The organism is Streptomyces sp. NPDC001848 (assembly GCF_042891915.1).
In the GTDB taxonomy this organism is placed as follows: Bacteria; Actinomycetota; Actinomycetes; order Streptomycetales; family Streptomycetaceae; genus Streptomyces.
In genome coordinates this window covers 113,951-168,371 of sequence record NZ_JBIATP010000017.1, presented here as the reverse complement: position 1 = coordinate 168,371, position 54,421 = coordinate 113,951, and the positions used below count along the sequence as shown (strand labels likewise).

Below are 54,421 nucleotides of genomic sequence, written 5' to 3'. Positions count from 1 at the left end.
CGGACCTCGCCGCCCAGTCGGGGCTTGACGAGGAAGCCGTCCAGCGACTGCACCGACGGACGGTCGACGGCTGCTGACGACCCGGACGCGCTGGGCGGACGTCCTCGGCGCCTCCCTGAGGCGTCGGCGCTCGCGCAGACCGGCGCGCCGGTGGACAAGGCACTCCACCGGGCACCAGGGCCGCTCCGGTTTGTCCTGGTAGTTCCTCGCCAGGTGGGGGTGATCTCGTCTCTGGCGGCCGTGAAGTCGCCCGGCGGAAGTCCGTACAGCTCCTCGGCGACAGCGTCCAGATCCACCCTTGCCGCCACCCATCACCCCCATATGTAGAATTTGCCGCGATCTATAAAGATGTGTGGTGGGCGTGTTGGTGCCTCCGCTACTGGAGCCGATGCTCGCCCGCGCCATGGATGCGTTGCCGGCACTGACCGCGCTGTCCGGCGGGGTGCTGCACAAGCCGAAGTACGCCGGTTCTCCAGACACCTGAAGTTGTCTCATCCGAGTGACATCGCGGCGCCTCCCAGCGCACCTCCGAGCGAAAGACTGCACATTGCCAGAGTGGTGACGCATGCCTGTGGGGTCACGTGCATCTGTTCTCCACCAACCAGCGGAAGGTTTGGAAGGTCGGCCGGGTCGCTGGATTGAGTCAGACAGAGCTGTCAGCTCTGTTCGCCCGGCGTCTGGTGCCTTCGGGTACGCCGATCCTGCTGGATTTCGACGCGGGCCGGGTAGTTCGGCATAGGTCGCTCTGGCCCGGGCGCTGGCGCGGCCTGGATTCATGGATGCAGTGCCGAGCACGCGCCCGCTGGCGGAGGCCGTGCCTCCCGGGCGTAAGTCATCGCTCACTCCGCACCGGGCGTAGGCCAGCCCGTTCAGTCGGCGAACGTGCTGCGTCGTCCGTAGGAGGTCGAGCGCTGTGGCGGACGTCCTCAGCCACCGGCACGGGCGGCATGGAGTGCAGAGCTGTGGCTGACCGGCCCCGCACGGGGAACAGAATCGTGAAAGTCGGCGCCATGTACCAGATCGCTGACGTGGAAGCCCGTGTGCGGCACGGGTGAGCGGTGGATGGCGAGGATGGCGGCGTCATCGGCGAGAGCCCCGTCGGCGTGAACAAGAAGGTCTTTTTCGATGTGTTGAACGAGTGTCTTGGGGCTGCTCTTGGCCCATAGGGGGAGCCGCTCCTCCAGCGGGTAGAACGCTCGGCTCCTGTCGCGGGCCTCCACGACGCCGTCGGTGTAAAGGAGGAGGAGGTCGCCGGCCTGGAACGAGAAGGTGTGCGTGGCATGGGCCTCCGGCCTCAACGTCCACATGCCCAGCGGAGGCGCCGGGTGGGGACTTGTCACAGATGTCACGTGTCCGTGCCGGATCAGCAGGGGTGGCGGGTGTCCGCAGTGAACGACCTGTGACACAGTGCTGTGGTCGGGGATCTCGAGCAGCAGCGCGGTGATGAAGTGCTCCTGGGCCTCCCCGTCCGCCTCCGGGAATCCGGTGAGGTAGCGGCAGACGCTGCGGTCCAACGCCTCCGCCAGAGCGGGCAGAGTGGGGTGGTGGTGGGCGGCCTCCTGGAATGCGCCGAGCAGCGTGGCCGCCTCTCCGATCGCGGCCAGCCCCTTCCCTCTGACGTCTCCGATGATCACGCGCGTACGGTGACCGGTGCGCGCCACTGCGTACAGGTCGCCGCCGATGCAGGCCTCCTTCTCGGCGGCCAGGTATGAGCACGCGATGTGCAGGGGGCCGATCCGGTCGGGCAGCGGGCGCAGCAGGGCTCGCTGGGCGGCCTCGGAGACGGACCTCACTTGGGCCAGTTCCGCCGTGCGCCGGTCACGGACGAAGCAGACGATCACGGCGAAGACCGAGAGGATCGCGAGCCCGATGATCTGCGACATGTGGTTGGTGGTGGTCAGTCCGCCGTGGAGCACAGCGATGATGATCTGGGCTCCCACCGCCAGTGCCCCGAGCAGTCCGGTCAGCCAGTAGCCGGCGAAGGCGGTGGTGATGGCGGGGGCGACGACGAGCAGCGGGCCGAGGTGGACGGATTCCGGGGAATGTATATCCACCAGAGTGATCACGATGATCAGCACAAGGGGGATCGCCACCAGCGCGTGTCTCGACTGCCACAGCTGACGTAGTAGGGCGACGCGCTGCCCCACGTGCATCTATCCAATGTGCACCATTGGCGAGAAAAACAAGCGTCTGTGCGGATGCCGGAGTCACAGTGGAACCTCCCGGTCACGGGAGTCACTGGCCTTCCATGGTCAAACGTTCGGGAGGATCTCTGCGGTGCCCTCCGCAAGGCCCGAGCTCGGATTCAAGCCTACGGTGGAGGCATGCTGCCGGAGTCCGTGTGGCCGGCCTGCCAGGGCACCGGACTCCGGCTGATTGCCCGGCAAGCCTCGGCCGACCGCCGGTCAGCCGGAGACGGCCGTCGTCCAGCCGCGGACGACAGTCTGCCTCGCCTTCTCCAGCTCTGCGTCGGTCGGGAACTGCGGCGTTCCCTCCACCGTCGGCAGCCGGGCGGCGGCGGCCCTTGCTCGCTGGGGCGAGGCCGACTTCAGCCAGGTCGCCTTCTGCGACTGTGCCGGGCTGCGCATCCTTCTCGCAGCACGCAGCCACTTTCAGGACGCAGGGATGCGCTTTTCTGTGTCCGGGCCGGTCACTCCGGCGTCGACCGGCTGTTCCCTCTGACCAGCACGGACCAGCTCCTGCGGTGGCGGGAAGCGGCCTGATCCGCACCGGCCCGGCGCCCTCCGACAGCCTCCCCCTCCTCCCACTTTCCATGGCGCGAGCAATCTCGTTCACCCTGTGGCTGTGACACTTGGGGCACATGAGACGCTGGGCATCATGGGCCGGTGGCTTCGGCCCGCAAGGCCCGCTCCCCCCGTGCGGGTCTTTTGCCCGCGGGGCGGGCGGGTGCATCCCCCCGTCGCTTGCCCGCCCCTCGGCTTCGCTCGCAGCCGCTGCTGCAGCCACGGCACAGACGGCGATCAGTCTGGGTCGGTACGTCCGCTCCCGATCTCCTGTGCAAGATCCCGCATCTTGATGTTGTGGTGCTGGAAGACGCGGCGCCTCCCCAACCAGGAGATGCTGGGCGGCATCTCAGTCACCCAGCCGGCCGTGCTGGCGAACCTCCGATGACCCAGGTGGAGTGGGATGTCAGTGGCCGGCACCGGAGTGCCGCGTTCGATGAACCGCTCCGCGAGGCCGCGGGTGGCGAAGGTGTCCAGCATGCCGGCCTGCATGCCGACCGCGCGCGACCGTCCCTCCAGTGCCGCCTCCACCCCGTGCAGGCGCAACCCCGCGACGAGCCAGAGCCCCACCGGGCCGGCCCCGGCGATGAGCACGTCGAGCATGACAATCGCTTCCTCCCACTTTTGGGACGATGCGCGGTGACAGCGGCGCGGCGATGCGCTGAGACAGGGGCGGCCTCGTGGCGCCAGGTGGGCAATGTGGCTCAGCGGGCGCTGCCGAGGTTTCGGTCGTGGTCGGCGCCTTCGAGCAGGAGGGTGGTCTCCTCGATGCGGCGGAAGCGGCCGTCGGAGGCGAACTCGGCGAAGAGGTAGACCTCCATGCGGACGGTGGAGCCGTCGGTCTTGATGACCTCCATCGTGTGGCGGTCGGCGTAGCGGTCGCCGGAGGAGAGTTCGTCGTGCACCTCTACCGAGCCGCCGACGACGACCGTCCGCAGGTGGGCGATGTGGGCGAGAAACTCGGGGCGGTTCGCCCAGCTTCCGTCGGTGCGCTGGCGATAGTCGGGGGCGAAGTGCCGGTCGGCGGCCTCGTCGAGGTCGAGGCCCGGGGTGAGCAGCAGGTCGGTGAGGGCGGCGCGGGCGTCGGTGTGGGTGCTGGCGGTGGCCATGACGGTCCCCTTGTAGTTCACGTTTCGACAGAAAGTGCGTGCGTCAAGCACGCACATGCACCGTACTGCAGATTGCGTGCGTCGCGCACGCTAATCTTGGTTCATGCCTAACGCTGTGGGACACGAGATCGCCGACGCTCTTGGAGCTCTGCTCGGGCGAAGCACCCGAGCACGGCTGTACGCGCGCCTGACGGACGGCCTGGGCGAGGCGGTGGACGAAACCACCTACCCCGTCCTCAGTGGGCTCGCCCGGACCGGCCCGTGCAGCGCTGCCGACCTCGCGGGTGAAATCGGCCTCGACCGCTCCGGCGTCACCCGCCGCGCCACCCGCCTGGAGCAAGCCGGCCTGCTGCGCCGCGAACCCGACCCCGACGACCGCCGCGCCACCCTGCTCGCCCTCACCGAAACCGGACAGCAGGCGGTGAAGACCACCCGGCAGCGCCTCGCCACGCTCATCGAGGCGTCCCTCGACTCCTGGCCACCCAAGGAGGCACAGAGCTTCGCCCGCCAACTCCACCGCTTTGTCAGCACCGGCCCGTTCGCGGAATCATGACCCCGGCACAGCGAAGTGCGAGCGCACCACGCTCGGGCCGTGCAGACTCGGGCGTCGACGCAGCGCGGCTGTTCCGTCTGGCGCGCCGGCGCGGACTGGTGCTGCTGGAGAACATCATGTTCCTCCACCACGTGCAGCACCACCGGGTCGCTGAGCTGCTGGCCGGTGGGTCCTGGGCGCGATCCGGTCCGTCAGCGCCGCCTTCACCATCCCGCCCCGCCCGGAGGGCGACACCCGCTACGACCCGGCGGTCGGCGGCGGCGCGCTGCAAAAAGCTCGTGCTGGCGACCGCTAACCCGCCGATCGCGGACCTCTTCGACCAGCAAGTACCCGGCAATGCCTGGCGAGTAAAGCCGAGCTGGTACATCGTGGGCACCCAGGACCGCACGGTGAACCCGGACCGGGAGCGCGCTTCCGCCGAACGGATGAAGGCCACGACCGTCAGCCTCGACAGCAGCCACGTCGCGATGCTCTCTCAGCCCAACGCCGTCCTCGAGGTCATCCGCAACGCTGCGAAGACCCTGGAATAGGGCCGAGGACCGCGGGGCACGCCGCCTTTGGGCATCCGTGCGCGTCGCCGCCTGCCGTAAAGAGGCCTCGACAGAACTCGGTGTGGTACAGCAGCGAAGTACAGCAACCCCGCCGACCAGCAGTCCGCGCGTTGCGCGCCTCGTTGGCCGCCATCGCGCACCAGCTACGTGTCATAGAGCCGCGTGCATCCCGCAGCATCTCCGGCATCGGGATCACCTACCCCGCATCCTGGGGCTCCCACCCGCTTGCCGGGCACCGTCTACCGGACCTCCGACTGGCAGGGGAACCACCACGGCTGTATGAGGCCCTGCGGAAAGGCACGTTCGTACTGATGGGCCGCGACACCGCCGCAGTCGCCGCACCGTGGGAAGGGCGGGTGGTGACCGCCTCCCCAGCAGCCGGCCTGCGCCCCACGCTACTGGTGCGACCCGACGGTTACGCCGCCTGGGCAGCCAAGGACCCCGATCCCGACGAGGTACGCGAGACCTTGACGCGGTGGTTGGGCGAGGTGGTCGGACAAATCCCTTAAGACCGTGTCCTACGTGGTGAGGCGGACGTTGACCCGGTATGGGGCGGGGAACGTGGAGCTGGATCGTGCCGGACGGCTTGTGGGAGATCGCCAAGCCGCTGATCCCGGAGCAACGAACACGGCCGCAGGGCGGCGGAACAGCGAACACTCCTGATGAGACGCTGTTCGCAGCCATCATCTACGTGCTGGTCAGCGGCTGTGCATGGCGGGCGTTGTCGGCGGCGAGAACGTTTCCGGCAGCCACCGAAAGGCTGTGCGGCGTCGGACGGCCCGCGCGCCGGTGAAGCGTGGGCGTCGTTGACGGCCATCGGGTGAGAGGCGTGCAGGCCCGCGCCGCCTCTGAGTTTCGCGGCCGCTTGGCGCTGCTGTTCCTCGGTCATCTCGCGGCCGTCGGCCGATCCCGGCTCGCACGCCACCGCGGTGCTGCCCTGCGACAGGCGGCGAATGGCTGCGCCTGCCAGCACCGGGCCCAGACCTGCCCGGCGCAAATCGGTGCTGGCAGTCTCTATGTCTGGCCGACCATGGCGGCGGGCTGGACGATCCGGTCGAAGTCCTTGGCGCTGATGTAGCCGGAGGCCAGTGCGGCTTCGCGCAGGGTGGTGTCCTCGTCGTTGGCCTTGTGGGCGATCGCGGAGGCCTTGTCGTAGCCGATCACGGGTGAGAGGGCGGTGACCAGCATGAGAGACCGGTCGACGTAGCTTTCGATCTTGTCCCGGTTGAGCTGGGCTCCCTCGATGCAGTATTCGCGCATCTTCGTGCAGGCGTCGGCGAGGATGGTGGCTGCGTGCAGGAAGTTGTTGATGATGACCGGGCGCATGGCGTTGAGCTCGAAGTTGCCTTGTGTGCCTGCGAAGGCGATGGCTTCGTCCTCGGACAGCACCTGGATGCAGACCATGACCATCGCCTCGCACTGGGTCGGATTGACCTTGCCGGGCATGATCGAGGAGCCAGGCTCGTTCGCCGGGAGGATGAGCTCGTCGAGGCCGCAGCGGGGTCCGGAAGCCAGCCAGCGGATGTCGTTGGCGATCTTCATCAGGGGCACGGCCAGGGCCCGCAGTCCTGCGGAGGCGCCGGCCATGGCGTCCAGGCCTCCTTGGGCGGCGAATTTGTTCTGCGCGGTGGTGAACGGGTAGCCGGTGGCGTCGGCGATTTCGGTGGCGACCTGCTCGCCGAATCCGGGTGGAGCGTTGAGCCCCGTGCCCACGGCGGTGCCGCCCATCGCGAGCTCGTACAGGCCCTCGGCGGACCGGGTGGCCCTGTCGACGGCTTGTTGCAGCTGGTGGGCGTAGCCGGACCATTCCTGCCCCACGGTGAGCGGGACGGCGTCCTCCAGGTGGGTACGGCCGATCTTCACCACGTCGTGCCACTGCTGTGCCTTGGTCTCGATGGCGCGCTGCAGTGCCTGCACGCTGGGCAGGAGGTGCTCGTGGACCTCCTTGGCCGCGGCGATGTGCATGGCGGTGGGGAAGGTGTCGTTGGACGACTGCCCCATGTTGACGTGGTCGTTGGGGTGGATCGGGGATTTGCTGCCCAGTTCCGCGCCGATCAGTTGGATGGCCCGGTTGCTGATCACCTCGTTGGTGTTCATGTTGGACTGGGTGCCGGACCCCGTCTGCCACACGTACAGCGGGAAGTGATCGTCCAGTTCACCCGCGATGACTTCGTCGGCCACCCGCTGGATCAGGTCGGCCTTCCAGGCCGGCAAGCGGCCGGCGCGCCCGTTGACGGCGGCGGCGGCCTTCTTGACGTAGCCGTAGGCGTGGTAGACCGCTTTGGGCATCCGGTCGTCCCCGATGGAGAAGTGGATGAGGGAGCGTTGTGTCTGGGCACCCCAGTAGCGGTCCGCGGGGACGTCGATGGCGCCCATGGAGTCGGTCTCCCGCCGGGTGCCGGTCGCATGCAGTCCGACGGGGATGTCGCGGATCTGCGGGGCTTGGTCCCGGTCGGTGGTGGAGTGTCGCGCGTTCATGCTGTGGCTCCGTCGGTGTAGACCGGCTGCCACATGGCCTCCCGGACAGCCTGTGCGATGTCGATCGGCTTGGAGGTGGCCACGCCGTCGTCGAGTGCCGCCTTGACCACTGCAGTCGCAGTGATCGCAGAGGACTCTCGAAGGTTGTCCACGGGCGGCAGCAGGGAGGCACCCGGCCCCGACGGGTCGACCTGATCCGCGACAGCCTGTGCAGCCGCGAGCAGCATGCCCGCGGTTACCTGGGACGCACCGGAGACGACCGTGCCCAGGCCCAAGCCCGGGTACAGCAGCGCGTTGTTGGCCTGCCCGATGCGGTAGCTCACGCCGTCGTACTCCACGGGCGCGACGGGGATGCCGGTTGCGACGAGCGCCTTACCCCCGGACCAGGCGATGACGTCGGCAGGCATGGCCTCGATACGGGATGTGGGGTTGGAGATGGGGAAGATGATCGGCCGTTCCGTACCCTCGAACATGGCCTGGACGACCTCACGCGTGAAGGCGCCGTGCACGGTGGAGGTGCCCAGCAGGATCGTCGGCTTGACGCGACGCACCGTTTCCAGTAGCGAGATCTTCCCGTCGCTCCCCCCTGCCCAGTCTGCGACCTCGGCCGGATCGCGCGCATAGGGCTGCTGGAAGTCACGCAGATCGGTCATGTCCCGAGTGAGAAGGCCCTGCTTGTCGATCAGCCATACCTGGGTGGCGGCCTGCTCCGGATCCGCGCCGTCGCGAATCATCGCGTCGCGCAGCTGGTCGGCGATGCCGACCCCGGCGGTGCCGGCACCGAAGACGACCAGCTTCTGCTCCCGCATCCGCACACCGCTGACCTTGACGGCGGACAGGGCGGCGGCCAGCGTGATGGCTCCTGTGCCCTGCATGTCGTCGTTGAAGATCCGGTAGCGTTCCCCGTACTGCTCCAGGATGCGTCGTGCGTTGCTGGGGCCGAAGTCCTCGAAGTGCAAGAGCGCGTCGGGGAACGTGGACGATGCCGTCTCCAGGTACTTCTCGATGAACGCGTCGTAGTCGGCGCCCCGGACCCGGGGGTGCCGGTTGCCCAGGTACAACGGGTCCTCCAGCAGCGACTCTCGGTCCGTGCCCACATCCAGCGAGACGGGCACGACGCGGCGTGGGTCGATGCCTGCGGCCGCCGTGTACACCGCGAGCTTGCCCACCGAGATCTGGATGCCTCCCACACCCCAGTCACCGATGCCCAGGATCTCCTCCGCGTCCGTGCACACGATCAGGTCGACGTCTTCGGGCCCGAGTTGAAGCGTGGCGAAGGCTTTCTCCATGTCGTCGGGATGGTCGATGGACAGGAAGATGCCGCGCGGGCGGCGGTACTCGTGGGAGTACTTCTCGATCGCCTCGCCCACGGTTGGGTCGTAGACGATCGGTAGCAGCTCGACGAGGTGCTCGGCGAGAACCTTGAAGTACAGGGTTTCGTTGCGATCGTGCAGCTGTTCCAGATACACGTTCTTGGCCAGGTCGCTGCCTTGTACCTGCATCTGCTGGTAGGCGCGCTGAGCCTGCCGCTCAAGCGTGAACACTCCGGATGGCAGGCGTCCCGTAAGACCGAGGGCCGCCCTTTCCTCCGGTGTAAAGGCCACATCACGGTTACGCAGCGGATCCACTAGGACGCTGGGGGTGGCAGGGGTCCGCGCGTGGGTTTCGGTCATGAGAATCTCCCTCTGAGCGAATGCCGTGTCGGCCCTGACGGGGTCACGCGGACGCGCTCCAGACCACGACCGCCGGCAGGTCGAGAGGTGGCGGGGACCTCCGCGCCCGTCCCGCAGACAGGTGGCTGCGACATCGCCCCCACAGGTCGACGAGAGTGCGCCCTGGTCGGAGCTCGTGAATGGCCCGGGCGGCCCGGGGCGCGGCGGAGTATGAACGTGTGAGACCGGCGTCCCGACGTGAGCGGCTGCCTCGGAATTGCCCGCCGCTCAGGTGCGCAGCACCACGCTGGCATGCGCCGTGTCGGTGCCGCTGTACGAATTCAGGCTAACTACCGGCCGACGGGCTGCGCGACTGCACTCGCCGACACGTCGGACGACCAGCGTGGCCACGTCGTCGAAGTGGTCCGCCGCGACCGCAGCGTCCAGGATGCGGACCGCTGTTTCCGCCAGGGCCTATGGCTCTCAGGGCCCTCGCACCACAAGACGCCGGACGAGTACGTCTTCTCCTTCCAGCACGACCTCGGCCCGCGCAAGGTGAAGGACCCGGCCACCTTCTCCTGCGTCGAGGCCGAGGCCGACGCGGCTCTGCTGGGGCCGCTTGGGCTCGGCAAGACGCACCTCGCCGTCGCTCCCGCGGTCGCCGCCTGCCGGGCCGGCCACTCGATCTGCTTCACCATGATCGACGACATGGCGGAGGCGTCAAAGCCGCGGAGGCTTCCGGACGGCTGTTCAACAAGGTCGACACCTCCCTGCGGGACGGTGTCCTTGTCGTTGACGAGGTGGGCCACCAGCCCCTGGAACGCGCCAGGTCATCTCAAGCGATACGAAAAAGGCTCGATCATCCGCACGTCGATCAAGACCTTCAGCGAGTGGGATCAGGCCTTCGATGACGAGGTCCTCGCCACCGCTTTCCTCGATCGCCTCCTGCACCACTGCGAAGTGATGTCCACCCACGGCGCCCGTTACCGCCTCATGGCCATCGAGCAGGAGACCGGTGTGGCCTGACAGCCGCCGGGGATCTTCGCCCGTACGCGACTGGCGAGAGAAGCAACCTCGTACACCGACAACCGGGCACGCCGAGCGAACGCGCCTTCGCGGGCCCTGCCGGTCATCTGAGGTGGAGTTTGCGCAGGCCCACGCACCGCTCCGGAGGCCTGCCGAAACTCGGGCCCTGGTGGCGTTGACGGAGACGACGGCGCGCCGTTGGCACCGCATCCGACCGATGCCGCCTACGTACTCCGGTTCGTACAGACCGTTGCGCACGAGCACCCGGTAGCCCCTCTGTGGAATGGCTGCAGCAGGCCCTGTGGGGCCGATGGCGCAATCCCGCGATACAGGGAGCGCGTCCGATCTCTTCAGCTCGCCACGATGCCGTGCAGGAGCAGGCCGATGAGTCTGGTGGCCAGGTCACGCTGATCTTCGCTGGCGGCGATGAGGCTGATCCCGCCGAGAGCCATCAGTACGTCCTGGGCCCTGACCCCTGGCCGCGCCAGTGCCTCGCTCTCCACTGCGCTGAGCAGGTGGGCGATGGCGTCGGCGAGCAGGGCCCGGGTGTGCAGCTTCTCACTGTCGTCGGTCAGCACCACGGCCAGCGCTTCGGCCATGCCGTGCTTGGTGGCCATGAAGTCGATGAAGCGCTCCATCCAGGTCCGCAGTGCGTCCACCGGCGGATGGGTGGCCGTGAGGTCCGGTGCCGCCTCGCACAGGCGCTGCACTTCTTGCCGGTAGATCGCTTCGATCAGCAGTTCCTTGGACGGGAACCGGCGATAGAGCGTGCCGACACCGACGCCGGCTGCGCGGGCGATGTCCTTGACCGAGGCCCCCGCACCCTCGCGGGCGAAGGCGGCCGCTGCCGCCTCCAGCAACCGGTCCTCGTTGCGTTGCGCGTCCGCGCGCAGCGTCCTGCGCTGTTGCCCAGCGTCCCCCTCGTGGCCAGTCACTCATTGACTCCCTTCCTGCCACACTTGCAACCGGAACCAGTTCCGCTTACTGTCGAACTCGAACCGGAACCCATTCCGGATACGAGATTACGGCGGCACCTCGCCTCCGCGCCACCGGCCGCGCGCTCGCCGCCCCGGTCCATCGTCTTTCTGGAAGAGCCTCATGACCGAGAACCTCATCACGACCCCGTTCGGTGCACAGACAACCGCCGCCGAGGTGCTGGACGGCATCGACCTCAGTGGCCGACGCGCCATCGTCACCGGAGGAGCCTCCGGCATCGGACGCGAGACCGCACGTGCTCTGGCCGCTGCCGGAGCCGAGGTGACCATCGGCGTCCGCGACCTGGCAGCGGGCGCACAGGCCGCCGAGGAGATCATCCCGGCAAGCGGCCCGGGAACGGTGTGCGCCGCGATGCTCGACCTCGCCGACCAGACCTCGGTGCATGCGTTTGTCGAGGCATGGCAGGGGCCGCTGCACATCCTCGTCCTCAACGCCGGCGTGATGGCCTCGCCGCTGGAGCGGACGAGGGAGGGCTGGGAAATGCAGTTCGCCACCAACCACCTCGGCCACTTCGCCCTCGCCACCGGCCTGCACAGCGCCCTGACGGCCGCCCACGGCGCACGCGTGGTCTCCGTCAGCTCGGTCGGCCACGTCAATGGTGACGTCCTCTTCGACGACATCAACTTCCAACGGCACACCTACGAGCCGTGGGCGGCCTACAGCCAGTCCAAGACTGCCAACGTCCTATTCGCCGTCGAGGCGGCCCGCCGCTGGGCGTCCGACCTGATCGCCGTGAACGCCCTCAACCCCGGCCGCATCACCAGCACCCGGCTCGGCCGCCACATCGGGGACATCTCCACCAGTCCGGCCTCCTTCGAGGCCACCAGCACCGACGTGTCCTGGAAGGACATCGAGCAGGGTGCCGCCACCTCGGTGCTGCTGGCCGCCTCCCCGTTGGTCGAGGGCGTGACAGGCCGGTACTTCGAGGACTGCAACGAAGCCGGCCCGCACCGCCCCGGGGTGCGCCGGGGAGTGGCCGCCCACGCCATGGACCGGCAGAGCGCGGCCCGCCTGTGGCAGACATCCCTCGACATGCTCGCGGCCGCTGCACCGACCGCCTGACGGCGCCACCCGCCACTGCTCCGCCGAGCCCAGCACGCACCTTTCCACCCGGGGCACCATCCGCACACCTCATCCATCCCGAAGGACGGTCCCATCGTGGACTACATCAAGCTCGGAAACACCGGCCTCGACATCTCCCCGATCTGCCTCGGAACGATGAGCATCGGAGAGCCCGACCGCGGCTACCCCGCCTGGACACTGCCCGAGGAGGCCGGCCGACCGCTGATCAAGGCAGCGGTGGAGGCCGGGATCAACTTCTTCGACACCGCCAACGGCTACTCCGACGGCTCCAGCGAAGAGATCCTCGGCCGAGCGCTGCGCGAGTTCGCCGCCCGCGAGGACGTGGTGATCGCCACGAAGGTCTACCACCCGATGCGGCCTGGGCACCCGAACTCCGGCGGCCTCTCACGCAAAGCGATCATGACCGAGGTCGATGCGAGCCTCACCCGCCTGGGCACCGACTACATCGACCTGTGGCAGATCCACCGCTTCGACGAGACGACTCCGCTCGAGGAGACCCTGGAGGCGCTGCACGACGTCGTCAAGTCGGGCAAGGTTCGCTACATCGGCGCGTCCTCGATGCACGCCTGGCAGTTCGCCAAGGCCCTGCATCTGCAGCATCTGCACGGCTGGACCCGCTTCGTGTCGATGCAGAACCATTACAGCCTGCTCAACCGCGAGGAAGAGCGGGAGATGCTGCCGCTGTGCGCCGACGAGAAGATCGGCACCATTGCCTGGAGCCCGCTGGCACGCGGCAAGCTCACCCGCGACTGGGACGAGACCACCCACCGCTCCAGTGCCGACGCCTTCACCAAGACCCTGTACCAGCAGGAAGAGAGCGAGAAGACGATCGTCAGGGAAGTCGCCGCCATCGCCGCCGAGCGCGGCGTCTCCCGGGCCCAGGTGGCATTGGCCTGGGTCTCACGTAACCCCGTGGTCTCCGCACCGATCGTCGGCGTCACCAAGCCGCACCACCTCCAGGACGCGATTGACTCACTCGGCGTACGCCTGACGGATGCGGAGACTGCGCGCCTGGAAGCCCCCTACATGCCGCAGCCCTTGGCCGGTTTCTGATCCCTCTTGACCACAGGAAGATGACATGACGCACGACCTCATCACCAGCTCGTTCAACGCAGCCTCCACCGCAGCCGAAGTGGTCGACGGGAACGACCTCCACGGCAAACGATTGATCGTCACCGGCGGTTCCTCCGGCATCGGCATCGAGACCGCACGCGCACTGGCCGGTGCCGGCGCCGACGTCCTCATCGCCGTGCGCAACCCGGAGGCCGGCCACGGCGTGGCCGCCGACATCAACACCGGCCTCGACTCCCCCCGCGTCACGGTCGCGCAGCTCGACCTCGCAGACCCCTCCTCGGTGCGACGCTTCGCCGCCGAGTGGGACAAGAAGCCCCTGCACGCCCTGATCCACAACGCCGGCATCATGGCGACCCCGTTGACGCGGACCGCGCCCGGCTGGGAGCTCCAGTTCGCCACCAACCACCTCGGCCATTTCGCACTCGCCAACGCCCTCCACGACGCCCTGGCGGCCGCGAACGGCGCCCGGATCGTCTCGGTCAGTTCCCGCGGCCACCTGCGCTCGCCCGTCATGTTCGACGACATCAACTTCCTTGAGCGCGCATACGATCCGTGGCTGGCCTACGGACAGTCCAAGACCGCCAACGTGCTCTTCGCCGTCGAGGCGAACCGGCGCTGGGCCGACGACGGGATCACCGCGAACGCACTGCACCCCGGAGGGATCATGACCAACCTGGTCCGCCACCTGCCCGAAGACGTGATCGAGGGCTTTCGCACGGACCCGGCGGCGGTGTACAAAACCCCGGAACAAGGAGCCGCGACATCCGTGTTCGTGGCCACGTCACCCCTGCTCGACCAAATAGGCGGGCGTTACTTCGAGGACTGCAACCAGGCCCTGCCCTACGACGGCGGCCCGGAGCCTGTCGGCGTGGCCGCCCATGCCCTCGACCCCGAGGCGGCACTGCGCCTCTGGGACATCTCGGAGCACGCCATCAGCAGGTGAGGCAATCGGCCCGCGAGGTCTCACATGCGGTCAGCATCCAGGACCGCGCGGGCGAACGCCTCGGGCGCCTCCTGCGGCACGTTGTGGCCGACGCCCTGCAGCGTGCGGTGGGCGTAGGGACCGGTGAACTTGCCGCGGTAGGCGGCTCCGTTACCAGGAGGGGTGAAGGGGTCCAGCGCGCCGTCGAGGGTGACGGTGGGCACGTGAACGGGCGGGCCTTCGGCGAGCTTCGCCTCGAGGCCGTCGTAGCGCGGATCGCCCGGTGCGAGACCGAGACGCCAGCGGTAGTTGTGGATCACGATGGGAACGTAGTCCGGGTTGTCGAAGGCCCGGGCCGTGCGGTTGAAGGTGGCGTCGCTGAAGTGCCAGGTCGGCGAGACGTTGCGCCAGATGAGCTTGGCGAAGTCGTCCCGGTACTTCGCGAGCCCCAGCTCGCCCCGAGCGATGGAGAAGTAGTACTGGTACCACCACGCCCACTCGGCCGTCGGAGGCAGCGGCTGCTGCTGGGCCTTCCGGTTGGTTATGAGATAGCCGCTCACGGAAACCAGAGCCTTGCAGCGTCGTGGCCACAGAGCGGCGATGATGTCTGCGGTGCGGGATCCCCAGTCGAAACCGCCAAGGACTGCTCGCTCGATCCGCAGAGCGTCCATCAGCGCGATGATGTCCCGCGCGAACACCACCTGCTCCGCGTTACGGAACGTCCTGCCGGACAGGAACGTGGTCGTCCCGTAGCCGCGCAGGTAAGGCACGATGACGCGGTAGCCATGCCCGGCCAGCAGCGGGGCCACCTCGACATAGCTGTGAATGTCGTACGGCCAGCCGTGCAGCAGGATCACCACGGGGCCATGGGCGGGTCCCGTTTCCGCGTAGCCGATATTCAACTCACCGGCGTGGATCTGCCTCACCACCCCGAAGGACGGAGCACGTGAAGTCTTGTCAATCTCACTCGCCGGCGCACGCGTCCGAACGGCCGCCGAGGCCGAGGAGGGGTCGGACGTCCTCCCACATGAGGCAGCCGCTGTGCTCACCGTGACCATGCCCAGGGCCTTGCCGAAATTCCGCCTGCCTATCACCTGAGAACCGTCCTAACGTGTCCACTGGCCTGGGGGATGCCGCACGCGACAAGAGGCACGGATGCGGTTATCGACCCGGGAGAGGCGGTGCTGGCGGGTCTTCCGCACCAGCCGCGCACAGCCGGCAACGACTCCACGTGCGCCTCGCCGTCCTAACCGGTCTCAAAGACGACTCTCGCAATGCCACGGACAAGGCGCCCGCAGGCCGCGTCCGAACGGAGTACAGCTACCTCACCTCGCGTCCACCGACCGGTGTTCCCACGAGTGCAGTCTGCTCGGAGGTCCACGAACAATCGATCAAGCTGCAACGATCCGCCGAGGGAACCGCTCAGGCCGCCGACGATGTCGCAGCACGGCTTCGGGACACACAGAGTGTGCTGCACCACGCCGAACAGAGCCTGACCGAGATGAGCGCGGCGCGGATGCGCGCCGACCAGGCGCTGCTGGATGCCCGTGAAACCTGGCAGGCGCGGCGGGTGCTGGGCCGGCTCGCTGCGGTGTGCTGTCCGCGATGCGAGGAGCCCCTCGATCGTGACCGTCGCCAGCAGGAGCGCGAGGACGCTTCCTGCGCGGTGTGCACCCGGCCGCTGCCCGAGGTCGACGAAGAGACTGCCGAAGCGCTGCTGCAGGACTTGGAGCAGCAGCTCGCAAAGGCGCGGGAGGCGGAGGCCGAGGCAAGTCGGCACGGCCGCGCACCTCGCCGCCTGGACCGGCCGTATGCACCAGCTGGACTGGCTCAGTGCCCGCAGCCTGACCCAAAGCGCCTGGTCGAAGCTCGTGACCACCCTCAACGCCCCACAGACGCACCTGCGTCGGTCCAACCGATCGGCGGCTCCAGCGGGCCGGACTCTACGTCACGAACCTACGTGGTGTCGCGTACTACCAGGCGGCGGCAAGACAGGCTGACCTGCGCCCGGCCCAGCCGTTGCGCTTGGTGCCTGAGCCTGACACCCCCTCGTCGCCTATGCCGTAGCGGTCTACCCCAACCGGGGCAACGGCCCGATTGGCTACATTAACGAGCAGAAAGCCCGTGCTTGGTCCCGAGTGATCGCCGAGGGAGCGCAGCTCTCGGCGGTGAGCCTGCGGGGGACGGGACCGGGAGTGAAGTGCGAGGCAGTGGCGGTTCTGGCTGCCGAATCGAGGGTGGTTGCCCACCTTCTGTCGCCGCGGCCCTCGTCGTTCCCTCGGCCGGCGTTCCTGCAGTAGCGATCGCCTATCACCGCTCAACGCCATCAGCTTGGGAAGCTGAGGTGATCTAGGGCTTGCTATGGGGGTTGACCTGCGGCGGAAGTATGTCGACGCCCGTTGGGCGGGTCCGTTGGTGCTCCGCTGTTCCCTCTGGTTCCCCCTACGATAGGCACGCGTCTGGCACGACCTCTTCGTCCCGAAGCAACTTGCGCTCGGCCTCTACCTTGGGCCGGGGTGCCCTGACCGTGATTCCCCGTTGTCCCCCCAGTCTGGTGCGGTAGTGGTACGGCCACTCGGACGGCCCGTAGGCGGTCCAAGGCTTCCTGGCCATGCGGAGCCTGGTCTGGTCGGCGAGGCTGGAAGCATGAACCGCCGAACCCCTGAGCGGCCCTCGGAGACCCCGGCGGGCACCACGGCCCAGATGTATTACAGCGGCGCCGTCTACGGCTCGCTGCTTGCGGCCTCCGTGGTGGTCGGCGCCGGATCGCTCGGCTCGTTTCCGCGGCTGGAACTTGTTCTGCTACTGCTCTGCACCGGTGTGGTGTTCTGGGCCGCGCACGTCTTCTCCCGCCTTTTCGGGGCCCGAATCGTGCACCACTTGAGCTGGGAGGAGGTCCGCCGCGCGTGCGCGGAAGAACGCCCGATCATCGACGCGGCCATCCCACCGGCCGGTGCCGTGGCGATCAGTCCAATCCTCGGCCTGGGCGTTCGGGGGGCGGCATGGCTGGCACTCGGGGTCGCTTTGGCCGGGCAGGTCGGCTGGGCAACCGAGGCCGCCAGCCGCGCCGGCGCCTCACGCCGCTTGATGCTGCTCGCCGGTGCGATCAACCTTCTCCTCGGATCGGTCATCGTGGTTTTCAAGGTCGCGCTTCAGCACTGAGAACCCGCCTCCGCGATCAAGGCGGATTCCGCGGCCTTTATCCTGGTGCCTCCGGCAGCCCACTCGGCAAGATTCGAACCAGCAACCTTCTGATCCGTAGCTCAACCCTGCTTCGGGGATGAGCACCTGCGGTGGTACCCAACGCGCAACCTCTGACCAGGGGGAGAGTCGTCATCGTCTGTGGTCGTCTGTCGTCGTTGGCTGCCCTCGGACGGCCCAGAGACGGCCCGAGCGGGGCTGTTGCGGAGTGCTCCCTCGGTGCGAACTACGGGCGGGGCGGTCGCTGAGGCCTGCTCGGCGGGTCAGTCGCTCATCCTGGGGCGGTGGCGGGGGTCGCCGGAGTAATGGCCGTAAAAAGAACGGATATCGCTGACCTGGCCCCGGAGGTCCTAGCCCGGACACCGGGGATAAAGTAACCCGCCGGTAGCTTTCAGGGCTTCGTGACTGCGGTCTTCTTCGGCTGGCGAGGCACAGTCCTGGTCTTGTCGAGGTGCCCGTACACCGTGGACCGCGGGACGCTGAACAAGTCGGCGATCTGCTGGACAGTCTTCTCCCGCTCGTCGTAGAGCCGTTGGGCGAGCGCGGCCTGGTCCTCGGTGAGCTTTGGCCTGCGCCGCCGACCCGCCCTCGAGCCCGCGCGGAGGCGAGCCCGTCGTTGGTGTTCGCCACGATCAGTTCGCGCTGGAGCTCTGCCAGTACGGACAGCATCCCGAACATCGCCCTCCCCTCCATGGTGGCAGTGTTGATGCCCTGCTCGATGACGTGCAGCCCAATGCCGCGCTCGCGCAGTTCGGCGCCGAGGGTCACCAGGTGCAGTACGGAGCGGGAGAGCCGGTCGAGCCGGGTCACCTTCAACGTGTCGCCTTGGCGCAGCAGCCTGCATGCCGAGATCGAGCTTCGGTCGGGACGCCTTCGCGCCGCTGGCGACATCGACGTGGATGTTGTCGCGGTCGACGCCGTGGCGGAGTAGTGCGTCAATCTGATGATCGGGGTTCTGGTCCGCCGTCGAGGTGCGGCAGTAGCCGATGACTATTGTCGGAAACTACCCGAAGGACCATTCTCCGACGTTGATTCCCGACGCGAGTTGCCGACACTGCTCACCTGCGCGTTCGTGATTGCCAACCTGAGTGTCGGCAGACGATGGCGAGCTCAAGCGGTCAGCGCATCACCGCTGTTCAGGAGGTCAGCGTAGACCTCTGCCGGAGTGCGATAGCCATGGGTCCTGCGCGGGCGCTGGTTGAGCTCGTGGGCGATGGCGTCCAGGTCGGCCTGGCTGAACGTGCGGAGGTCCGCGCCCTTGGGCAGGTACTGCCGAAGCAGCCGGTTGGTGTTCTCGTTGGTGCCGCGCTGCCAGGGGCTGCGCGGCTTGCAGAGGTAGATCCGCATCCCGGTCTCGGCGGTGATGGCCTGGTGCTCGGCCATCTCCCGGCCCCGGTCCCAGGTGAGCGTTCGTCGTAGCTGGGGCGGGATGCGGAGGAGCCTCCTGGTGAGGTGCGGAGTGACCTGCCCGGCCTTGATGCCGTCGGGCAGCGCAACGATGGCCGTGTAGCGGCTGGTGCGCTCGACGAGCGTGGCGACGGCCGAGGGCCGGGTGCCCATCACGAGGTCGCCCTCCCAGTGGCCGGGAACCTTGCGGTCCTCGACCTCGGCGGGGCGGGCGGTGATGGACACCATGCCGCGGATGATGCCCCGCCCCGTGGGCCGGCGGGCGATCTTCGGACGACGCATGGGCCTGCCTGACCGCAGCCGCCGGGTGAGGCTGCGGTCGATCGCATGACGCCGGCGAGGGTCGTAGAGGGAGAGGTAGATCGCTTCGTGCGAGATCTGCATGGATGCGTCACCAGGAAACTGCCGTCGCAGCCATCCTGCGATCTGCTCGGGTGACCAGCACAGAGCCAGCTTGGCTTCCACCAGAGCGCGTAGAGCGGGACGTTGGGCGAGCTTGGCCTGCTTGGGGCGGCGCCCGCGTTCGTAGGCGGCTGCATCGGCCAAGGCTGCTCGGTAGCGGTCCCGGCCGCCGTTGCGGGCAATCTCGCGGGAGACGGTCGAAGGGGATCGGCCCAGCCGCTTGGCCAGCTGCCGGGCCGATTCCCCGGCGGCGATACCGCGGGATATCTCCTCGCACTCGCTGCCGCTCAGATGCCGCTCTGACCGCTTCTGCGGGGTGAGGCGGACGCCGGTCCGCTCCACTGCGTTCCGCCGCGGCTAGCAACGAGGCGGCCAGCGGCGGGAATTCGGTCGGCCAACGGTCGTAAGCGGGCATGGCGCAGTTGAAGAGCGCCGCTGCCCCGCGGTGCCGTGACCAGGAAGTACCACTACGACCGCGGCCACTTCGACCAGCACTGGGCCAAGGTGCGGTCTGATCCGGCAGTAATCGTGCGAACCGTTGTCGCCGACGGCGTAGTGGTCGGGCATGCCGCAGCATTCGGTTCACCCTCCGAGCGTGAGGTCACCTACGTCGTCGGGTGAACTCACCGGGGTCGAGGCATCGCCTCCCGGGCGCTCGCTGAGCTGATCAAGCTGGAGGGCACCCGCCCACTGCGCACCGACGCCGCTGCTGACAACGCTGGATCCCTTCGTGTACTGGAAAAATGCGGCTTCGTTGTAACCGGGCGCAGCCGGTGCTTTGCCCGTGCCCGGGTGCACGAGATTGATCTCGTGCACCTGACACTGAGTTGACCCAGACAGCCGGTACAGGCTGCTCACCTGGCCAACGCGAGGTTGTGTAGGCAAGCGATTCCGAGCGTGGCCTGATGGACTCCGTTGCCCTTGAGGCGACAGTCCCGAAGAATCTTCCAGTTCTTGAGCCGCGACAGGGCGTGTTCCACGCGCGCTCGCGCCCGGCGGTGGACGGCGTTCTCCGCTTCCTGTTGCGGGCTGAGGTGCGGCTCCATGCACTCTGGGAAGCCGCAGATAGTTTTTCTTCAAGGGTGGTCCGCGGTCTTCTCTCGCACAGACATGCGGAAGAGTGCTGTCCCGGGTGGAGTCGGCTCGGTGGGCACCGCACGAGCTGGGCGCCACAAGTGATCACCGGAGGCCGCTCCCCCACCGCCCCGGATCATGGCGCCCGAGCCGATCGGTGACGGCCGAGCTCGGCCGTGGCGCCCGCAGCCTTCCGGGTAGGGTTCGGGTCGACGCCTGCCGTCCGTAGAGCCTCCTCGGGTGCTGTCGTAGCACGGGAATGGTCCGGGGTGCGGGTCGTCCGACGTCACATGGTCACCACAGCCACACGCCAAGGGCGACGACGGCAATGCCGATCGTGATGATCGTCGGCCCGATCGTGTAACCGGCCCACTTCCTTCGGCCTACGAGGTCCCGCATACCGATGGACATGGCTCCACCGACAAGGACGATCAAGCACCCCGCGAGCACGACGAGCGCCGCAAAGAAGGGAACCCAGCCGGGGTCGTAGTTCGGGTTGTTGTGCGCGACCCCCGCCAGGATCATGTCGCCGGGCCCGTCGTGCACTGTCACAACAGCCCGAAGCTCCAGCCGGCGATTGCAAGACCGATCACGAGGATCACCGGCCCGAGAACGTAGTTGCCCAACTTCTTCTGATCGCTGACGCTCCAGAGCGCGACGGTCAGGGCGGCGCCGATGACGACGATCAGGCACCCGCCGACCCCGAGGAGCGCCCAGAAGAAGCCGGCCCAGGTGGCGGGGTGGTCCGGGTTAGGGTTCGAAACGGCCGCAAGCCTCACGTCGCCGATCATGCTCACTCGTCCTTCGCCAGATCCTGGACATCCGCCTCGATGCCGGAGCCGGCAGCGTAGACGCCCGTGTTCAAGGTGGTTCCCACGGTGTTCTTGAACGCGCTGTCGGCCAGCCCGCCCCGGTCACTGAGGTTCTTGCCGCCGAGGCTCCCGTGCTGCTCCAAGGCATGGTTGACGCCGTGGTTCTGGGCGTTCCCGAAGACACCGGTTGCGGCGTTCGTGAGGGCGTTCTGGCCCATCGTCGAGGCATCCCGGTCGTTGGCGATGTCAGTCGTGAGTCCACCGGCCACGTTATCCGCGGCGCCGTTGACGGTGGTGCCCAGCAGGCCGTCTCCCCTCAGGATGTTGCCGGCCACCCCGGTCAGTCCGGCTGTGTCCGCGAGCGCCGCGCCGCCCCCAGTGAACACGGCTGTTCCGCCGGCGGCCCAAGCGCCGCTGGCGAGGTCGTCTCCGACGGTCACGGGCTGGCCGTTAACGGCCTGGTTGAGCATCGTGCTGCCCGAGTCCGCCACGAAGTTCGTGACGAAGCTCTCGGCACCCTTCTTGAGGAACTTCGCGGCGAACTCGGCCACCTTCGCCAACTTCACCGCCCCTTCCTCGCTGAGCTTGCCGAACCGCTCCAGCAGCGCCGCCACCTTCTCAGCCGCCGACGTGAACAGGCAACAGCCGGGCCCGCCACCACGGGGGGAAGTGACGGGCCCGGCACGCATCCACGGTGCCACACGCTCAGCAGGCTCGCAGTCGCTTCGCAAAGCAGCCTGTCGACACACTTGGACGGGCATCGACCGCCGCGGTGGCATCAGCGCCCGCCCGGCTGTCAGTTCAGGCCCAGCTTCGCCAGGGCGATCGTCCAGTCGGCCGCGATTGCCTGCTGTGCGGCGGAGAGAGTGACCTTGCCGTCGCAGACGGCGGTGTGCAGCTTGCTCTCGACCGGGTCCTTCTTGTGGTTGATGCCGCCACCCGTCTTGTGACCCGGGTCCGGCGGCTCAACCCACAGGTTCCGGGCGTCTTTGGGGTCGCCTCCGAGCTCAAGGCTCACAAGATGATCATATTCGGCGTCCGCCAATCGGCGGCGCACCCTGGGCAACTCAGCTTGACTCTGTCGGGGATCTTGGAGCCGTCGAGGTCAACTGCCCAGGGTTCGCCAGGACTTCAGCCGAGGTAACTCCCGTTGGTCGAGGTACCTCTGGAAGGAAGTCGGTCGGCGGGGTACGAGGGCTTCCTGGGCTGGTGGCGATCCGCTGAGGCGCTCTAGCGCACCGACGACATGGCGGGGTTCGTGGTGCTGCCCAGGCGCTGGGTGGCCGAGCGCACGTTCGCGTGGCTGATGAACTCCCGCCGTCTGGCCCGGGACTACGAAACCCTGCCCGCCACCAGCGAGGCGATGATCCGGTGGTCGATGGTCACGCGGATGAGCCGGCGTCTGGGACGGCCACGGCCGGCCGACCGGCACCGAACGCCCCCGACGCCTCCAGGAGGAGCCACCCGCGCTCCGCCAGGCGCCGGGCTTTCGACCGCAGTCCCTCGACTTTCGCCGGCGTCGCATCAAGGCCCAGCTCCACCGCGATCTCCTTGGCCCGAAGCGGTCCGTGACCCGTGGATCGCTGCTGTTCCAGCACGCCCAGAATGCACTGATAGTCCGGCGCCAGAACCGTCACCGGCAGCCCTTCCCGCCAGGGCGGCACCGTCGAGCCCGGCCCCGGCGCGAGCGACAGCACCGCTTTCTCCTCGGCCTCGGTCCCGGCGGTGGTCTCGGCAGCCGAGGCTGTTAGGGCCTCGACCAGCTCTTCCCGCGCGATCACCCGCCGGTCCAGCTCGATCTCAGCGGCCTCCAACACCTCAGCCGACCGGGCGACTTGCTCCCGTAGCCCTTCCACCCGCACACGGGCCGCTGTCTCCCGGTCCTCCAGCATTCCCAGCACCGACGCCATCGCACACCCTTCGCTCACGGAGCGGAAACAAGACGCCGGATGCCTCTCTCATTCCGAGCCACACCATGCCTGACCAGCAGAAATCAACGGATCACGTTCGGTTGAGATTCGGCTTCCAAGACCGCCCCAGTGGTCAGACCGGACTGCCTTGAGTTGGCGGAGACGGGACAGATGCACCCACCGGTGACCCGTCTCGCTGAAGGTGACCCACCTCGGGGCTGTGACCAGCGGTGGGTCACCTTCAGCGAGACGGACGCTCGGTCGGCGTCCCACTCAGTCTGAGTTCTGAGCGCCAGGACGTGCCTCGCGTTCGGCAGCGAACTCGTCGAGAAGCTGGAACAGGACCTTGATGGCGTGCTTCTCGTCCTCGGGCGGCAGGTCGGCGATGTCGGTCCAGCCCTCTGGTAGCGCGATATGCAGGACCTGTCCAGGCCAGGCATGGTTGCAGCTGCGGCCACGGCGGGCGACGAGCCACTCGTGCCAGCCTGTGAGCCCCTGTCCGCCGTGGCGCATCGCGTGCTGGTCGTAGCCGGTGAGGAAGGCGGTCAGCTGGTGGAACGACGAGGCTGTGCCGACGAACATGCCGGGACGCCGGCCGACGCAGGCGAAGTACTCGCGTTCGCTCATTTCCCTGATCTGTCTCATTGGTCTCCTTCGCAGGTCTGGCGCGATCCGCCTATGCACCGTCGGATGCCGGCGGTCGTTCCACAGTCGTCTGAGGGCTTCCAGTTCGGTTCGGGGGAAGTGCTCGCCCCACTTGCCCCGGTAGCCGCTCTCGCCATGAGTCCGTGCGACTTCGTCGAAGCAGCGGATCACAGCGCGGGCGAGTTGGTTGACGTCGAGCTGTTTTGACCAGATCTCGGTTCCACTGTTGTCGTGATCGCTGCCGTCGCGCAGTTCCAGCACGCGGATCCAGACGTCGTCGCCTTCGCCATAGAAGATCCACCGGTAGGCGGTCGGTTCGGCCTCGAACTGGACACGGTTCTCCGTCTCCCCCGCGACGAGCCGGGCCACCGCGGTCAGGAACTCCTCGGGCGCACTCGTGATGTACGAAGCGGTGAGCTCGGCCTTCGCGTGGTGATCCTCAAGAGTGCAGTCAGCCCATCCGTGTCTCCCCAGCACCCAAGTGATGCGCATGCCGGAGGTCACTGGTGCTCCTCGGCGAGGAAGCACCGGACGTCGGCGGCCAGGGCAGTCATCTGCTCGCCGGCCTCCAGCCACGTGGTTGCCGAGGCGCTCCAGCCGCCAGCGGCCCTCGGCCAGGGTCGCACGGTCCAGGTCAGCCCGACGTGGCCGCCGGACCGGAAGACGGCCGACACCGTTAGGTCTCTGTCGTTGGTCTGCCAGCTCCGTTCGCCCTCCCATCCCCGGTAGTCCGCAGCCAGTTCTTCCAGGAACGCGGCGAGATCGCTGTCCCAGATCCAGGCGACGACCTCGTTGACGCGAGCCGTCAAGCCTGGGGCCCGCAGCTCGACGGCATAGTGCACGGAATCCGCGTCGGAGCTGAACCGGTCACAGAAGGTCACGCCAACGAAGGTGTTGTCCTGGCAGCGGATGGTCACGCTGGCCTTGTCGTTGGTGTCGGCACCCGGGGAGGTCATGGGCGGAACGCTAAGCCAGCGTCGCGTTCACGTCATCGGAATTCTCCCCTTTCGGGGCTATGTTCGATGCGTTCCCGTGGGAGTGGGATGCCTCTGTGTTCGACCGCTGGTCGGCGGTCGTGGCCGCCGCGGCGGCGCACTCGACGCTGAAGCAGAAGCGGCTGCAGCTGAGTGCGTTCCTGTCCTACCCGGTCAATCCGGCCTACGGGTGGGCGCCGATGTGCCGGGAGATGTTCGGCGCGTTCCCCGCCATGGTGCTGGCCGAGCTCAACAGCGGACGGCGCTCCCAGGGGTATGTCGGGCGGCCCAGCCGCAACCGGCCGCTGACCCGCCCGGAGGTGCGGGCCTTCTTCGGGCAGATGGATCCGGAGATCGCCAGGCTGCGTGACGCCGGTCATAATGGTGCGCTGGCGGCGGCGTTCATCGTCGAAGCCGACGTCGTCCGGGTGGAACGCCAACTGTGGTCTCCTGCCACACCACGGCCGCCACCTCCCACACGCCGCTCGCCATCGCGTCGAACGCCTCCGTGCGCACCGACCGGCCTCCATCGTCGCGCGCCTTGACGTTCCGAGCGGCTCACGTCGCGGCCGCACGACCGTCTGTCCCGTCTCGAGGTTGCGCACCGATCCTCCTTCGCCGCGACCGGACTGTTCGGCCGCGGCGCCCAGCCCAGCGTCGACTGGGCGACCTGGGCAAGCACCCGTTCGGGGGAGGCTTACCCAAGGGGCCCTTTCGGCTTGGCCGGTCAGGTCCGCGGATGGAAGTGGCCACGAAGCGCCACGTTCGATTTTTCAAGCCCTATGGTGTTCTCCTGCCCCGTTCCTCTGCCGCTTGGAGGAGCTCCTGCGCCAACCGGCCCTACCGGCCGCGCAGTTACCGGAGGCGTCGTGACTCAGGCTGACCAGCGTTTCGCCACACCCGGCGTGGTGCGGGAGTCAGTAGGCGCGGGGACCGTTCTCTGTGGCGCGAACAGGGGTCCCGTAGCCGAGCGGCTTCTCGCCCTTGTCGACCGTCTCACAGCTGTACTTCGACTGGGCATTCAGCGGTGCGAAGGTGGCCTTGGGGATGTTGTTGCACAGTACGTACTCGGGGCTGAAGTTGCCGAAGAGCATGCGAGCCACACCCTCGCGAGTGAGGATTCCCGCGCGCGGTGTCGCCTCGAAGGAAACATAGTCACCCGTGACCGACCAGGCGGCCTTGTCGCCGATGGTGACGTCCCACTGGACCTTCAGGCCCTCGTAGGTGGTCGTGCACGTCGTCTTCGTGCCCTTCTTCGATGACAGCCCCTTTGGACACTGCCCGGTCGTCTTGCCCGGCGCGTCGGCCATCTTCAGGGTTCGGTTCTGCAACTCGTAGGCGAGCTGCTCGGCAAACGGCGCCGCATTGTCCGGCGATGGGGACGGTTCCAAGCTGGGACTCGTGCCAGGATTGGTCAGTTTCTGCGTCATCGCCACCTTGCCGGGCGCTGACGCCTTGGCGTCGGCGTGGCTCGTATCCGACTTCTCGCCGCCGCATCCTGTGACGAAAAGACCAGCTACAGCCAGGGGGATGACATACCTCAATCGCACGTGGATCACTCTAGAAGGGCGGATGGCCGAGCACGGCTCGGGGGCTGCTCTTCGGTGCTCGCGCGTGCGGCAGACCCGGTGCCGCGCTCCTGCGGATCGCTTCCTGCCGCCCTCATCGTTTGCTGTCGACGGCCTACGCACCCGGCGGGACCGGGGATACGACGTCTCGGCTCGGCCCCGCCGGGATCTCCGGGGGCTTTCGGCATGGGCAGTTCGGATCCCGGCCGTGTTCGGGCTCGACCCCGCAGGAGGACGTCGCTGCGTCACCAGCGGCGCGCCCGAGGTCGTTCAGGCGAGTGAAGCGAGGGACTCGACGAGAGGGCGACGGCCGCCGGTCACCTCGTAACAGCCGGTCGTAGGTTGCGGGCATGACGTAGGATCAGGGAGCCCTCGGGGGGCGGTCGCCGACGGCGACAAGGCTCGGGGGGGCTTGGAGCACCCCGGCCTGTCCAGGGACACCCTGGGCGACCACTTTCAAGATTCCCGGGCCTTTTGGACGGCGGTGGGCACCGGCGTGTCGGGGAACTGTCAGCAGCGCGATATGCCCGTACGTTCTCGAAGGAAGAGGCACCAGTCCGCGCGTCCGTGGGTCCTGCGCTGGCCCCCTCGGGCATCGTCGAACCGCGGGCCATTCCGCTCGGCGGCGAGCTCTTGAGCGGGGGGCGCCGGTGTCATTCCTTATGCGGCCGACTGGGCAACTTCCCGGACATCCAGCGCAGCGGTGCGGCCGCCGGATCGTCCCAATAACTCTCGAAGCACGGCCTTCCAGTGGGCGCACCGCTGGCGTCTGTCAAACGGACCCCTCATCTCATCGCATTCCTCGGCCCACCGTCGGCCGCGGCCGACCGACCTCACACGGCGGGCGCCCTGGAATCGATGCACCCGCGGGCTCCGAGGGTTTGTCCGCGCGCCGACTTTGGGTCACGGTGCGATCAGGCCACGCTCAGGACGATCTTCCCGGTGGTGCGGCCCTGCTCACCGATCTCGTGCGCCTTCGCGGCCTGGGCCAGCGGCACGACGGTGTCGACAACGGGCTTGAGTGCGCCCTGCTCCGCCAGGGCGGCGATCTCGCGCAGGCCCAGGTGGTCGGGCTCGACCAGCATCCACACCGCCCGCACGTGGTCGGGGACGTCTGCGGGGACGTCGTCCGGGCCGGGCAGAGTGACCAGGCGGCCGCCCGCCCGCAGCACCTTCAAAGAGCGCTCGGCGTTCTGGCCGCCGAGCGCGTCCAGCACCACGTCCACGTCCCCGACGACGTCCTCGAACCGGACCATGTGGTAGTCGATCACCTCGTCCGCACCCAGCTCCCGCAGCAGGTCGTGCTTGCCGGCGCTGGCCGTGCCGATGACGTACGCGCCGCGGGCCTTGGCGATCTGCACGGCCAGATGACCGACCCCGCCGGCCGCCGCGTGCACCAGCACCCGCTCACCGGCGCGCACGCCGGCGGTGTCCACCAGGGCCTGCCAGGCGGTCAGCGCGGCCAGCGGCAGCGCCGCCGCCTGCACGTGGGTGAGGTTGGCCGGCTTGGGCGCGAGGTGGCGGGCCGGGGCGAGGACGTACTCGGCGTAGGCGCCGGCCTGCCGCGGGAACATCGGCATGCCGTACACCTCGTCTCCAGGGCGGAACAACCCCACGCCCGGTCCGACGGCCTCGACGGTGCCGGAGACGTCCCAGCCGACCGCCGGGACCTCGCCCCACTCGATCAGGGCCCCACTGGCCCGGGTCTTGAAGTCCACCGGGTTGACTCCGGCCGCGTGGACCCGTACCAGGACCTCGTTCAGTCCCGGCTCGGGCCGGGCGACCTCACGCTCGACGAGCATTTCCGGTCCGCCCCACTGCTCCACGACCACCGCACGCATGCTGTCCGCCTCACTCTTTCGCCTCGATCGGATGTGGCCGCCCGGGCTGTCCCCGGCGCGACGCAGTCCACGATGCGGCACCCGCCCCCACCACGGTGTTGGCCGTTTGGCCACTATGTGACAGGATCTGGCCATGAGCGAGATGCAGTGGCCGTGCACCAATCCCCACCCCGCCCGGACCGGCGCGGCACCGGGACCTCACCGCATCGCCGTCCTCGCCCTGCCCGGCGTCCCACCCTTCGAGCTCGGCATCCCCTCCCGCGTCTTCGGCAGCGTCCTGGACAACGACGGACGCCCGCTGTACGAGGTCACCGTCTGCACTGCCGACGGCGCCCCGGTCCTCAGTGACGCCGGTTTCACCGTGCAACCCGCAGCCGGCCCCGAGGCCCTGGCCGCCGCGGACACCGTGATCGTCCCGCCCACGCACGCCATGCCCGAGTTGGGCCGCGGCGGTCCGCTGCCGCCCGAGGTCACCACGGCCATCGCCGGAATCCGGCCCGGCACCCGCCTGGTATCCATCTGCACCGGCTCCTACGTCCTGGCCGCCGCCGGGCTCCTCGACGGCCGACCCGCCACCACCCACTGGAACCTCGCCCCCGAGTTCCGCCGCGCCTACCCCCGCGTCAAGGTCGACGAGGACGTCCTCTTCGTGGACGACGGCGACGTCCTGACCTCCGCGGGCGTCGCCGCCGGCGTCGACCTGTGCCTGCACATGATCCGCCGTGACCACGGCGCCGCCGCCGCCAACCGCGCAGCCCGCATGTGCGTCGTACCGCCCTGGCGGGACGGCGGGCAGGCCCAGTACATCGACCGCCCGGTCCCCGAACCCACCGTCGCCACCACCACCGCCACCCGCGCCTGGGCCCTGGAACACCTGGGCGAGCCCCTCTCCCTGAACCGCCTCTCCGAACACGCACGGATGAGCCTGCGGTCGTTCACCCGCCGCTTCCGCGACGAGGTCGGCATGACCCCCCTGCAGTGGCTCACCGCGCAACGCCTGGAGTTGGCAAAGCAGTTGCTGGAGACCACTGACCTGTCGATCGACCTGGTCGCCCACCGCTCCGGCTTCGGCTCCGCGAACTCTCTGCGCGCCCACATGAGAGCGGCCTTCGGTGTCTCACCCGCCGCCTACCGCCGCACCTTCAGCGCCAACGACCCCGTGACAACAAGTGTTTGACGAGGAGCCAGAAATCCAACGGCGGAGAGTCCACTGGCACCGCCTTGATCCCTGATCAGCGGGCGGGCCGGGTCCGGGAACGGCGCAGGCGAGGGAGCGATCGCGATGGCCAAGAGGGCGGACGGCGACCCAGCCGCCGGACCCCGCCCGGGAGATCGCTCAGGGCGTCCGCGAAGGCGTCGGCGGTGCCAACTCGGGCAGGCTGCCCGGGTACGGACCAGTGCACGCGGCCGACGGGTACAAGGCCAAGCCGTTCATGAGCGCCATCCCGGACGGTTACCACAAGATCGTCCGGACGCCCGTCGCAGACCGTGGCCACGACCAGAACGCGTAGGCGTTCGCCATGGCCTGGAGGGCCTGCTCGCTGCCCTCCACCCCTTCGGCGGCGCGCTCGAAAGCCAGCCGGGTGTCTTCCATACTCCGCGTCAAGGCGGCGGCGAAGATCGCCCGCTTGCCCGGAAAGAGCCGGAAGAGGTACGGCTGCGCGACACCGGCGCGCTTGGCGATCGACTCGGTGGAGGTGCCGTAAGACGTGTTTGAGATGTTGGGGTGTTGTGCCGGTTGATGGGCGGAGCGCAAGTGGTGGGATGAGAGCATGGGCTGTCGATTTGGCCTGATCTTGAGTGAGTGATCATGACTGCAGCTGAGCTTGTGTCGGCTTACCTGTCGGCGCTGGAGCGGGCGGATGCCGAGGCGGTGCTGGAGTTGTTCGCGCCTGGAGCGATGGTGCACTCTCCGCTGTACGGCCCTCGACCGGCCACGGAGTTCTATCCCGAGCTCTTCGCCGATACCAGCCGGGCGGCCCTGACTCTGCTGGGGGTGGCGGAGGGCCGGACCCAGCAGGGGGCCGCACTGATCTCGTTCTGGTTCCACTTTGACTGGCGCCTGCCGTCCGGAGCTGCCGCGCCGTTTGACGTGGTGGACCTGGCTGAGCTCACCGAGGACGGCCGTATTGCCACGCTGCGCATCGTGTACGACACCGTTGACGTGCGTCCGGCGTTCGAACGCGAGACCGGCAGTTCGTGGCGGCCCACCACAGATCAGAGCTGACGGGCTGCCGTCCACCCTGGCCGTGAAACGATCTTCAGATGTCTCGGGGCGATCTGACGGATGCACAGTGGGAGCGGCTGGAAGCCGTGTTGCCGCCGATACCGAAGATGGGCCGGCCGCCGCGGGATCGGCGGCAGGTCTTCGACGGGATCTGGTGGCGGGCGCGGACGGGCTCGCCGTGGCGGGATGTGCCCGAGCGGTGCGGGCCCTGGGAGACGGTGTATGCGGTGTTCCGGCGCTGGCAGATCGACGGCACCTGGCCCCGCATCTTGAAGAAGCTGCATGTCAAGGCTGATGCCGACGGCATCATCGAGTGGGAGGTCTCGGTCGACTCCACCGTCTGTCGAGCGCACCAACACGCCGCCGGCGCCCGCAAAAAGGGGCTGACGATCCGGGCCGGACGCGTCCGGGCGGCCTGGCGGTCGAGCCGGACGACCATGGTCTCGGCCGCTCCCGCGGTGGGCTGACCACCAAGATTCACCTCGCGGTGGACGCTTCCTTCCACGTCCTTGCGGCTGTCATCACCGCGGGCCAGCGGGGCGACGCACCGGTCTTCGAGCGGGTCATGGAGAAGATCCGCGTCCCTCGGGTCGGCGTTGGACGTCCGCGCACTCGCCCGAAGCACGTCCTTGCGGATCGCGCCTACTCCTCGCTCCAGATCCGCTCCTACCTGCGCAAACGCGGGATCGCGCACACCATCCCGGAGAAGCGCGATCAGGCCGGCCACCGGATCCGTCGTGGGTCGGCCGGTGGCCGCCCGCCCGGATTCGACCGCGAGATGTACAAGCGCAGACACAAGGTCGAGTGCCGGATCGGTCTGTTGAAGCAGGCCAGAGGCGTCGCGGCCAGATACGACAACCCGGGTGCCTCGTTCGGGGGCAGCACCGTCTACCGGCACGCCACACCCTGCCTTCGGGTGCAGGCCCAGACGGCCCCGAAACCCGCCCGCCAGCCTTCCCGCCGGAACCGCTGACAGCGGGACGGCGCCCCTCGCCCCGGGTTGCAGGGGCCCCATGGCGGCCGCTTCGGGTCAGGGCCGCACAAGTCCCCCGTCTCACAGCCCCCGGGTGAGGCGGGTCACTCGTCCCGTCGGACGAGGGACCAGTGCAGCCGGTGTGCAAGGTCTGGCACGGGCTGTGTGAGTAGGGCGGTGAACAGGCGTTGGATCTCGTTGCAGGTGAGCGGGATCAGTCCGTCGGGGCTGGTTCCGTCGTCGGCCGTGGCCTGGCCCTGGCGTTCGAGGGCGGCGGTGACGGCGAGGAAGGCGTGGGCGAGCAGTGCCAGGGTGACCCAGCCGTGCCAGGAGTTCCAAGCGGCGGACCTGGTGCTCGTCCAGTCCGGCCAGGGTCTTTGAACTCTGAAACGTCTCCTCCACGGTCCAGCGGCTTCCGGCGGCCATGACCAGGGTGGACAGTGGCACTGGGCGGGCTGCATAGCAGCGGTAATAGGCGAGTTCACCGGTGCGGCGGTTGCGCCGGACCAGCAGGTACCGGTGCCCTGCCTGGCCGGATGCGGTGAGGGCGATGTGCGCCCAGTCGTACCAGCGGTGGCCTTTCGCGCCCTTTCCGGCGGACAGCTTGTGCCAGGCCCGCCTTGGGACGCGCTTGACGAGGTGGTCCGCGCGTTGAGGTCCAGCGGGGGTGGGGACGCGGTGGGTGCTGGAGATGGCCAGTACGTAGCCGAGCTGCCGCCTTTCCAGGACAGCGCGCAGGTGAGGGTTGTCGCCGTAGACCTCGTCGCCGGCCACCCACGCGGCCGGGACCCCGGCGTCCAGCGCCCGCTCGATCATCTGCGCGGCGAGCTGCGGCTTGGTCGAGAAGCCGACGTTCTCGGGCACGTCGGCCCGGCGGCACCGCGTGGGGGCGGATGTCCACGACTTCGGCAGGTACAGCGCACGGTCGATGCCCACGTGGCCGTGCCGGGAAGTGTAGGTGAGGTAGACGGCGACCTGGGCGTTCTCGATCCGCCCGGCCGTGCCGGTGTACTGGCGCTGTACGCCGACGGTGTGGGTGCCTTTCTTCAGGTCGCCGGTCTCATCGACGACCAGCACGGCCTGGTCATCTCTCAGATGGCCCACCACGAACGCCCGCAGGTCGTCGCGCACCCGGTCGGCGTCCCACTTCGCCCGGCCGAGCAGGTGCTGCAACCCGTCTGGACTGGTGTCCCCGGCGTGCTCGGCGATCGTCCAGCAGTTCTTCCGCGGCAGGTCCGCCAGCAGTCCCAGCACCAACTGCCGCACCCACAACCGAGGTTCCAGCCGCGTAAAACGGCTTGCGATCAGGCCCATGAGGCCGTCAAACATCGCCTGCCAGCGGTCAGGAACTACGCTGTAACCCGCGGCCACCGCTTCGTCATCAGTCCACATCGAGGATCGAGGAGAAGGCATGGAACCTTGCCCGGAGTGCGGTGCCCCGATGGATCCACGATCCTGCGACGAGCTGTTCCACGCCTTGCTCGCTTTGGACCATTCACGTCAGGCACCGTGGGGGCCGCTGCACGGTGTCTCAGTCTCCTGCTTCCTGCTCCAGCACCCCAGTCGGCTCCCCACCGACGACGGCGCGATGGCTTGGGCGCTCCTGCGTGCGTACCTAGAAGGCGGCCCCGACGCAGCGAACCGGCTCGTCGGTCATGCTCGTCGTGGCAACTCCCATCGTGTGCAGGGCGAGCCTGCACGAGTGGTCCGGGACGCGGCTTTACCGCACCGCGACGCACCGCGATCCCGTTTCTCCGTCACGATTCAAGACGTCGCCGTCGATGGGACGTTCCCCTCCTCGGAGTTCACGCAACGCGTCAAGGCTTGGGCAGCCGCGACGGTCGACGCGTTGAGCTGGGGCACGTGACCGGAAAGGCCGTGGCCCGTCGAAGAACGGGCCCACGGCATTCACAGTTTTTCGGCCCGTCCACGACCGCACTCACGACGCTGGACCACCTGGCGCCGAACTCACCCAGCCCGCGCGCCGTGGCCATAGCCTGAAGATCACATCTACGGCTGGAGTATTAGTGACCGGTGATAGCGAAGTCCGATATCTCAACCGTCCCGTACTGCTGCGAGAAATCGCGGCAAAAGTTGCTGGGAAAATACTCGACGTCCGGATGGGTATACGGCTCAACCCAGTACTCTATCCAACCGCTGTTGTTACCCGAACAGTAACCGTAGGTCGTCCACGTAGGCGTGTAGGCCACCTCGCCGTCGTTGGCGTAGCAGGCGGGGAAGCCGTGGTACCGGGTCCAGATCCGGAACCAGTCGGTGCGGCCGCCGCAGCTGACTCTCCCGATCTGAGGACTGACAGTTGCCTGTGTCCGTGTGCCGCCCGTGTGGAACGTGCGGACCCGTGCGTTGTTCAGGCCGTACCCACTGGTTTTCGCAGCGACGGCGGGCTCTGCGTGGGCTGGTGCGTCCGTGGTGGCGGAGGCCGCAGTGGAGCCTCCGATGATCGTGGTGGCCGCGAGGGCGGCTGCCGCGACGATGCTGCCGAGATTGCGCATGGCTGTGTCACTCCCCTGTGCCGCACTCCAGTGCGCGGCAACACATCAGTGCTCGGACAAGCTCGATCCGGTCTGCCATCAGCGACATCCGGACGCGCACCAGGAAACCCGATGCCGGGCCCACCGTCGAATGATTCGATGAGATTCGAAGACGATCAGGGGGCGTTGCATGATCCGAATCGAGCTGGGGTCGCAGGGCCTGGGGCGGGCCCGATTTGCCATCTCCGCGCTGGATGCGACCAACGACCTGCTCTTCGCCCGCGGCTGCGCGCCGCAATCGCTCGATGCGGGCTGGGGAGCTCGGGCCGACGAGGCCCTGTCCGCCCGGCGTCTGGGCCTGCTGGCCATAGTCGGCGGCGGCGGTCCCATCGGCTACGCACCCGATTTCCTGCGGCCCGAACCGCTCTCCTTCGACGCCAGTCCGGACATCGCCTTCCACCGGGTGGCCACCGCCTCCCCAGAGCGCATTCGCTACGAGATGTCTGGGGCCATCGGCGGCCACTCCTGGGACCAGTCCTCGGCCCGCAAGAAACCGCCACGGCTGCTCCTTGCGGCCCTGGACCGTGGAGAGGGCCATTTCGCCCAGCGCCTCGCGGACGAGTTGGAGCAGTTCTGGCGCGCAGCCCTCGCTCCGCAGTGGCCAGGAATCCGGGCCCGGCTGGAAGCCGACGTCTCCGCCAGAGCCACCGCGATCGCGCGCGGCGGCCTCGTCAACACGATCAATCAGCTCGCTGCGAACCTCGAATGGTGCGACGGCGGCCTGGACTTCCGGCTGCCGACACCGGGCCCGCACCGGATGACGATCCACGCCGACGCCGTCATCTTCGTACCTAGCGCCTTCGTCAACCGAGCGGTCTTTTGCGCCGGCGCACCCGCCGACGCCCCGGACCCCCGCACACCGCTGATCGTCTACCCAGCGATACCCCCAGAAGCCGCCCGCCCCAGGCAGGTGAACCAACTGATCGGCACAACCCGGGCGCAGTTGCTCGCCGAACTCGTACAGCCCCGCACGACCGGGGAACTCGCCCAACGCCTGCACCTGAGCCCGGCGACCGTCTCCTACCACCTTCAGATCCTGCACCGCGCCCGACTCATACAGCGCACCCGCAGCTCCAGACACGTCTTCTACCAGCGCCTTCCGGCAGCCGACCCGGTCTGATCCGCCCGGCTCACCTTGAGTTGGGGTTCTCAGAGGGTAGGGGCGAGCCCGGAGCGTCAGGCTCAGGCAGGGAGACGTGGGACCCGGTGCTACCTGAAAGGACTTGGGCGAGCAGCGGCCAGAACCGGCTAGGCGAAATCAGCCCAGGTCAGGTACTACTTCGTTGGTTTTTCCGCGAGAACTGGCGGGCGCGGTGAACATCGGCGTCCGCGACCATCTCGTCGTCTTCCACCCCGGTGAGCCACTCGCTGAAATCTGGAAGATGCGTGACCAGTCCTTGTGCTCCTCGGCGAAGTCCACCAGCTCCTTGACCAGGTGCACGTTCGATTGTCCCAGCAACCTGGTCACCGTGCGCGGCACCCTGGCGGGCGGCGACGAGGTCTCGGTCTCCGGCACGCTCGCCGGCTCCAGGCACGTCGGCGTCGGTGACTTCGACGTGGACCTGGTGCTCACCGAGCACATGGCCTGCCTGCGCTACGGCGACCGCCCCGGCATCGTGGGCATCATCGGCCGGATCCTCGATGACGCCGGGATCAACATCGCAGATATGCAGGTGGCCCGTACCACGGAGAGCGTCGACACACTGGTCGCACTGACCGTGGACGGCTCCATTCCGCATCCGGTGCTGGCCGAGTTCGGCCGGTGGGATCGGCGCCACCTCGGCCCGCGCGGTCAACTTGGTGGACTGACCGCCCGGTTCGCCGTATCCGTCGTGGCCCGCCGCCTCAGTGAGGCGGCGGGCCACGGGCTGTGAGCCTGCTGTGCCCGGCGGACAACCAACTGTCCCGCTTCTCGGTCTACATGTGCGACGGGCCCCCGGCGGGGAGCTGGAGCCGTCACGACGAGCAGGGGAGCGCGATGGGATGGTCCAGGCGGGTGGCCGCGCTGGTGTCGGGGACCCTGCTGAGCGGCTGCGTCGCGACGGGGACCGCGTTAGCCGCGCCCGGGCCGAAGCTGGAAGTGGAGACGTTCGGCGGCGGCTGGGCCCGCCCCGGGGAGCTCGCGGACCTGTCCCTGGTGGGGGCGGCGCGGGGACTGAAGGACGTGACCGCCACCTCGTCGGCGTTCTCCGGCGCGGTCACCTTCAAGTGGTCCGACAACGACGGTGGTTACGACGCGGTGGCCACGGTGGCCATGTCCGACCAGCCGGGTGTGTATCCGCTCGTCGCGAAGATCGGCGGCCGTGTGGTGGCCCGCGAACAGATCCGGGTCAAGCCGTCCGAGCGTCCGTCGTTCGCGGTGCAGGCTCTTTTCGACACAGCCGCCCGGCCGGGGGAGCAGATCGACACGGAGTTCAACGACCTGTTCCCGGGAGAGACCGGTACCGACTTCACCGTGCGTTCCACCGCGCTGGCCGAGCCGGTCCGGCTCGTCCACGACAACCAGTTGGCCCACTTCACCCCCCGCTCGTTCACCGGCCAGCCGTACCTCCGCCCGGACGTGAAGGACGGGACGTACCCCTTCGACCTGTACGGACCGGATGGCCGCCGGATCGCGGAGAAGTCACTCACGGTGCGGGCGGCACGGCCGGGTGACAGCGACTACCTGGGCAAGGCCCGCGGTCCGGCCTTCTCCCCGACGTTCGACCCCGACACCGCCCGCGAGCACGGCTACCGGGTCCGCGCCGGAGGAAGGGTCTACGTGCTGTGGAAGGACTCGTACCCGGACCCCGGCGAGGAGAACAGCCTCTCTGCCACCTCCCCGGCGTTCACCCAACCGGTGAACCTCAGACGCGACGACACCAAGGCCGCGGACGGCGACGACCCGCGCTACTACGCCATGGCCACCGTTCGCACCGGTCTCACGACCGGCACGTACCCGGTCACCGTGGTCGCGCACCACGGCCGGGTGAAGAGGACCGGCCGGCTGATCGTCACTGGCCGTCCGGTCGCCAAGCGCAGCGACACCACGGGCCCCGGCACCGGCTGGCTCGGCGCGTCCGGTGGCCTGCTGGTCCTCACCGCGCTCGGTGTGTACGTCGTCCGCAGGCGCCGCCACACCCCGGCATAGCGGCCGGCGCCTTCGTCCTGGCCGTGGGCGCCTGGAAGGTCTGGACACCCCGCAGGGGCAGGCCCGAGCTGCAGATGTTCGCCGAAGAACACTGACAGCTCGCCCACTGGACCTACGACGCCGCCACGGGCAGAAGCAGCCCGCCCGCCTGCCCGCCGCCTCTCTCCCTCGCCCAACGCACCCTCCGGCAGATCCGCGCGGACGCCGCCGCACGCAAGCCCGGACCAGGACGGGCGGCCCGCCTCTCCCCCAGGCCGCCGCGCCCGAGCGGGCCGCCACCGGCCGCTCCGCCTCTGGTGCCGCCACCGGTGCCGGCGAGCGCGGCCTCCCCCGATCCGTCGACGGCCCCGTCCCCACCTGGTCCGGTTGTGCCGGATGCGGCACCACCACCTGAGCCCGCGCCCCCGGCGCCTCCGCTTCCGCCGCGGCCCTCGGCACCACCACGACCGGCTGCCCCGCCTCGTCGCGCGCGTAGGAGCTGGTGGCCGTTCGGCCGCCGGCGCTGACCCGTACACAGCCGACGGACAGTCGCGTGAACCCGAAACGTCTGGGCGTCGGCAGCCCGACCCCGCGCTGGCGTCAGGTGCGGATCTGGTGGGGCAGTGCGCCCACCCGGGCCTGCTTCAGATACCAGCTGATCTCGTTGGGGAACTGGTCCGCGTACCGCAGGAGCCGTTCCAGGACGCCTTCGTAGAGCGGGTCCGTGCCCAGGCGGTCGAAATCGGTGAGCCGCCCCGCCCACAGGACCCCTACGGCCGCCCTTCCACCGGCGCGGTGAAGCTCTCCTGCTCCCGCCCGGCCTGCCCGGATCAGCGCGTTCCCGGCGGCGCCGCCGTGGGACGCAAGGCCGCGGTCGAACACGTCAACCGGCACCTGGCCCACATCCGCGCGGTCGGAGGACCGCGCGGCGAGGCGTGGTGCGCCTGCCGCGCCGCCGACTGCGCCTGGCACACCCCCGATCCCACCGCCGGACCGCGCGGCGGTGCACGGCCGACTGCGGGATCGGCGCGATGCGGCGGCCCGGTGGCCTTGACGGTGTACGCAGACCGTGCCGGAAGGCTCTGGCGGATCGCGGAGATGTGCGCACGGTGCGCCGCCGCCATCCCCGACTGCCGCGTCCTGGACACCGCCCCGCCCCCGGCCCGCACCACCCCGGCCACGACGGGCCAGGCGGCACAGACGCCAGCCGTAGAGCGGGAGCCCGCAGGCAGCACCGCGGCAGATGGTGTGGCGGCGGTCTTCTCCGACCACGGCCCCGCCCCCGTGAGCGGTGCTTCGTCCTCCCCCGCCACCACGGGGTCGGTCCCCCACGCCCGCGCCACCTCACCGGGCGGGACGTCCCGGCGGGCGAAGCGGTGGGGGAAGATCGCGCAGCGGATCGTGCCGCACGACCTCGAGCCCGACGTCCTGCGCCTGGAGCTCATCGAGCTCGGAGACGCCTTCCGCGCCTACCAGCAGCGCACCGAGCCCGACCTCGCCCTCCTCGCCGACCTCCACGAGCGCAAGGCCCGCGCCTTCCGCCTGTGGGCCGACGTCAGCGGCGACGGCTCCCTGCGCCACGAGGCGCACCGCGCCGAGAAGGCCGCGCAGACCACCCGCGAGATGCACGCCAACCGTGGTGGCCGGCCCGTCGGCGACACAGCGGCCGGCAACCACCCGGTGGTGGAACGGCTGCTGACCCGGCAACAGGCCGTGCACGCCCGCACCGTGCTGGCCTACGTCCAGGCGCACGCCCCGCATCCGGAAGCCGAGGTGCGCCTGGCAGTGCTCATGCTCACCCTGCGGGCAGCGCGCGCCGGCACCGGGAACGTCACCGGCCAGGACCTCACCGGCTGGCTCCCCGACGATGCCGAGCGGGTGCTGCAGCAGCTGGTCGACGCCGACTGGCTGCGCCTGCCCGGAACCGTCACTGAGGTGATGGCCTCCCGCTCCGAGGACCCCGTCGCGGTCACCGTCCCCACGCTGCTGCCCGAGCAGCCCCGCCCGTTCACCTTCGGCAAGACCACCCGCGCCAGGATCTCCGGCTGGGCCCAGAAAGTCGTGGGTGACCGGAAGATCCGCAAGAAAAAGACCACCGCGGCCACCCGGCTCCTGGCCCTGTACACCGCCGCCCACACCCGCCCCGACGGCCGGCTCGGACGCGCCGAGGACGGCGGACTGCTCCTGGACCAGGCCGCCGCGTTCTGCGCCCTGCCACCCGACCAGGTCGCCGAACACGCCGAACTGCTGGTCACCGCCGACTGGCTCACCGAAGCCGACACCGCCGGAGACCGGCTGCGCGGACAGCTCGCCGAGCGCGTCCTGCCGCTGGGAGGGCTGCTGTAGTGGTATCGGACCGAGGCGGGCACGATCGCCTGACTCTCGGTCCTGACCATCGCCGCCTTCGTCGTCGGCGCCGGCGCTGCACGGCCTCGTCCAGCGCCGGCGCCGCCGCGCCCGGGAACAGCAGCGCGTACGTCAGGCCGAGCAGCAGTACCTCATCACCGACCCCGCCGACTGATAGCTCCCCGCCCTCGCTAGCGGCGGCGTCCGTGACGTGGCAGTCCGGCGGGAATCGCGTACACGCTGGAGCCGCTGCCGCCCGTGACGGGCTTCGCCCACCCCTCCGTGGGCGTCGGCGGCACCAGCCGCAGCAGGCCATCGGCGACGCGACGGGGACGTTCACGGGCAGCGGGCGTCTCGATCGGTTCTCCCGACTCATCGACGAGCACCGGGACCGCTTCGGCGGTGTCGAGCCGATCTGCCGCGTGCTGACCGAGCACGACTGCAAGATCGCCCCCTCCACCTACTACGCCCACCGCAAACGGCAAACTGCGCCGTCCGCCAGGACCGTGCGGGACGGCGTATTGAAGGAGCAGATCAGCAAGGTCTTCGGGGCCAACTACCGTGTATACGGGGCGAGGAAGGTCTGGCGTGAGCTGAACCGGCAGGGCCACCGTGTGGCCCGCTGCACCGTCGAACGTCTGATGCGCGAGCTCGGCATCGCCGGAGCGGTCCGTGGCAAACGCGTGATCACCACGCTGCCCGGCGGGCAGGTCGAGCGAGCCCCGGACCTACTGGACCGCGACTTCGTCGCCGGCGCCCCGAACGGCTGCTGGGTCGCGGACTTCACCCACGTGAAAACCTGGGCCGGTATCGTCTACGTCGCCTTCGTCGTGGACACTTTCTCCCGCCGGATCGTCGGCTGGTCCGCCGCCACCGTGAAGGAAACGGTCATCGTGTTGGACGCCCTGGAGATGGCGCTGTGGCAGCGCGACCGGGACCAACACCCTGTCCAGCCAGGTGAGTTGACCCATCACTCGGATGCCTGGTCAGTACACCAGCCGGGCCTTCGCCGACGCCTGTCGCAGGGCTGGTGTCCGCCAGTCCATGAGCGCGATCGGCAGCTCGGCGGACAACGCGCTCGCCGAGTCCTTCAACGCGACGTTCAAACGCGAGACTCTTCAGGGCCGAAAGCACTGGTCCAGCGAACGCGAGGCCCGTCTCGACGCGTTCCGCTGGCCCAACCGCTACAACACCCGACGCCGTCATTCCCACCTCGGACAACGGAGTCCCATCGCCTACGAGACAGCACTCGACACGACATCAACTACCCTGCCCCAAGCCGCATAGCTCGTGTCCAAGATTCCGGGTTAAGGCCCGATCTCCGAAAACCTTGGACTCGCCGACCGATCGTGGCCCACCGGCCGGTGAGTCGAGAGCATGGGACTCAGCGGGCCAACAGGTCCTGGATGGCCGCCGCGATCTCGTCGGGTGCCTCCTCGGCCATGAAGTGGCCTGCTCGGGGCAGCCGGTGGTCCAGGTCTGGCGCCCACGCCTCCCACACCGCCGCAGCGTCGTCGCCCAGCTGTTCGCCCCAGTCCTGCTGGATGACCGTCACGGGCATGGCCAGCTGCGCCCCGGCGTCCAGCTCCGCCTGGTCGTGCGTGACGTCGATGCCCGCCGAGGCCCGGTAGTCCGCGACGATGGACGCCACTGCCGCGGCGCTCGCGCTCAGGTATTCGGCACGCACCTCCTCGGGCATGGTTGTCGGTTCGTTGGCCCAGACGTCGAGGAACGAGCTGAAGAACGCGTCCGCACTGCCTGCATCATCGCCTCCGGCGGGCCTGGCGGCTGCGCCATCAGGAAGAGGTGGTAGCCGACCGCCGCCGAGACGCCATGCACGGTGCAGAACTGGTGGACGCGCACGATGTCCCGCCCGTAGGGGCGGTCAGCCGAAGCGATCAGCCGGGCGGCCAGTTGTCCCTGCCCGCTGGGCACCGACGGATGCGTCAGCGCAGGCTGGTCGCGATCTCGACGCGCCGCCCGGCCTTGTCGGGATTCGTCGTGCCTGGGGCAGTCGCGGCCCCAGGCCGCCTTGTGCCTCCGCTACCGCCCCAGACTCAGCCGGGCAAAGACGCCACCGACCACCGGCCTCGCCTGGAAGCCCACCTGGCGGTTGCTCACCGTGTCGTACCAGTCGGTGAACGGCACGCGGGACGGTGAGGTGTGCACGAAGTCGTAGAGTGCGCCGACCAGGTAGTCGCTGACCGGATGCCCGGCCAGCCAGGCTGCGGTCCACATCTCCCAGTCGCCCTTGGTGTAGGCGTGGCGGTCGTCCAGCGGAACGCCGAACTGGTTGACCTGGCCGAGATACCAGTCGGCCTCTTCCTGGGCAACGGAGCCGGGCAGCAGTCCCAGGCCGAGCAGCCGGTCCGGGTAGCCGTTGTACTTCAGGCTCCAGGTGCCGGGCTGGTCGTAGGCGAGCCTGAGATGCTTCTGCGCGTCCTGGCCCTTGGCCGCCCACTGGCCGATGAAGTCCCGGGCGGTGGAGCGGTAGCGCGCGGCGTCCGCCGCGTTGCCCGCTGCGGTCGCGATCTGGCTCATGGCACCGATGCCCAGGATGCCCTTGAGGGCAAGGTTGGCGCTGTGGGCGATCCAGCCGGTGAAGTCGTCGGTCTGGTTCTGGTTGCCAGGGTCGAGCGCGTTGGCGGTCAGGTAGTCGGCCCATCGCTTGAGGATCGGGTAGTGGGCCTTGGCGAAGGCGGTCGCACGGGACTTGCCGGTCCGGGCGAGGTAGGCCGCGCTCACGATGAGCATGTTGGCGGACTCCTCGACCGGCATGTCCTCCTCCTTGCCGTCGTTGTGTCCGGCGGCGTCCGGGTAGCTGGAGCCCAGATCGTGCTCGGCGAAGGTCTGGGGCCAGCCGCCGTGCTCGGGGTAGTCCAGCAGAGGGGCCAGCAGCAGGCCCAGGTACTCCGGGTCGGCGTAGGCGAAGACCGGCATGGCCGGGTAGACGACGTCCACAGTGGAGACGTTGCCGTCACTGGAGATCTCTTTCAGGAAGGCCCACGGCTGCCCGTCACGGCTGACCAGCTCCGTCCCGCCATAAGCCTGACGCAGCGCCAGCGCGCACAACGCCGCGTATTTCGGGCCGGCCAGCGCCGTGGCTTCGCGGCGGATCCGTTCGTCGAGGGCGGCGGTGCGCTGCTGCGCGGGCCTGGCGTCGGCGTGGAAGAAGGACGCCATGTCCTGCCACCGGGTCCAGTACGACTTCCACAGTGGAGGCAGCGGCGTGCCGAGGTATCTGACTGCGGGCTCACGGACGTGCCCGATCGACAGCAGCGCCGAGCGGTCCTGTCGCCCGACCCGGCCGAGATCGAAGTGGAAGGCGAAGACCGGCCAGTTGTCGTTGATGCGGCGCGGCTGGTTGGCGTCGGAGGTGTTGCCCAGGCGTCCGTGTGCGACGGCCGCCGAGCGGACCACGGTGTCGGCGCCGATCTGCCAGGTCAACCCGGGCTGCTCAGTGGCGTTCCAGACGACGGTTCCCCAGGAGGCCATGTCACCGTGCTCCGTCAGCTCGTCGGGGCGCGACGGCGAGAAGGACAGGGACGTGATCGAGGCCGGGCCGGTGATCCGCTCCTGCTCCCAGCCGATCTCCGAACCGCTGTCTCCGTGCGCCCACTCACCCGAGACGTCGAAGTACAGACCGACGCTGTGCTCCCGCCCGTCCAGGCTGCGCACGGCGCACGTGACGTACGACAGCGGTACACACTGCCGTCGTACGTCCCCCGGTTCGACGGGTGAGAGGAAGGTGAGGGTGAGCCGTACTCCCGCGGCCTCAAGGACGTACTCGGAGCGGGTGGCCGTGACGGTGAGCGAGCGCTGGACCATGCCGCGCAGCACGACATCCGGAATGCCGGGCGCCCCCAGGAACAGGAAGGGAACCCCGTCGATGCGGGCGATACCCGTCATCGCCGTGGTACGGCCGGTCCAGAAGCACGGCCAGCTCCCGGCCAGAGTGTCGGCGGGCAACCAGGCACTGAGATAGGGAGACCGCACCGCGAGCGGCACGGCAGGCGGCCGTATCGGGTCGAAGCCGCTGGAGGCCGCCCGCGGAGGGCCCTGGGACGCGGTGGCGGGCCGAGTCGGGCCGGGCGGCACGGAGATACCGGCAGTACGGAGCCCGGCCAGACCAGTCCATCCGAGCAGTCCCCGGCGGCTCAGGCCACCGCCGGGGGCCGGAACGAGGCCGAAGGGGTGGGCGGCATCGGCGTGATGGTCGGTCATGGGCCTCCTGCTCCCGAGCGTTGACAACGTTGTTGCAGCGGGATCATAGGCATGACAACTCATACCGGCCGCTGTGTCCATACCCCTGTTCGGGTGTCCCGAGCCGCGGACAATGACGGGGCCCGGCACGCAACAATCGAGCGGCGGGCCGTGCTCGCGGCAGTGTCTCCGCGCTCGCCAAGGGTCCGGTCCGCAATCCACGCCTGCAACCCCAGCTCCCCCACCGAAAGGCGCGCCACTCGATGTGGACCGCGATCCCCCTGCTCGTCATAGGTCTCCTCCTGCTACTCGGCTCCGCGCGCGAGGTCCGCACCCGGCGTCGGCTCCAACGCGAAGGCGTCGTCACCCCCGGAACCGTCGTCCGCTACCGGCGCAGCGCCACCACCGAGGGCGCGGTTACCCTGACCCCGGTCGTGGCCTTCACGGACGCCCGCGGCATCACTCGCGAGTGCCGCGCCGGGCAGTCGGGGACGCGCAACTGGCCCATCGGCCGCCGAGTACCGGTGATCTATCTCCCTCACTCACCCGCCACAACTCGCATCGACCTGCAATCCCAGCACCGCGCGCGGCTCACCGTCCTGCTGGTCGTAGGACTGATCTCCACGGCGGCACCCGTGCTGTTCCTCGCGACGCGCTACTGATGATCTTTGCGGGATGTCGCACACTGGCTGACGATCGTCGCAGTTCAAGCGGACGCCGCCGATGGCGCGAACAGTGCCTGGACGATTTCGGTGGCCTGGTCGCGCAGCCAGGTGTGGGCGCGGTCGTCGTCGTAGCGCTGGTGCCACAGCAAGTACAGCGGGATGGCGGGCATCTGCAGGGGCAGCGTCAGTCTCATCAGGCCGAGTTGCTCCCGGGCGGCGCGGGTGACCGCCTCGGGAAGGGTGAGCACCAGGCCGTTTTCGACGGCGAGTTGCATCGCGAAGGCGGCGGTGGGCCCGGCCGCGACGACGCGCCGTTCATGGCCACACTTGCTCAGGGCGTCGTCGATCGGGTCGCGCAGGCGGCCGCGCCGCGAGACGGTGACGTGTTCGGCGGCCGCGTAGCGCTCGATGCTCAGTGGGCCTTCAGCGAGTGGGTGGCCGGGGCGCACGGCGACGATGAGCCGGTCCGTGCCGACGAGGCGATGACGGACGTCGGCAAGCGTGGGCCGGGTGGAGCTGGATGCGAGGTCGACCTCGCCCCGGCGTAGCTCGGGGGTGTCCGTGCCGGGTTCGGCGGGCAGGCGTAGCCGCACGCCCGGGGCTTGGCGGCGGATCGCGGCGGTCAGAGAGGGGCCGCAGGCGGCGGTCAACGCGTCGTGCCAGCGCACGGTGAACACCCGGTCCAGAGCCGCCAGGTCGAGCTCCGGCTGCTCGGAGAGAAGCTGGTGCGCCTGCTGCACGAGGGTGTGGACCTGGGCGCGGATGGCCAACGCGCGGGCGGTGGGAACCATGCCGCGTCCGGTGCGGACCAGGATCTGGTCACCGGTTGCCTTGCGGATGCGGCCCAACGAGCGACTCATCGCCGGTGGGGTGACGTGGAGTCGGGCCGCGGCGCCGGCGACGCTGCCCTCTTCGAGCAGCGCGTCCAGAGCTGTGAGCAGGTTCAGATCCAGTTGCATGAGAGTCACTTTACAAGTGAAAAGAATGCACTTGTTGTTATCTCTCAGGCTGCCTACGGTCGAAGTGCGGGGCCTGCGGCAGAGCCGCACCGCATCGACCGAACCCAGGGAGCCAACCATGAGCACAGCCATGCCCTTCGACGTCGACACGACGCTGATGTCCGACGTGACCACCGCGGTGCGGGCCGCCGGCCTGACGCTGCGCGACCGCTACGCCCCGCATGCCCGAGGCGTGAGCCTGAGCGAGGTCGTCGACGAGATCCACGCCAACGACGACGCGGTACTGAACGTGTTGCGCGAACCGCTGCTGCGGGCACGACGGGGATCGCAGTGGTCCGAGGACGAACTGGCCGGCGGCGCGCTCCCGTCCGGGGAGTGGTGGATCGTCGACCCCGCCGAGGGCAACATCAACCACGTCCACGGCATGCCGGACTGGGCCGTCACCGCCACTCTGGTCCGCGAGAACCGTCCGGTCCTCACCGTCGTCCATCTGCCGCTGACCGGCGACACCTACACCGCCGTCGCCGGCGGCGGTGCACACCTCAACGACCGGCGCCTGAAAGTGTCCGCCAAGACCGATCTCGGCGCCGCGCTCGTCGGTACTGGTCAAGCCAAGCCGGGCGAGGACGAGCGCACCTTCCGCCGGATCGGCGACTCGGTCACCGCCATGCTCGCCGGCGGTCTCGTCGTGCGCGTGTCCGTTCCCGCCACGTTGCAGCTCATCCATGTCGCCGCCGGACGCATGGACGCGTTCTGGCAGTTCTCCGACGTCCGCTCCGGCCTGGTCGCCGGGGCTCTGCTGGTCTCCGAGGCCGGAGGCGTCGTCACCGACCTGGCGGGCGAGCCGTGGAGCACGGGCAGCCGCGACTTCCTGGCCGCCGCGCCTGGTGTCCACGCCGCCGCTCTCACGGCCCTGTCGCCGATCGCCTGACGACACATCGGCCTGCCTTTCGCTCTCCCTTCGTCCCGCCCGACACCACAAGGAGCATCACCTCGTGACCAGCATCGGCATCCTGGGCGCCGGCCGCGTCGGCCAGAACCTCGCCCGCAAGCTCGCAGCAGCCGGACACCACGTCGTCCTCGGCCGCCGACGCCCGCAGGAGAAGACAGCGGCGTCGGCGGTCGGCGTCGAGTCCCGCCTCTCCTTCGCCGACCAACGCACAGCCGCCCGCACCGGGGACATCGTGATCAACGCGACGCCCGGCGGCAGCGCCCTGGAGCGCCTCACCGACCTGCGTACGGAACTCGCCGGGAAGATCCTCGTCGACGTCTCCAACGCGACCCACGACGCCGACGACGGCCTGCCCGGCGACCTGTGCTACCCCGGCAGCAGCCTCGCCGAACTGCTCCAGGCCGCTCTGCCCGACACCCGTGTCGTCAAGACCCTCAACACCATGCTGTTCACGGTCATGACCGCTCCGGGAGACCTGGACGCCTCACCGACCGCCTACGTCTCGGGCAACGACAAGCAGGCGAAGAAGACCGTCTCCGGCCTGCTCGGCGACCTGGGCTGGCAGCCCGCATGGATCGAGGACCTCGGCGACATCACCACAGCCCGAGCCACCGAGGCCATGATCCTGGTGGTGCCCCACATCCTGCGCCGACACGGCTTCCACCCCTTCGCCGTCTCCCTCACCCGCTGACTCCACCGACGCCGGCATGCCGCACGAGCCTCGTGCCGGGCGGCCGCCGTCCGGCTGAGCGCGTGTCGTGGGACCACACTGCTCACGGCTGCGGCCGGCGCCGCCGGGCTGAACACGGTGAGCCTGTGGTGATGTGCTGCCGAGCCTTGGCGAGTCCGGTGCACGGCGAGGGCGCCTGGCTTCGGTGCGCACTGAAGCCGGGCGCCCCTTGGTCGGGGTCCTCCCTCACCACCCGGAGGTGCCGGTACGCCGGCTACCGCCTCGACGCCGCTGTCCGCGCCCTGAACGCCGGACGCCTCGCCCAGCAGCTGCCGTGATGCTGGCCGGAACGGCAGCCAACTCGCGTACCCCACAGACGACATCGGCCTCCGACGTTTTCCACACCGCACTCCACCGTCGAGACCAGCCATCGCCGACCTTCAGTGGCAGGGCGACCTGCTCATCCAGCACGTACGGCGCGATCAGTTCATGCAGCTCGCACGCATGCGACCACACCGGCCTGCGGGGGCCCGATGAAAACTCCACGAGCCCGCACAGCCGCTCAACCCGGCATCGCAGTCGACTTCGCTGGGACCAGCGACCTTCACGAGAGGTTCGAGGGCGTGGCGTCCCGTGTGATCTTCGAAATGACCAGAAGCCCGTTGAGAAAGGCGGCGAGGGTGTGCTGGTCGGATCCGCTCGACCAGCAGCGCGCGCAGGACGAGCGGGCGTCCGCCCCCTCCTCGAAGCTACGCAGGGCGGCCGTGGCGAAGGTGGTGCGGTAGTGCTCCAGTGCGGCCAGGCAGAGGCCGTCCTCGTCGCCGAACGCGGCATACAAGGAATCCTGCCCGATGGCGAGGTGCCGGGTCAGATCGCGCACCGAGGTCGCTTCGTATTCGCGCGCCCAGAACAGCTCCATCGCGCGGCTCACCGCCGCCTCGGTGTCGAACTCCCGGGTCCTCGCCATGCACCCACCGCAACTTTTATGCAACGCTCGCTCAAGAATCCCTGCGGTGGTGCGGCCGCCCTGGCTTGAAATTTGTACAGGCTAGGCTGCGCAGGTTATACTGTAGTTATGTACAAGGTTGACGGTGTGTCTGAGTCGGCCATGCGTGCGGCGCGGGAGGTGCGGGTGGCGCTGAGCCGGCTGCGGCGTCGGCTCCGGCAGGAGTACGACACAAGCGGCCTCACCCCGTCGCAGACGTCCGTGCTCAGCAGGCTGGACAGAGAAGGCGAGGCATCGGTAAGTGATTTGGCGGCTGCCGAGCGGGTTCGGCACCAGTCGATGACGTCGGTTGTCACCGCGCTTGAGGGGCGAGGGCTGGTGGTTCGGCGTCCCGACCCGGGTGACGGGCGGCGTCAACTGGTCTCGGTGAGTGAGACCGGCCGCAGGTTCCTCGCCGACCGGCGCCAGGCGGGAGAAGAGTGGCTTGCACGCGCCTGCGACGAGCAGCTCACCGAGGCGGAGCGGCAGACGGTGATCGAGGCCATGGCTTTGCTGGAACGGATCAACAGGTCATGACGTCGGCCATCGGGCGGGCGTTGCGCGGAATGCGTGCCAGCGGCAGGACGAAGAAACGGGACGCGTTCGACCGCACGCTACTGGCCCCGATGATGGTGGGGTCGGTACTCAACCCGGTCAACTCCTCCATCATTTCCGTATCGCTGGTGCCGATCGGCGTTGCGTTCGGTGCGCCGCCGTCCGACACCGCATGGCTGATCTCCGCCCTGTACCTGGCAACCGCGATCGGGCAGCCGGTCATGGGCCGGCTCATCGATCTCTACGGTCCTCGCCGCCTGTTCCTCGCCGGGACCGCCCTGACCGGGATCGCCGGCGTGGTCGGCATGCTGGCTCCGAACCTTGGTGTGCTGGTCGCCGCCCGAGTACTGCTGGGACTCGGCACGTGCTGCGGCTATCCGGCAGCGATGTACCTCATCCGCAGCGAGGCCGAGCGCACCGGACGCGACGGCCCCGTTGGGGTACTGACGGCGCTCGCAGTCACCACTCAGACCATCGCCGTCATCGGTCCACCGCTGGGCGGGCTGCTGATCGGCCTGGGCGGCTGGCGCGCCACGCTGGCTCTCAACATCCCCTTGGCGGTCGCAGGCCTGATCCTCGGATGGCTACGCCTGCCCAAGACCGCCCCGCGCCGGCAGGCGTCGGGAGAACGGCTCGTGACAGACCTGGACCTACCAGGCATGGCGCTGTTCGCCGCGATGCTCGTCTCACTGCTGCTGTTCCTGATGAAACCGCAGGTGAGCAACTGGTACCTGATCGTGCTCATGGTCCTGGCCGGAGCCGGTTTCGTCCTCCGCGAGCTGCGGGTGGCACAGCCGTTTCTCGATCTGCGCGTGCTTGGCGGTAATCTCCCGCTGCTGACCACCTACGCCCGTGCCCTGCTGGCGTACGTGGTCTCCTACGCCTTCCTGTACGGCTACACCCAGTGGATGGAGGACGGCCGCGGCCTTTCCGCCTCGCAGGCCGGACTCACCCAACTGCCGCTGTTCGCGACGGCGATCATCGTCTCCGCCACCACCGGGCGCCGCAAGGAGATACGCGGCAAGCTTCTGGCCGGAGCCGTCGGCCAGATCGCCTCTTGTCTCCTGCTGGTGCTGCTGCACACCCACAGTGCCATCTGGCTGATGCTGGTCGTCGCCATGGTCTTCGGCATCCCTCAGGGCCTGAACAACCTGGCCTTGCAGAACTCCGTTTACTACCAGGCCGACAGTGCACGCATGGGTTCCTCCGCGGGGCTGCTGCGTACCTTCGGCTACCTCGGTGCGATCGTCGCCTCAGCCGCCAATGGCGCCTTCTTCGGGCAACGCGCCGACACCAGCGGTCTGCACCACCTGGCCTGGTTCATGCTCGCCGCCGGCGCGCTGTTCCTCACGATCACGGTGGCCGACCGGTCACTCACCCGCATCCGCGGCGCCGGTTCGGACAAAGCTGCAGCGGATGAGGCCCCCTAGCACGGACCCGACTGAAGGACCCCTTCCATGCCCCCATTGTCCCTGGCTCCCGGCATCACCCGGATCCCCACCGCCAAGAACAACAACGCCTTCCTCGTCGAGGGCGACGACGGTCTGACCCTGATCGATGCCGGGATGGCCAAAGCCCCCAACCTGCTCCTGGCCGCACTGGCCGAGCAGGGCCACCCGCCCACCGACCTCAGACGCATCGTGCTTACCCATGCCCATCCCGACCACGTCAAAGGTGCCCCCGGCCTACGGCGGCGCACCGGTGCACAGATCCTGATCCACCGTGCCGATGCCAACTGGCTGCCCGCCGGTCGCGTCCCGCCCGAAGGACGCTGCCGCCCGATCGGACGGCTGCTCGACCGGCTGCCGATCGCACACTGGCCCACCTTCGAAGCCGACGCACTCCTCGACGACGGAGAGCTGATCGAGGGCTCCGGAGGGTTGCGCGTCATCCACACGCCGGGCCACACCCCAGGCCACATCGTGCTGCTCCACGAACCCACCCGGAGCGTCCTGGCCGGCGACGCGGTCTTCAACCAGGGCCGTCTCAGCCTCGGACACGACATGCTGGCCGCCGCCCCGGCCTCACGACCGGCGAGCGTGGCCCGCATCCCCGACACCGTCACCGCGGTCGGCTTCGCCCACGGCGAGCCGATCCTCGCCGACGGCATCGACACCTTTCACGCTTTCCTGCGCGCCCAGCGCTCTACCAGCTCCAAGAGGACCAACACAGCATGACCACGAGCGCTCTGCTGGTGATGGATGTCCAGCAAGCCAACACCAGCCGCGTCTGCGACCCCGACTACCTGCCGCGCCTGGCCCGCGCCGTCCACGCCGCACGAGACGCCGACATTCCCGTCCTGCATATCGTGCTCGGCTTCCGGCCCGGCCACCCCGAGAGCAACAAGCGCAACAAAATCTTCGGCGCCCTGCCGGCCGGTATCTTCACCGCCGAGGACCCCGGCGCGGCCATCCACCCCGACATCGCTCCCGAACCCGGTGAGGCCATCATCGTCAAGCGGCGCGTCAGCGCCTTCGCCGGCAGCGACCTCCAACTACTCCTGACCGCCGCCGGCATCGACCACCTGACCCTCACCGGCATCGCCACCAGCGGCGTCGTCCTGTCCACTCTGCGCCAAGCGGCCGACCTCGACTACCAGCTCACCGTCCTGGCCGACGGTTGCTACGACCTCGATCCCGACACCCACCAGTTCCTCATCGACAAGGTCTTTCCACGCCAGGCCGAAATCACCACTGTCGACGACTGGGCCGCGGCGCTCAGCCCGACAGGCTGAACCCCTTGAGCGTGTGCCTGCCAGACGAAACCGATGATCGTGCGCGCGTGAGGACATGACGACGGGCTGTCCTTCGGCGGCCGTTCGTCGCCGCACGGGCGCGCCCTCGTCTCCGGCCGTGAGTGGCGTCACCGCATCGCCGACCGGGAAACCCGTATGTGCGAGGAGTGCCCGCGTCACGGCGGGGAACGTCCAGGGCGCCGGTGGGTACCGCGGCCCCGGCCGCACACTGGACAAGTCCCCCGAGCGCGGACAGCGCGGTCCGAGTCGGTCCGCGCCGCGCTGGGGCGCTTCGTCGACAGCATCCCACGAGCGCCGCGACCGCGAGCGCGATGACAAACAGCGCATGGTCTCGGGCGGCGTCGATGAGTCCGCCGCCGTGCACGACCATCACTCCGAGGAGCACTGAGGGCGCGCCCATGCCCAGACAGCAGATGAGGTAGGGGACCGAGAGCAGGCCGCCCGATCCTGCGATGTGGCACGGGGGGACGACGGTACGCATGCCGCCCCGGAACCCCGCCCCGAATCCGCTCCCGGCGACCAAGGTGCACGCGAGGAATCCGAACAAGGAGGATGCGTTGACCGCGATCAGTATGCCCACGGCCGCCATGACCGCCGCCGGCCAGCGCGTCCACAAGCTCGAGCTGGACCCCGGCGCCGCACCCGTCGTGCAGCGGATCTTCACTATGTATGTGGAGGGCATGAGCTACAGCGCCATCGCTGCCCTGCTCACTCGGGAAGGCATCCCCTGTCCCTCCGCCCACGACGCCATCCGCAATCCGCACCGCAAGAAGACCGCATGGCAGCAGGGCGCCGTGCGCGCCATCCTCCTCAACCCCTGCTACACCGGCCACGAGGTCTGGAACAAGCAGCGCAAGGAAGAACGCCTCCTCGACATCGACGACGTCACCCTCGGCCACCGCACCCACATGACCCACAATCCGCCCGACGAGTGGATCCACTCCAACGAACCCGCCCACGAAGCGATCATCAGCCCCGATCTCTTCGATGCCGCCCGCACCGTGCGCACACAGCGCGCCCGCAACCAGGGACAGCAGGAGCGCGCCGGCAAACGGGGCGGGCGCCCCTACGCCCTGCGCGGCCGGGTCCGGTGCAGCCTGTGCGGGCGCAAGATGCAGCCCGCCACCATCCGCAGCCGCGTCTACCACCGCTGCGAGTTCAAAGAGGAAGAAGCCACCCTCTACCCCGACCTGACCCACCCGCGCACCGTCTACCTGCGCGAAGACATCGTGTGCCAGGCCCTGAACCGGTGGATCGCCCGCGCCTTCGCCCCTGACCGGCTCTCCGCCACCATCGAAGCGCTCACCCACGCCAGCGCCGCAGCAAGCACCGCACAGCCCCAGACCCCCGAGCAGGCCCAAGCACGCCAGGGGATCAAGGAGTGCGAGCGGCGGCTCGCCCGCTACCAAGCAGCCCTCGACGCCGGAGCCGACCCCGCCGTCGTCACCCAGTGGATCAACGAAGCCCAGCGGGACAAGGACGCGGCGCAGAAGAAGCTCGACGCACACCCCTTCGTCACATGGAAGAGGCAGATCCCGCTCGACGCCCGACAGATCCGGCGGATCAATGAGAGTCTTGGAGATATTGCACAGCGCATCCAGAATGCTGCCGCCGAGAAGAGAGGCCCGCTCCACGAGGCCCTGGGCATCACGGTCACCTATGAAGACGCCACGAGGACCGCGACCGTAAGGTCGAGGCCCTCGTCACCGTATCGTCAATCGTTGTGTCCGAGGGCCGAGTTGACGGCTGACGATACGGTCGTGGTGGCTCAAGGGCGGCTCCGGCCACAGGATCTCTCGAAGGGCCCCACTCCCCTCAGCTGAGGCTGTGCCATGAAATCTAGGCTCTACAGGTGCCGTGACGAGATTTCAGCCTGCCTCTATTTCTCCTGGTAATGGTGGCGCAGGGCATAGCGGACGGCGTCGGCGCGGGAGTGCAGGTCCGCCTTGGCGAACAGGTTGTTGATGTGCGTCTTCACCGTGGCCTCGCTGATCACCAGTCGCGCCGCGATCTCCGGGTTGCGCAGGCCCTCGCCGATCAGCCCGAGTATCTCGCGTTCCCGCGCGGTCAGGTTGGCGGTCCGGTCGTCGGGCGGGGACGGGGCGGTGGCCGGTTGCGGAGTGGCCGGTGTGGGCGCGGGTCGGGAGGCGAGGGTCAGCAGGCGGCGCTGTACCTCGGGGGCGAGCACGGTCTGGCCCTGGGCCGCGGTGCGCACGGCGTTCAGGATCGTGTTGCGATCGGCCTCCTTGGTCAGGTAGCCGTTCGCACCGGCCTGCAGCGCGGCCAGGATGGACTCGTCGTCGTCGAAGGTGGTCAGCACGAGGATGTTGCTGTCCGGTCGGTCCCGGAGGATCCGCTGCGTCGCCTCCACGCCGTCCATGACCGGCATGTTGAGGTCCATCAGCAGTACGTCCGGATGGTGCCCCTCGGCGGCCGCGACCGCTTCCGCGCCGTTGGCCGCGGTGGCCACCACGGTCACGTCCTCGGCGAGGTCGAGCATGACCGCGAGGGCCTCGCGGATGGTCGCCTGGTCGTCGACGACCACCAGGGTGATGGCGGCGGTGCGGTTGCCGGTCATCGGGGCAGCTCCAGTTCCACGGTCCAGCCGCCCTCCCGGGTCGGCTCCGCCTGCAGGGTCCCGCCCAGCAGGGCGGCGCGTTCGCGCATGCCGACCAGGCCGACCCCGGTGCCGCCGGCCAGCTCGCCTCGGCGAGTCCCGGTTGCGGGCCCGTTGCGCACGGTCAGCGTGACGCGGTCGGCGGTGAGGGCCAGGCGCATGCTGCGCTCCGCGCCTGGAGCGTACTTGGCCGCATTGGTGAGCGCCTCCTGCGCCGCCCGGACGACCGTGTGCGTCGCCTCGGCACCGATGGCATCGCTCTTATCACCCGCACCGGTGATCGCGAAGTCGACCCCGTGCTGTTCGGCGAGTTGGCGCAGTGTGTCCGGCAGCGGCAGGGTGCCCGCGCGCAGGGCGTGCACCGCGCGGCGGGTCTCGCCGATACTGTCCACGGCGAGCGCGCGAGCCCGGCGCACGGCCGCTGTTGCCTCCTCCTCCCGGCCGCCCTCGTGCAGCGCGTCGGCCAGGTCCAGTTGCATCGCGATCCCGGACAGCGAGTGTCCGAGCACATCGTGGATCTCGCGGGCGATGCGTCCGCGTTCGATCAGCGCGGCCTCGCGTGCCTCGGACTCCCGGGCGCGCTGGGCCTCCTCAGCCGCGTGCTCGGCGCTGCGCAGCGCGTCGAGCCGGTACCGCGTGGACATTCCGATGTAGACGGGCAGGCCGGCGGACAACAGAGCCCACCACGGCCACTGCGGTGCGTCGGGCACCCGGAGTTGGACGAGCCAGGTTGCGCCGGTCGCGACGAGCGAACCGGTCACGGCGACGCCGATGGCGGCCCGGGGGGAGTCGAGCTTCCGGCCCGCCGTGGACGCGGCGATGTACGGGAGG

The 54,421-nt window shown here is 68.9% G+C and carries 52 protein-coding genes and 12 pseudogenes (2 of these 64 cut by a window edge); 32 read left to right on the top strand and 32 right to left on the bottom strand.

The genetic code is table 11. From position 1 onward, the window contains the following. Together ACFYZJ_RS31195 and ACFYZJ_RS31190 are read left to right on the top strand one after the other, a co-directional pair. Positions 1 to 77: the 3' portion of a hypothetical protein gene (locus ACFYZJ_RS31195; protein ID WP_388573496.1), read on the top strand. Its footprint begins 511 nt before the window's first position; 77 of the gene's 588 nt are visible here — the last part of the coding sequence; the start codon falls outside the window, past its left edge; it ends in the stop codon at positions 75 to 77. Between the two features lie 284 nt (positions 78 to 361). Continuing rightward, positions 362 to 484 carry a hypothetical protein gene (locus ACFYZJ_RS31190; RefSeq protein WP_388573494.1) on the top strand — a complete coding sequence of 41 codons (123 nt, stop codon included), beginning with the start codon at positions 362 to 364 and terminating at the stop codon, positions 482 to 484. Positions 485 to 926: 442 nt separating this feature from the next. On the opposite strand, the gene ACFYZJ_RS31185 is transcribed toward ACFYZJ_RS31190, so the two are convergent. The 4 genes from ACFYZJ_RS31185 to ACFYZJ_RS31170 form a co-directional block, all read right to left on the bottom strand. After that, positions 927 to 2,153 (bottom strand): PP2C family protein-serine/threonine phosphatase, encoded by a 1,227-nt coding sequence (locus tag ACFYZJ_RS31185; RefSeq protein WP_388573492.1) that lies wholly within the window; start codon positions 2,151 to 2,153, stop codon positions 927 to 929. 252 nt (positions 2,154 to 2,405) lie between these two features. Then, positions 2,406 to 2,588: a hypothetical protein gene (locus ACFYZJ_RS31180; RefSeq protein ID WP_388573490.1), complete on the bottom strand. Its 183-nt coding sequence runs from the start codon at positions 2,586 to 2,588 to the stop codon at positions 2,406 to 2,408. 393 nt (positions 2,589 to 2,981) lie between these two features. Beyond that, entirely contained in the window at positions 2,982 to 3,347 is a 366-nt protein-coding gene (locus ACFYZJ_RS31175) for an FAD-dependent monooxygenase (protein WP_388573488.1), read from the bottom strand. 101 nt (positions 3,348 to 3,448) lie between these two features. Beyond that, positions 3,449 to 3,853 (bottom strand): nuclear transport factor 2 family protein, encoded by a 405-nt coding sequence (locus tag ACFYZJ_RS31170; protein WP_388573486.1) that lies wholly within the window; start codon positions 3,851 to 3,853, stop codon positions 3,449 to 3,451. Positions 3,854 to 3,956: 103 nt separating this feature from the next. Here ACFYZJ_RS31170 and ACFYZJ_RS31165 point away from each other — a divergent pair, with 103 nt between their 5' ends. The 4 genes and pseudogenes from ACFYZJ_RS31165 to ACFYZJ_RS31150 form a co-directional block, all read left to right on the top strand. Next, a complete protein-coding gene (locus ACFYZJ_RS31165; protein WP_388573484.1) occupies positions 3,957 to 4,406 on the top strand; it encodes a MarR family winged helix-turn-helix transcriptional regulator in 450 nt (149 codons plus the stop codon). After that, on the top strand, positions 4,403 to 4,936 hold the full coding sequence (locus tag ACFYZJ_RS31160) for an alpha/beta fold hydrolase (protein WP_388573482.1): 534 nt from the start codon (positions 4,403 to 4,405) through the stop codon (positions 4,934 to 4,936). Before ACFYZJ_RS31165 ends, ACFYZJ_RS31160 begins: the two co-directional genes overlap by 4 nt. 80 nt (positions 4,937 to 5,016) lie before the next feature. Next, entirely contained in the window at positions 5,017 to 5,466 is a 450-nt protein-coding gene (locus ACFYZJ_RS31155) for a hypothetical protein (RefSeq protein ID WP_388573480.1), read from the top strand. A 38-nt stretch (positions 5,467 to 5,504) separates the two neighbouring features. After that, positions 5,505 to 5,681: pseudogene (locus ACFYZJ_RS31150) on the top strand (transposase); the annotation flags it as partial. Positions 5,682 to 5,971: 290 nt separating this feature from the next. Here the strand turns inward: ACFYZJ_RS31150 and fumC are convergent. Further along, positions 5,972 to 7,435: a class II fumarate hydratase gene (fumC, locus tag ACFYZJ_RS31145; protein WP_388573478.1), complete on the bottom strand. Its 1,464-nt coding sequence runs from the start codon at positions 7,433 to 7,435 to the stop codon at positions 5,972 to 5,974. Continuing rightward, positions 7,432 to 9,108: an NAD-dependent malic enzyme gene (locus ACFYZJ_RS31140; protein WP_388573476.1), complete on the bottom strand. Its 1,677-nt coding sequence runs from the start codon at positions 9,106 to 9,108 to the stop codon at positions 7,432 to 7,434. Before ACFYZJ_RS31140 ends, fumC begins: the two co-directional genes overlap by 4 nt. A gap of 237 nt (positions 9,109 to 9,345) precedes the next feature. Here ACFYZJ_RS31140 and ACFYZJ_RS31135 point away from each other — a divergent pair, with 237 nt between their 5' ends. Beyond that, positions 9,346 to 10,113 carry an ATP-binding protein gene (locus ACFYZJ_RS31135; protein ID WP_388573474.1) on the top strand — a complete coding sequence of 256 codons (768 nt, stop codon included), beginning with the start codon at positions 9,346 to 9,348 and terminating at the stop codon, positions 10,111 to 10,113. Between the two features lie 350 nt (positions 10,114 to 10,463). Here the strand turns inward: ACFYZJ_RS31135 and ACFYZJ_RS31130 are convergent, their stop codons facing one another. Then, on the bottom strand, positions 10,464 to 11,048 hold the full coding sequence (locus ACFYZJ_RS31130) for a TetR/AcrR family transcriptional regulator (protein WP_388573472.1): 585 nt from the start codon (positions 11,046 to 11,048) through the stop codon (positions 10,464 to 10,466). 163 nt (positions 11,049 to 11,211) lie between these two features. Here ACFYZJ_RS31130 and ACFYZJ_RS31125 point away from each other — a divergent pair, with 163 nt between their 5' ends. The 3 genes from ACFYZJ_RS31125 (at position 11,212) to ACFYZJ_RS31115 (ending at position 14,209) form a co-directional block, all read left to right on the top strand. Next, on the top strand, positions 11,212 to 12,171 hold the full coding sequence (locus ACFYZJ_RS31125) for an SDR family NAD(P)-dependent oxidoreductase (protein WP_388573470.1): 960 nt from the start codon (positions 11,212 to 11,214) through the stop codon (positions 12,169 to 12,171). 96 nt (positions 12,172 to 12,267) lie between these two features. After that, positions 12,268 to 13,245, top strand: coding sequence for an aldo/keto reductase (locus ACFYZJ_RS31120; RefSeq protein WP_388573468.1), 978 nt, complete (start codon positions 12,268 to 12,270; stop codon positions 13,243 to 13,245). A 25-nt stretch (positions 13,246 to 13,270) separates the two neighbouring features. Beyond that, positions 13,271 to 14,209 (top strand): SDR family NAD(P)-dependent oxidoreductase, encoded by a 939-nt coding sequence (locus ACFYZJ_RS31115; protein WP_388573466.1) that lies wholly within the window; start codon positions 13,271 to 13,273, stop codon positions 14,207 to 14,209. A gap of 20 nt (positions 14,210 to 14,229) precedes the next feature. Here ACFYZJ_RS31115 and ACFYZJ_RS31110 read toward each other — a convergent pair whose 3' ends face one another. Further along, the gene (locus ACFYZJ_RS31110; protein ID WP_388573464.1) at positions 14,230 to 15,282 is read right to left on the bottom strand and encodes an alpha/beta fold hydrolase; all 1,053 of its coding nucleotides are present in this window, start codon (positions 15,280 to 15,282) and stop codon (positions 14,230 to 14,232) included. Between the two features lie 1,552 nt (positions 15,283 to 16,834). On the opposite strand from ACFYZJ_RS31110, the gene ACFYZJ_RS31105 reads away from it, so the two are divergent. Continuing rightward, positions 16,835 to 17,350: a hypothetical protein gene (locus ACFYZJ_RS31105; protein ID WP_388573462.1), complete on the top strand. Its 516-nt coding sequence runs from the start codon at positions 16,835 to 16,837 to the stop codon at positions 17,348 to 17,350. 430 nt (positions 17,351 to 17,780) lie between these two features. Here ACFYZJ_RS31105 and ACFYZJ_RS31100 read toward each other — a convergent pair. From ACFYZJ_RS31100 to ACFYZJ_RS31090, 3 genes and pseudogenes are all read right to left on the bottom strand, one after another. Beyond that, positions 17,781 to 17,951, bottom strand: a pseudogene (locus ACFYZJ_RS31100) (helix-turn-helix domain-containing protein); the annotation flags it as partial. Between the two features lie 80 nt (positions 17,952 to 18,031). Continuing rightward, positions 18,032 to 18,329, bottom strand: a pseudogene (locus ACFYZJ_RS31095) (recombinase family protein); the annotation flags it as partial. A gap of 170 nt (positions 18,330 to 18,499) precedes the next feature. Continuing rightward, positions 18,500 to 19,540, bottom strand: coding sequence for an IS30 family transposase (locus ACFYZJ_RS31090; RefSeq protein ID WP_388573460.1), 1,041 nt, complete (start codon positions 19,538 to 19,540; stop codon positions 18,500 to 18,502). 297 nt (positions 19,541 to 19,837) lie between these two features. Here ACFYZJ_RS31090 and ACFYZJ_RS31085 point away from each other — a divergent pair, with 297 nt between their 5' ends. Next, complete coding sequence (locus ACFYZJ_RS31085) at positions 19,838 to 20,029, top strand: GNAT family N-acetyltransferase (protein WP_388573536.1); 192 nt, start codon at positions 19,838 to 19,840, stop codon at positions 20,027 to 20,029. A 23-nt stretch (positions 20,030 to 20,052) separates the two neighbouring features. Here the strand turns inward: ACFYZJ_RS31085 and ACFYZJ_RS31080 are convergent. The 5 genes and pseudogenes from ACFYZJ_RS31080 to ACFYZJ_RS31060 form a co-directional block, all read right to left on the bottom strand. Next, positions 20,053 to 20,232: pseudogene (locus ACFYZJ_RS31080) on the bottom strand (transposase); the annotation flags it as partial. 334 nt (positions 20,233 to 20,566) lie between these two features. Continuing rightward, complete coding sequence (locus tag ACFYZJ_RS31075; RefSeq protein WP_388573458.1) at positions 20,567 to 20,824, bottom strand: hypothetical protein; 258 nt, start codon at positions 20,822 to 20,824, stop codon at positions 20,567 to 20,569. Beyond that, on the bottom strand, positions 20,821 to 21,063 hold the full coding sequence (locus ACFYZJ_RS31070) for a hypothetical protein (RefSeq protein WP_234519923.1): 243 nt from the start codon (positions 21,061 to 21,063) through the stop codon (positions 20,821 to 20,823). The genes ACFYZJ_RS31075 and ACFYZJ_RS31070 overlap by 4 nt, the downstream gene beginning before the upstream one ends. A 2-nt stretch (positions 21,064 to 21,065) precedes the next feature. Then, complete coding sequence (locus ACFYZJ_RS31065) at positions 21,066 to 21,698, bottom strand: hypothetical protein (RefSeq protein ID WP_388573456.1); 633 nt, start codon at positions 21,696 to 21,698, stop codon at positions 21,066 to 21,068. Positions 21,699 to 21,880: 182 nt separating this feature from the next. Next, positions 21,881 to 22,129: pseudogene (locus tag ACFYZJ_RS31060) on the bottom strand (hypothetical protein); the annotation flags it as partial. Between the two features lie 207 nt (positions 22,130 to 22,336). On the opposite strand from ACFYZJ_RS31060, the pseudogene ACFYZJ_RS31055 reads away from it, so the two are divergent. Beyond that, positions 22,337 to 22,495: pseudogene (locus ACFYZJ_RS31055) on the top strand (transposase); the annotation flags it as partial. Here the strand turns inward: ACFYZJ_RS31055 and ACFYZJ_RS31050 are convergent. The 3 genes from ACFYZJ_RS31050 to ACFYZJ_RS31040 form a co-directional block, all read right to left on the bottom strand. Continuing rightward, entirely contained in the window at positions 22,467 to 22,994 is a 528-nt protein-coding gene (locus tag ACFYZJ_RS31050) for a hypothetical protein (RefSeq protein WP_388573454.1), read from the bottom strand. The pseudogene ACFYZJ_RS31055 and the gene ACFYZJ_RS31050 overlap by 29 nt on opposite strands. A gap of 273 nt (positions 22,995 to 23,267) precedes the next feature. Beyond that, a complete protein-coding gene (locus ACFYZJ_RS31045) occupies positions 23,268 to 24,143 on the bottom strand; it encodes a hypothetical protein (RefSeq protein ID WP_388573452.1) in 876 nt (291 codons plus the stop codon). Beyond that, positions 24,140 to 24,595: a DUF6228 family protein gene (locus ACFYZJ_RS31040; RefSeq protein ID WP_388573450.1), complete on the bottom strand. Its 456-nt coding sequence runs from the start codon at positions 24,593 to 24,595 to the stop codon at positions 24,140 to 24,142. Before ACFYZJ_RS31040 ends, ACFYZJ_RS31045 begins: the two co-directional genes overlap by 4 nt. 95 nt (positions 24,596 to 24,690) lie before the next feature. On the opposite strand from ACFYZJ_RS31040, the gene ACFYZJ_RS31035 reads away from it, so the two are divergent. Continuing rightward, positions 24,691 to 25,158 (top strand): hypothetical protein, encoded by a 468-nt coding sequence (locus tag ACFYZJ_RS31035; protein ID WP_388573448.1) that lies wholly within the window; start codon positions 24,691 to 24,693, stop codon positions 25,156 to 25,158. A gap of 372 nt (positions 25,159 to 25,530) precedes the next feature. On the opposite strand, the gene ACFYZJ_RS31030 is transcribed toward ACFYZJ_RS31035, so the two are convergent. Together ACFYZJ_RS31030 and ACFYZJ_RS31025 are read right to left on the bottom strand one after the other, a co-directional pair. Continuing rightward, positions 25,531 to 26,163, bottom strand: a complete 633-nt coding sequence (locus tag ACFYZJ_RS31030; protein ID WP_388573446.1) for a hypothetical protein — start codon at positions 26,161 to 26,163, stop codon at positions 25,531 to 25,533. A gap of 932 nt (positions 26,164 to 27,095) precedes the next feature. After that, the gene (locus ACFYZJ_RS31025; RefSeq protein WP_388573444.1) at positions 27,096 to 28,022 is read right to left on the bottom strand and encodes an NADP-dependent oxidoreductase; all 927 of its coding nucleotides are present in this window, start codon (positions 28,020 to 28,022) and stop codon (positions 27,096 to 27,098) included. Positions 28,023 to 28,155: 133 nt separating this feature from the next. Here ACFYZJ_RS31025 and ACFYZJ_RS31020 point away from each other — a divergent pair, with 133 nt between their 5' ends. Then, the gene (locus ACFYZJ_RS31020) at positions 28,156 to 29,199 is read left to right on the top strand and encodes a GlxA family transcriptional regulator (RefSeq protein WP_388573442.1); all 1,044 of its coding nucleotides are present in this window, start codon (positions 28,156 to 28,158) and stop codon (positions 29,197 to 29,199) included. A 330-nt stretch (positions 29,200 to 29,529) separates the two neighbouring features. On the opposite strand, the pseudogene ACFYZJ_RS31015 reads toward ACFYZJ_RS31020, so the two are convergent. Then, a pseudogene (locus ACFYZJ_RS31015) lies at positions 29,530 to 29,727 on the bottom strand (TetR/AcrR family transcriptional regulator); the annotation flags it as partial. Between the two features lie 105 nt (positions 29,728 to 29,832). Here ACFYZJ_RS31015 and ACFYZJ_RS31010 point away from each other — a divergent pair. Further along, on the top strand, positions 29,833 to 30,249 hold the full coding sequence (locus tag ACFYZJ_RS31010) for a nuclear transport factor 2 family protein (protein WP_388573440.1): 417 nt from the start codon (positions 29,833 to 29,835) through the stop codon (positions 30,247 to 30,249). Positions 30,250 to 30,287: 38 nt separating this feature from the next. Then, positions 30,288 to 31,222, top strand: a protein-coding gene (locus tag ACFYZJ_RS31005) for an IS5 family transposase (protein ID WP_388573438.1) whose coding sequence is annotated in 2 segments (ribosomal slippage) — positions 30,288 to 30,681 and positions 30,681 to 31,222 — 936 coding nt in all. Because the reading frame shifts where the segments join, the coding sequence is not laid out codon by codon here. Between the two features lie 104 nt (positions 31,223 to 31,326). Here ACFYZJ_RS31005 and ACFYZJ_RS31000 read toward each other — a convergent pair. Beyond that, positions 31,327 to 32,536 (bottom strand): annotated as a pseudogene (locus ACFYZJ_RS31000) (IS701 family transposase). A gap of 97 nt (positions 32,537 to 32,633) precedes the next feature. Here ACFYZJ_RS31000 and ACFYZJ_RS30995 point away from each other — a divergent pair. After that, positions 32,634 to 33,089, top strand: a complete 456-nt coding sequence (locus ACFYZJ_RS30995) for a DUF5946 family protein (protein ID WP_388573436.1) — start codon at positions 32,634 to 32,636, stop codon at positions 33,087 to 33,089. A 157-nt stretch (positions 33,090 to 33,246) separates the two neighbouring features. Here the strand turns inward: ACFYZJ_RS30995 and ACFYZJ_RS30990 are convergent, their stop codons facing one another. Further along, on the bottom strand, positions 33,247 to 33,735 hold the full coding sequence (locus ACFYZJ_RS30990; protein WP_388573434.1) for a hypothetical protein: 489 nt from the start codon (positions 33,733 to 33,735) through the stop codon (positions 33,247 to 33,249). 169 nt (positions 33,736 to 33,904) lie between these two features. On the opposite strand from ACFYZJ_RS30990, the gene ACFYZJ_RS30985 reads away from it, so the two are divergent. The 3 genes and pseudogenes from ACFYZJ_RS30985 to ACFYZJ_RS30975 all read left to right on the top strand — a co-directional run bounded on the left by ACFYZJ_RS30985 (position 33,905) and on the right by ACFYZJ_RS30975 (position 36,904). Beyond that, positions 33,905 to 34,894 (top strand): ArsR/SmtB family transcription factor, encoded by a 990-nt coding sequence (locus tag ACFYZJ_RS30985; RefSeq protein WP_388573432.1) that lies wholly within the window; start codon positions 33,905 to 33,907, stop codon positions 34,892 to 34,894. Positions 34,895 to 35,231: 337 nt separating this feature from the next. Next, positions 35,232 to 35,583 (top strand): annotated as a pseudogene (locus ACFYZJ_RS30980) (ACT domain-containing protein); the annotation flags it as partial. Positions 35,584 to 35,644: 61 nt separating this feature from the next. Then, the gene (locus ACFYZJ_RS30975; RefSeq protein ID WP_388573430.1) at positions 35,645 to 36,904 is read left to right on the top strand and encodes a hypothetical protein; all 1,260 of its coding nucleotides are present in this window, start codon (positions 35,645 to 35,647) and stop codon (positions 36,902 to 36,904) included. A gap of 579 nt (positions 36,905 to 37,483) precedes the next feature. On the opposite strand, the gene ACFYZJ_RS30970 is transcribed toward ACFYZJ_RS30975, so the two are convergent. Beyond that, the gene (locus ACFYZJ_RS30970) at positions 37,484 to 37,855 is read right to left on the bottom strand and encodes a hypothetical protein (protein ID WP_388573428.1); all 372 of its coding nucleotides are present in this window, start codon (positions 37,853 to 37,855) and stop codon (positions 37,484 to 37,486) included. 84 nt (positions 37,856 to 37,939) lie between these two features. Here ACFYZJ_RS30970 and ACFYZJ_RS30965 point away from each other — a divergent pair, with 84 nt between their 5' ends. Beyond that, positions 37,940 to 39,229, top strand: coding sequence for a hypothetical protein (locus ACFYZJ_RS30965; protein WP_388573426.1), 1,290 nt, complete (start codon positions 37,940 to 37,942; stop codon positions 39,227 to 39,229). A gap of 191 nt (positions 39,230 to 39,420) precedes the next feature. Here the strand turns inward: ACFYZJ_RS30965 and ACFYZJ_RS30960 are convergent, their stop codons facing one another. After that, positions 39,421 to 39,666, bottom strand: a complete 246-nt coding sequence (locus ACFYZJ_RS30960) for a hypothetical protein (protein ID WP_388573424.1) — start codon at positions 39,664 to 39,666, stop codon at positions 39,421 to 39,423. Here ACFYZJ_RS30960 and ACFYZJ_RS30955 point away from each other — a divergent pair. Then, positions 39,604 to 40,149, top strand: a pseudogene (locus ACFYZJ_RS30955) (IS3 family transposase); the annotation flags it as partial. The gene ACFYZJ_RS30960 and the pseudogene ACFYZJ_RS30955 sit on opposite strands and share 63 nt — an antisense overlap. A gap of 58 nt (positions 40,150 to 40,207) precedes the next feature. Beyond that, positions 40,208 to 40,516, top strand: coding sequence for a transposase (locus ACFYZJ_RS30950; RefSeq protein WP_388573422.1), 309 nt, complete (start codon positions 40,208 to 40,210; stop codon positions 40,514 to 40,516). A gap of 97 nt (positions 40,517 to 40,613) precedes the next feature. On the opposite strand, the pseudogene ACFYZJ_RS30945 reads toward ACFYZJ_RS30950, so the two are convergent. After that, positions 40,614 to 41,068: pseudogene (locus tag ACFYZJ_RS30945) on the bottom strand (alpha/beta fold hydrolase); the annotation flags it as partial. Between the two features lie 204 nt (positions 41,069 to 41,272). Further along, complete coding sequence (locus ACFYZJ_RS30940; RefSeq protein ID WP_388573420.1) at positions 41,273 to 43,453, bottom strand: glutaminase domain-containing protein; 2,181 nt, start codon at positions 43,451 to 43,453, stop codon at positions 41,273 to 41,275. Between the two features lie 242 nt (positions 43,454 to 43,695). On the opposite strand from ACFYZJ_RS30940, the gene ACFYZJ_RS30935 reads away from it, so the two are divergent. Beyond that, positions 43,696 to 44,094, top strand: a complete 399-nt coding sequence (locus tag ACFYZJ_RS30935; protein ID WP_388573418.1) for a DUF3592 domain-containing protein — start codon at positions 43,696 to 43,698, stop codon at positions 44,092 to 44,094. A gap of 44 nt (positions 44,095 to 44,138) precedes the next feature. Here the strand turns inward: ACFYZJ_RS30935 and ACFYZJ_RS30930 are convergent, their stop codons facing one another. Continuing rightward, positions 44,139 to 45,056, bottom strand: a complete 918-nt coding sequence (locus ACFYZJ_RS30930) for a LysR family transcriptional regulator (RefSeq protein WP_388573417.1) — start codon at positions 45,054 to 45,056, stop codon at positions 44,139 to 44,141. Positions 45,057 to 45,174: 118 nt separating this feature from the next. Between ACFYZJ_RS30930 and ACFYZJ_RS30925 the strand changes: the two genes are divergently transcribed. Both ACFYZJ_RS30925 and ACFYZJ_RS30920 read left to right on the top strand, forming a co-directional pair. Further along, positions 45,175 to 45,987: an inositol monophosphatase family protein gene (locus ACFYZJ_RS30925; protein WP_388573415.1), complete on the top strand. Its 813-nt coding sequence runs from the start codon at positions 45,175 to 45,177 to the stop codon at positions 45,985 to 45,987. Between the two features lie 64 nt (positions 45,988 to 46,051). Continuing rightward, a complete protein-coding gene (locus tag ACFYZJ_RS30920; RefSeq protein WP_388573413.1) occupies positions 46,052 to 46,699 on the top strand; it encodes an NADPH-dependent F420 reductase in 648 nt (215 codons plus the stop codon). Positions 46,700 to 47,361: 662 nt separating this feature from the next. Here ACFYZJ_RS30920 and ACFYZJ_RS30915 read toward each other — a convergent pair. Continuing rightward, positions 47,362 to 47,645, bottom strand: a pseudogene (locus tag ACFYZJ_RS30915) (TetR family transcriptional regulator); the annotation flags it as partial. Positions 47,646 to 47,753: 108 nt separating this feature from the next. Between ACFYZJ_RS30915 and ACFYZJ_RS30910 the strand changes: the two are divergent. The 5 genes from ACFYZJ_RS30910 to ACFYZJ_RS30890 all read left to right on the top strand — a co-directional run bounded on the left by ACFYZJ_RS30910 (position 47,754) and on the right by ACFYZJ_RS30890 (position 52,796). After that, complete coding sequence (locus tag ACFYZJ_RS30910) at positions 47,754 to 48,200, top strand: MarR family winged helix-turn-helix transcriptional regulator (RefSeq protein WP_388573411.1); 447 nt, start codon at positions 47,754 to 47,756, stop codon at positions 48,198 to 48,200. A gap of 29 nt (positions 48,201 to 48,229) precedes the next feature. After that, positions 48,230 to 49,648 (top strand): MFS transporter, encoded by a 1,419-nt coding sequence (locus ACFYZJ_RS30905; protein WP_388573535.1) that lies wholly within the window; start codon positions 48,230 to 48,232, stop codon positions 49,646 to 49,648. A gap of 27 nt (positions 49,649 to 49,675) precedes the next feature. After that, positions 49,676 to 50,395: an MBL fold metallo-hydrolase gene (locus ACFYZJ_RS30900; RefSeq protein ID WP_388573409.1), complete on the top strand. Its 720-nt coding sequence runs from the start codon at positions 49,676 to 49,678 to the stop codon at positions 50,393 to 50,395. After that, positions 50,392 to 50,952: a cysteine hydrolase family protein gene (locus tag ACFYZJ_RS30895; RefSeq protein ID WP_388573407.1), complete on the top strand. Its 561-nt coding sequence runs from the start codon at positions 50,392 to 50,394 to the stop codon at positions 50,950 to 50,952. The genes ACFYZJ_RS30900 and ACFYZJ_RS30895 overlap by 4 nt, the downstream gene beginning before the upstream one ends. 500 nt (positions 50,953 to 51,452) lie before the next feature. Then, on the top strand, positions 51,453 to 52,796 hold the full coding sequence (locus ACFYZJ_RS30890; RefSeq protein ID WP_388573405.1) for a recombinase family protein: 1,344 nt from the start codon (positions 51,453 to 51,455) through the stop codon (positions 52,794 to 52,796). A 56-nt stretch (positions 52,797 to 52,852) separates the two neighbouring features. Here ACFYZJ_RS30890 and ACFYZJ_RS30885 read toward each other — a convergent pair whose 3' ends face one another. Further along, positions 52,853 to 53,551: a response regulator gene (locus ACFYZJ_RS30885; RefSeq protein ID WP_388573403.1), complete on the bottom strand. Its 699-nt coding sequence runs from the start codon at positions 53,549 to 53,551 to the stop codon at positions 52,853 to 52,855. After that, positions 53,548 to 54,421: the 3' portion of a sensor histidine kinase gene (locus ACFYZJ_RS30880; RefSeq protein WP_388573401.1), read on the bottom strand. Its footprint extends 296 nt past the window's final position; the window shows 874 of its 1,170 coding nt (coding positions 297-1,170); its start codon lies beyond the right edge, outside the window; the stop codon is at positions 53,548 to 53,550. The genes ACFYZJ_RS30885 and ACFYZJ_RS30880 overlap by 4 nt, the downstream gene beginning before the upstream one ends.

What these genes read in the sequence shown, in the direction of transcription:
- ACFYZJ_RS31185 (WP_388573492.1), bottom strand. Translation starts at nt 2,153, where the DNA reads ATGCACGTGGGGCAGCGCGTCGCCCTACTACGTCAGCTGTGGCAGTCG.
- ACFYZJ_RS31180 (WP_388573490.1), bottom strand. Translation starts at nt 2,588, where the DNA reads ATGCGCAGCCCGGCACAGTCGCAGAAGGCGACCTGGCTGAAGTCGGCC.
- ACFYZJ_RS31175 (WP_388573488.1), bottom strand. Translation starts at nt 3,347, where the DNA reads ATGCTCGACGTGCTCATCGCCGGGGCCGGCCCGGTGGGGCTCTGGCTC.
- ACFYZJ_RS31170 (WP_388573486.1), bottom strand. Translation starts at nt 3,853, where the DNA reads ATGGCCACCGCCAGCACCCACACCGACGCCCGCGCCGCCCTCACCGAC.
- ACFYZJ_RS31165 (WP_388573484.1), top strand. Translation starts at nt 3,957, where the DNA reads ATGCCTAACGCTGTGGGACACGAGATCGCCGACGCTCTTGGAGCTCTG.
- ACFYZJ_RS31160 (WP_388573482.1), top strand. Translation starts at nt 4,403, where the DNA reads ATGACCCCGGCACAGCGAAGTGCGAGCGCACCACGCTCGGGCCGTGCA.
- fumC (WP_388573478.1), bottom strand. Translation starts at nt 7,435, where the DNA reads ATGAACGCGCGACACTCCACCACCGACCGGGACCAAGCCCCGCAGATC.
- ACFYZJ_RS31140 (WP_388573476.1), bottom strand. Translation starts at nt 9,108, where the DNA reads ATGACCGAAACCCACGCGCGGACCCCTGCCACCCCCAGCGTCCTAGTG.
- ACFYZJ_RS31125 (WP_388573470.1), top strand. Translation starts at nt 11,212, where the DNA reads ATGACCGAGAACCTCATCACGACCCCGTTCGGTGCACAGACAACCGCC.
- ACFYZJ_RS31115 (WP_388573466.1), top strand. Translation starts at nt 13,271, where the DNA reads ATGACGCACGACCTCATCACCAGCTCGTTCAACGCAGCCTCCACCGCA.
- ACFYZJ_RS31105 (WP_388573462.1), top strand. Translation starts at nt 16,835, where the DNA reads ATGAACCGCCGAACCCCTGAGCGGCCCTCGGAGACCCCGGCGGGCACC.
- ACFYZJ_RS31070 (WP_234519923.1), bottom strand. Translation starts at nt 21,063, where the DNA reads ATGATCGGCGACGTGAGGCTTGCGGCCGTTTCGAACCCTAACCCGGAC.
- ACFYZJ_RS31050 (WP_388573454.1), bottom strand. Translation starts at nt 22,994, where the DNA reads ATGGCGTCGGTGCTGGGAATGCTGGAGGACCGGGAGACAGCGGCCCGT.
- ACFYZJ_RS31040 (WP_388573450.1), bottom strand. Translation starts at nt 24,595, where the DNA reads ATGACCTCCCCGGGTGCCGACACCAACGACAAGGCCAGCGTGACCATC.
- ACFYZJ_RS31025 (WP_388573444.1), bottom strand. Translation starts at nt 28,022, where the DNA reads ATGCGTGCGGTGGTCGTGGAGCAGTGGGGCGGACCGGAAATGCTCGTC.
- ACFYZJ_RS31020 (WP_388573442.1), top strand. Translation starts at nt 28,156, where the DNA reads ATGAGCGAGATGCAGTGGCCGTGCACCAATCCCCACCCCGCCCGGACC.
- ACFYZJ_RS31010 (WP_388573440.1), top strand. Translation starts at nt 29,833, where the DNA reads ATGACTGCAGCTGAGCTTGTGTCGGCTTACCTGTCGGCGCTGGAGCGG.
- ACFYZJ_RS30995 (WP_388573436.1), top strand. Translation starts at nt 32,634, where the DNA reads ATGGAACCTTGCCCGGAGTGCGGTGCCCCGATGGATCCACGATCCTGC.
- ACFYZJ_RS30990 (WP_388573434.1), bottom strand. Translation starts at nt 33,735, where the DNA reads ATGCGCAATCTCGGCAGCATCGTCGCGGCAGCCGCCCTCGCGGCCACC.
- ACFYZJ_RS30985 (WP_388573432.1), top strand. Translation starts at nt 33,905, where the DNA reads ATGATCCGAATCGAGCTGGGGTCGCAGGGCCTGGGGCGGGCCCGATTT.
- ACFYZJ_RS30950 (WP_388573422.1), top strand. Translation starts at nt 40,208, where the DNA reads ATGCCTGGTCAGTACACCAGCCGGGCCTTCGCCGACGCCTGTCGCAGG.
- ACFYZJ_RS30940 (WP_388573420.1), bottom strand. Translation starts at nt 43,453, where the DNA reads ATGACCGACCATCACGCCGATGCCGCCCACCCCTTCGGCCTCGTTCCG.
- ACFYZJ_RS30935 (WP_388573418.1), top strand. Translation starts at nt 43,696, where the DNA reads ATGTGGACCGCGATCCCCCTGCTCGTCATAGGTCTCCTCCTGCTACTC.
- ACFYZJ_RS30930 (WP_388573417.1), bottom strand. Translation starts at nt 45,056, where the DNA reads ATGCAACTGGATCTGAACCTGCTCACAGCTCTGGACGCGCTGCTCGAA.
- ACFYZJ_RS30925 (WP_388573415.1), top strand. Translation starts at nt 45,175, where the DNA reads ATGAGCACAGCCATGCCCTTCGACGTCGACACGACGCTGATGTCCGAC.
- ACFYZJ_RS30910 (WP_388573411.1), top strand. Translation starts at nt 47,754, where the DNA reads ATGTACAAGGTTGACGGTGTGTCTGAGTCGGCCATGCGTGCGGCGCGG.
- ACFYZJ_RS30905 (WP_388573535.1), top strand. Translation starts at nt 48,230, where the DNA reads ATGCGTGCCAGCGGCAGGACGAAGAAACGGGACGCGTTCGACCGCACG.
- ACFYZJ_RS30900 (WP_388573409.1), top strand. Translation starts at nt 49,676, where the DNA reads ATGCCCCCATTGTCCCTGGCTCCCGGCATCACCCGGATCCCCACCGCC.
- ACFYZJ_RS30895 (WP_388573407.1), top strand. Translation starts at nt 50,392, where the DNA reads ATGACCACGAGCGCTCTGCTGGTGATGGATGTCCAGCAAGCCAACACC.
- ACFYZJ_RS30890 (WP_388573405.1), top strand. Translation starts at nt 51,453, where the DNA reads ATGCCGCCCCGGAACCCCGCCCCGAATCCGCTCCCGGCGACCAAGGTG.
- ACFYZJ_RS30885 (WP_388573403.1), bottom strand. Translation starts at nt 53,551, where the DNA reads ATGACCGGCAACCGCACCGCCGCCATCACCCTGGTGGTCGTCGACGAC.